This is a genomic window from Bacillota bacterium (assembly GCA_018333655.1).
Lineage (GTDB): Bacteria > Bacillota > UBA994 > UBA994 > UBA994 > BS524.
This window is the reverse complement of the sequence record JAGXTJ010000032.1, coordinates 1-57,671: the sequence shown is the minus strand read 5'-3', so window position 1 is coordinate 57,671 and position 57,671 is coordinate 1. Positions and strand designations below refer to the sequence as shown.

Annotated in this window: 57 protein-coding genes, 1 tRNA gene and 1 pseudogene (1 of these 59 running past the window's edge); 54 read left to right on the top strand and 5 right to left on the bottom strand. The window is 54.0% G+C overall.

What is annotated here, in order from left to right; all coding sequences use genetic code 11:
* Positions 1-461 carry the 5' portion of an ABC transporter ATP-binding protein gene (locus KGZ92_06610; GenBank protein ID MBS3888955.1) on the bottom strand. It extends 337 nt beyond the left edge of the window, so 461 of the gene's 798 nt are visible here — the first part of the coding sequence; the start codon lies at positions 459-461; the stop codon falls past the left edge of the window.
* Between the two features lie 31 nt (positions 462-492).
* The gene (locus tag KGZ92_06605; protein MBS3888954.1) at positions 493-1,500 is read right to left on the bottom strand and encodes an ABC transporter substrate-binding protein; all 1,008 of its coding nucleotides are present in this window, start codon (positions 1,498-1,500) and stop codon (positions 493-495) included.
* A gap of 145 nt (positions 1,501-1,645) precedes the next feature.
* Between KGZ92_06605 and KGZ92_06600 the strand changes: the two genes are divergently transcribed.
* The 10 genes from KGZ92_06600 (at position 1,646) to KGZ92_06555 (ending at position 10,036) form a co-directional block, all read left to right on the top strand.
* On the top strand, positions 1,646-3,028 hold the full coding sequence (locus KGZ92_06600) for a pyruvate carboxylase subunit B (GenBank protein ID MBS3888953.1): 1,383 nt from the start codon (positions 1,646-1,648) through the stop codon (positions 3,026-3,028).
* A 20-nt stretch (positions 3,029-3,048) separates the two neighbouring features.
* Positions 3,049-4,371, top strand: coding sequence for a hypothetical protein (locus KGZ92_06595; protein MBS3888952.1), 1,323 nt, complete (start codon positions 3,049-3,051; stop codon positions 4,369-4,371).
* Positions 4,372-4,436: 65 nt separating this feature from the next.
* Complete coding sequence (gene folE / locus KGZ92_06590; GenBank protein MBS3888951.1) at positions 4,437-5,003, top strand: GTP cyclohydrolase I FolE; 567 nt, start codon at positions 4,437-4,439, stop codon at positions 5,001-5,003.
* Positions 5,004-5,006: 3 nt separating this feature from the next.
* Positions 5,007-5,495: an HD domain-containing protein gene (locus KGZ92_06585; protein ID MBS3888950.1), complete on the top strand. Its 489-nt coding sequence runs from the start codon at positions 5,007-5,009 to the stop codon at positions 5,493-5,495.
* 17 nt (positions 5,496-5,512) lie between these two features.
* Positions 5,513-6,346, top strand: coding sequence for a dihydropteroate synthase (folP, locus tag KGZ92_06580; protein ID MBS3888949.1), 834 nt, complete (start codon positions 5,513-5,515; stop codon positions 6,344-6,346).
* On the top strand, positions 6,336-6,695 hold the full coding sequence (gene folB, locus KGZ92_06575) for a dihydroneopterin aldolase (protein MBS3888948.1): 360 nt from the start codon (positions 6,336-6,338) through the stop codon (positions 6,693-6,695). Before folP ends, folB begins: the two co-directional genes overlap by 11 nt.
* Complete coding sequence (folK, locus tag KGZ92_06570; protein ID MBS3888947.1) at positions 6,695-7,180, top strand: 2-amino-4-hydroxy-6-hydroxymethyldihydropteridine diphosphokinase; 486 nt, start codon at positions 6,695-6,697, stop codon at positions 7,178-7,180. Before folB ends, folK begins: the two co-directional genes overlap by 1 nt.
* Complete coding sequence (locus tag KGZ92_06565; GenBank protein ID MBS3888946.1) at positions 7,168-7,761, top strand: aminodeoxychorismate/anthranilate synthase component II; 594 nt, start codon at positions 7,168-7,170, stop codon at positions 7,759-7,761. Before folK ends, KGZ92_06565 begins: the two co-directional genes overlap by 13 nt.
* Positions 7,758-9,194 carry an aminodeoxychorismate synthase component I gene (pabB, locus tag KGZ92_06560; GenBank protein MBS3888945.1) on the top strand — a complete coding sequence of 479 codons (1,437 nt, stop codon included), beginning with the start codon at positions 7,758-7,760 and terminating at the stop codon, positions 9,192-9,194. The genes KGZ92_06565 and pabB overlap by 4 nt, the downstream gene beginning before the upstream one ends.
* 2 nt (positions 9,195-9,196) lie before the next feature.
* A complete protein-coding gene (locus tag KGZ92_06555) occupies positions 9,197-10,036 on the top strand; it encodes an aminotransferase class IV (GenBank protein MBS3888944.1) in 840 nt (279 codons plus the stop codon).
* Between the two features lie 13 nt (positions 10,037-10,049).
* Here KGZ92_06555 and KGZ92_06550 read toward each other — a convergent pair whose 3' ends face one another.
* Both KGZ92_06550 and KGZ92_06545 read right to left on the bottom strand, forming a co-directional pair.
* The gene (locus KGZ92_06550; GenBank protein MBS3888943.1) at positions 10,050-12,431 is read right to left on the bottom strand and encodes a PAS domain S-box protein; all 2,382 of its coding nucleotides are present in this window, start codon (positions 12,429-12,431) and stop codon (positions 10,050-10,052) included.
* A gap of 97 nt (positions 12,432-12,528) precedes the next feature.
* Entirely contained in the window at positions 12,529-13,974 is a 1,446-nt protein-coding gene (locus KGZ92_06545; GenBank protein MBS3888942.1) for a sensor domain-containing diguanylate cyclase, read from the bottom strand.
* A 447-nt stretch (positions 13,975-14,421) separates the two neighbouring features.
* Here KGZ92_06545 and KGZ92_06540 point away from each other — a divergent pair, with 447 nt between their 5' ends.
* From KGZ92_06540 to KGZ92_06330, 43 genes are all read left to right on the top strand, one after another.
* A complete protein-coding gene (locus tag KGZ92_06540) occupies positions 14,422-17,064 on the top strand; it encodes a valine--tRNA ligase (GenBank protein ID MBS3888941.1) in 2,643 nt (880 codons plus the stop codon).
* On the top strand, positions 17,061-18,332 hold the full coding sequence (locus KGZ92_06535; GenBank protein ID MBS3888940.1) for a bifunctional folylpolyglutamate synthase/dihydrofolate synthase: 1,272 nt from the start codon (positions 17,061-17,063) through the stop codon (positions 18,330-18,332). The genes KGZ92_06540 and KGZ92_06535 overlap by 4 nt, the downstream gene beginning before the upstream one ends.
* A 96-nt stretch (positions 18,333-18,428) precedes the next feature.
* Positions 18,429-18,872 carry an ATP-binding protein gene (locus tag KGZ92_06530; GenBank protein ID MBS3888939.1) on the top strand — a complete coding sequence of 148 codons (444 nt, stop codon included), beginning with the start codon at positions 18,429-18,431 and terminating at the stop codon, positions 18,870-18,872.
* Positions 18,873-20,195, top strand: coding sequence for a 4Fe-4S dicluster domain-containing protein (locus tag KGZ92_06525; GenBank protein MBS3888938.1), 1,323 nt, complete (start codon positions 18,873-18,875; stop codon positions 20,193-20,195).
* A complete protein-coding gene (locus KGZ92_06520; GenBank protein MBS3888937.1) occupies positions 20,192-20,539 on the top strand; it encodes a serine kinase in 348 nt (115 codons plus the stop codon). The genes KGZ92_06525 and KGZ92_06520 overlap by 4 nt, the downstream gene beginning before the upstream one ends.
* Positions 20,532-21,230 carry a PHP domain-containing protein gene (locus KGZ92_06515; GenBank protein ID MBS3888936.1) on the top strand — a complete coding sequence of 233 codons (699 nt, stop codon included), beginning with the start codon at positions 20,532-20,534 and terminating at the stop codon, positions 21,228-21,230. The genes KGZ92_06520 and KGZ92_06515 overlap by 8 nt, the downstream gene beginning before the upstream one ends.
* A gap of 80 nt (positions 21,231-21,310) precedes the next feature.
* On the top strand, positions 21,311-21,805 hold the full coding sequence (gene nuoE, locus KGZ92_06510) for an NADH-quinone oxidoreductase subunit NuoE (protein MBS3888935.1): 495 nt from the start codon (positions 21,311-21,313) through the stop codon (positions 21,803-21,805).
* Between the two features lies 1 nt (position 21,806).
* Positions 21,807-22,352 carry an ATP-binding protein gene (locus KGZ92_06505; GenBank protein ID MBS3888934.1) on the top strand — a complete coding sequence of 182 codons (546 nt, stop codon included), beginning with the start codon at positions 21,807-21,809 and terminating at the stop codon, positions 22,350-22,352.
* A complete protein-coding gene (locus KGZ92_06500) occupies positions 22,349-22,705 on the top strand; it encodes a (2Fe-2S) ferredoxin domain-containing protein (GenBank protein ID MBS3888933.1) in 357 nt (118 codons plus the stop codon). Before KGZ92_06505 ends, KGZ92_06500 begins: the two co-directional genes overlap by 4 nt.
* The gene (gene nuoF / locus KGZ92_06495) at positions 22,687-24,510 is read left to right on the top strand and encodes an NADH-quinone oxidoreductase subunit NuoF (protein ID MBS3888932.1); all 1,824 of its coding nucleotides are present in this window, start codon (positions 22,687-22,689) and stop codon (positions 24,508-24,510) included. Before KGZ92_06500 ends, nuoF begins: the two co-directional genes overlap by 19 nt.
* A gap of 22 nt (positions 24,511-24,532) precedes the next feature.
* Complete coding sequence (locus tag KGZ92_06490) at positions 24,533-26,278, top strand: [FeFe] hydrogenase, group A (protein MBS3888931.1); 1,746 nt, start codon at positions 24,533-24,535, stop codon at positions 26,276-26,278.
* A 97-nt stretch (positions 26,279-26,375) separates the two neighbouring features.
* A complete protein-coding gene (gene rsxC / locus KGZ92_06485; protein ID MBS3888930.1) occupies positions 26,376-27,689 on the top strand; it encodes an electron transport complex subunit RsxC in 1,314 nt (437 codons plus the stop codon).
* On the top strand, positions 27,670-28,656 hold the full coding sequence (locus tag KGZ92_06480; GenBank protein ID MBS3888929.1) for an RnfABCDGE type electron transport complex subunit D: 987 nt from the start codon (positions 27,670-27,672) through the stop codon (positions 28,654-28,656). The genes rsxC and KGZ92_06480 overlap by 20 nt, the downstream gene beginning before the upstream one ends.
* Before the next feature lie 9 nt (positions 28,657-28,665).
* A complete protein-coding gene (locus KGZ92_06475) occupies positions 28,666-29,274 on the top strand; it encodes an electron transport complex subunit E (GenBank protein MBS3888928.1) in 609 nt (202 codons plus the stop codon).
* Positions 29,267-29,842 (top strand): electron transport complex subunit RsxA, encoded by a 576-nt coding sequence (gene rsxA, locus KGZ92_06470; GenBank protein ID MBS3888927.1) that lies wholly within the window; start codon positions 29,267-29,269, stop codon positions 29,840-29,842. The genes KGZ92_06475 and rsxA overlap by 8 nt, the downstream gene beginning before the upstream one ends.
* Before the next feature lie 12 nt (positions 29,843-29,854).
* A complete protein-coding gene (locus KGZ92_06465) occupies positions 29,855-30,658 on the top strand; it encodes an RnfABCDGE type electron transport complex subunit B (GenBank protein ID MBS3888926.1) in 804 nt (267 codons plus the stop codon).
* A 47-nt stretch (positions 30,659-30,705) separates the two neighbouring features.
* Positions 30,706-31,728, top strand: a complete 1,023-nt coding sequence (locus KGZ92_06460; GenBank protein MBS3888925.1) for an FAD:protein FMN transferase — start codon at positions 30,706-30,708, stop codon at positions 31,726-31,728.
* Between the two features lie 7 nt (positions 31,729-31,735).
* Positions 31,736-32,284 (top strand): Gx transporter family protein, encoded by a 549-nt coding sequence (locus KGZ92_06455; GenBank protein ID MBS3888924.1) that lies wholly within the window; start codon positions 31,736-31,738, stop codon positions 32,282-32,284.
* Positions 32,262-32,525, top strand: a complete 264-nt coding sequence (locus KGZ92_06450) for a DUF4321 domain-containing protein (GenBank protein MBS3888923.1) — start codon at positions 32,262-32,264, stop codon at positions 32,523-32,525. The genes KGZ92_06455 and KGZ92_06450 overlap by 23 nt, the downstream gene beginning before the upstream one ends.
* Entirely contained in the window at positions 32,525-33,121 is a 597-nt protein-coding gene (gene maf / locus KGZ92_06445; protein ID MBS3888922.1) for a septum formation inhibitor Maf, read from the top strand. The genes KGZ92_06450 and maf overlap by 1 nt, the downstream gene beginning before the upstream one ends.
* Positions 33,122-33,125: 4 nt before the next feature.
* Positions 33,126-33,800 (top strand): DNA repair protein RadC, encoded by a 675-nt coding sequence (gene radC, locus KGZ92_06440; protein ID MBS3888921.1) that lies wholly within the window; start codon positions 33,126-33,128, stop codon positions 33,798-33,800.
* A gap of 18 nt (positions 33,801-33,818) precedes the next feature.
* Positions 33,819-34,847: a rod shape-determining protein gene (locus KGZ92_06435; GenBank protein ID MBS3888920.1), complete on the top strand. Its 1,029-nt coding sequence runs from the start codon at positions 33,819-33,821 to the stop codon at positions 34,845-34,847.
* Between the two features lie 12 nt (positions 34,848-34,859).
* Positions 34,860-35,693, top strand: a complete 834-nt coding sequence (gene mreC, locus KGZ92_06430) for a rod shape-determining protein MreC (protein MBS3888919.1) — start codon at positions 34,860-34,862, stop codon at positions 35,691-35,693.
* The gene (gene mreD / locus KGZ92_06425; protein ID MBS3888918.1) at positions 35,690-36,187 is read left to right on the top strand and encodes a rod shape-determining protein MreD; all 498 of its coding nucleotides are present in this window, start codon (positions 35,690-35,692) and stop codon (positions 36,185-36,187) included. Before mreC ends, mreD begins: the two co-directional genes overlap by 4 nt.
* 39 nt (positions 36,188-36,226) lie before the next feature.
* A complete protein-coding gene (locus tag KGZ92_06420) occupies positions 36,227-38,200 on the top strand; it encodes a hypothetical protein (GenBank protein ID MBS3888917.1) in 1,974 nt (657 codons plus the stop codon).
* Positions 38,201-38,280: 80 nt separating this feature from the next.
* Positions 38,281-39,075, top strand: a complete 795-nt coding sequence (gene minD / locus KGZ92_06415) for a septum site-determining protein MinD (GenBank protein ID MBS3888916.1) — start codon at positions 38,281-38,283, stop codon at positions 39,073-39,075.
* Between the two features lie 90 nt (positions 39,076-39,165).
* The gene (locus KGZ92_06410) at positions 39,166-39,420 is read left to right on the top strand and encodes a cell division topological specificity factor MinE (GenBank protein ID MBS3888915.1); all 255 of its coding nucleotides are present in this window, start codon (positions 39,166-39,168) and stop codon (positions 39,418-39,420) included.
* Positions 39,413-40,525, top strand: a complete 1,113-nt coding sequence (rodA, locus tag KGZ92_06405; GenBank protein ID MBS3888914.1) for a rod shape-determining protein RodA — start codon at positions 39,413-39,415, stop codon at positions 40,523-40,525. The genes KGZ92_06410 and rodA overlap by 8 nt, the downstream gene beginning before the upstream one ends.
* Before the next feature lie 56 nt (positions 40,526-40,581).
* Entirely contained in the window at positions 40,582-41,205 is a 624-nt protein-coding gene (locus KGZ92_06400) for a M23 family metallopeptidase (GenBank protein MBS3888913.1), read from the top strand.
* A complete protein-coding gene (locus KGZ92_06395) occupies positions 41,202-42,068 on the top strand; it encodes a M50 family metallopeptidase (protein ID MBS3888912.1) in 867 nt (288 codons plus the stop codon). Before KGZ92_06400 ends, KGZ92_06395 begins: the two co-directional genes overlap by 4 nt.
* Before the next feature lie 31 nt (positions 42,069-42,099).
* On the top strand, positions 42,100-43,929 hold the full coding sequence (locus KGZ92_06390; protein MBS3888911.1) for a TIGR03960 family B12-binding radical SAM protein: 1,830 nt from the start codon (positions 42,100-42,102) through the stop codon (positions 43,927-43,929).
* Positions 43,926-44,612, top strand: a complete 687-nt coding sequence (locus tag KGZ92_06385) for a TIGR03936 family radical SAM-associated protein (protein ID MBS3888910.1) — start codon at positions 43,926-43,928, stop codon at positions 44,610-44,612. The genes KGZ92_06390 and KGZ92_06385 overlap by 4 nt, the downstream gene beginning before the upstream one ends.
* The gene (locus KGZ92_06380; GenBank protein MBS3888909.1) at positions 44,605-46,314 is read left to right on the top strand and encodes an Rne/Rng family ribonuclease; all 1,710 of its coding nucleotides are present in this window, start codon (positions 44,605-44,607) and stop codon (positions 46,312-46,314) included. The genes KGZ92_06385 and KGZ92_06380 overlap by 8 nt, the downstream gene beginning before the upstream one ends.
* 99 nt (positions 46,315-46,413) lie before the next feature.
* Positions 46,414-47,082, top strand: a complete 669-nt coding sequence (locus tag KGZ92_06375; GenBank protein MBS3888908.1) for a glycerophosphoryl diester phosphodiesterase membrane domain-containing protein — start codon at positions 46,414-46,416, stop codon at positions 47,080-47,082.
* 159 nt (positions 47,083-47,241) lie between these two features.
* Complete coding sequence (gene rplU / locus KGZ92_06370; protein ID MBS3888907.1) at positions 47,242-47,556, top strand: 50S ribosomal protein L21; 315 nt, start codon at positions 47,242-47,244, stop codon at positions 47,554-47,556.
* 14 nt (positions 47,557-47,570) lie between these two features.
* Complete coding sequence (rpmA, locus tag KGZ92_06365) at positions 47,571-47,834, top strand: 50S ribosomal protein L27 (GenBank protein ID MBS3888906.1); 264 nt, start codon at positions 47,571-47,573, stop codon at positions 47,832-47,834.
* Positions 47,834-48,379, top strand: a complete 546-nt coding sequence (locus KGZ92_06360) for a hypothetical protein (GenBank protein ID MBS3888905.1) — start codon at positions 47,834-47,836, stop codon at positions 48,377-48,379. Before rpmA ends, KGZ92_06360 begins: the two co-directional genes overlap by 1 nt.
* A complete protein-coding gene (obgE, locus tag KGZ92_06355) occupies positions 48,369-49,643 on the top strand; it encodes a GTPase ObgE (protein MBS3888904.1) in 1,275 nt (424 codons plus the stop codon). Before KGZ92_06360 ends, obgE begins: the two co-directional genes overlap by 11 nt.
* A gap of 12 nt (positions 49,644-49,655) precedes the next feature.
* On the top strand, positions 49,656-50,300 hold the full coding sequence (nadD, locus tag KGZ92_06350; protein ID MBS3888903.1) for a nicotinate-nucleotide adenylyltransferase: 645 nt from the start codon (positions 49,656-49,658) through the stop codon (positions 50,298-50,300).
* Between the two features lie 253 nt (positions 50,301-50,553).
* Positions 50,554-51,735: an LCP family protein gene (locus KGZ92_06345; protein ID MBS3888902.1), complete on the top strand. Its 1,182-nt coding sequence runs from the start codon at positions 50,554-50,556 to the stop codon at positions 51,733-51,735.
* Between the two features lie 33 nt (positions 51,736-51,768).
* A complete protein-coding gene (gene rsfS, locus KGZ92_06340; GenBank protein MBS3888901.1) occupies positions 51,769-52,080 on the top strand; it encodes a ribosome silencing factor in 312 nt (103 codons plus the stop codon).
* Entirely contained in the window at positions 52,077-52,811 is a 735-nt protein-coding gene (locus KGZ92_06335; protein ID MBS3888900.1) for a class I SAM-dependent methyltransferase, read from the top strand. Before rsfS ends, KGZ92_06335 begins: the two co-directional genes overlap by 4 nt.
* A 172-nt stretch (positions 52,812-52,983) precedes the next feature.
* A complete protein-coding gene (locus KGZ92_06330) occupies positions 52,984-55,044 on the top strand; it encodes an ATP-dependent helicase (GenBank protein ID MBS3888899.1) in 2,061 nt (686 codons plus the stop codon).
* A gap of 274 nt (positions 55,045-55,318) precedes the next feature.
* Here KGZ92_06330 and KGZ92_06325 read toward each other — a convergent pair.
* Positions 55,319-56,648, bottom strand: a pseudogene (locus KGZ92_06325) (IS30 family transposase).
* 350 nt (positions 56,649-56,998) lie between these two features.
* Between KGZ92_06325 and KGZ92_06320 the strand changes: the two are divergent.
* Positions 56,999-57,074: transfer RNA gene (locus KGZ92_06320), tRNA-Ala, on the top strand.
* Positions 57,075-57,671 lie beyond the last annotated feature (597 nt).

The window sequence follows — 57,671 nt, the reverse complement described above, 5'->3', positions numbered from 1 at the left end:
GCTAGTGTGCGCACGAGGGCCACTCTTTGCCGCATGCCTCCTGACAGTTGACGTGGGTAGAGGTGGGCGAAGTCGGCAAGACCATATTCCCTGAGGAGGGAAAGAGTACGCTCACGACTCTCTGGTGTCAGGCGACCCATAATTTCAAGGCCTAGCAGCGCATTTCCCTCCACGGTTCGCCAATCTAGTAGGCAGTCTTGTTGTAGCATGTAGGCGGCTTTGCCTTCCTTGGGGCCAGTGACTTTCTGCCCGCACACCCTTGCCTCGCCATAGGTTGGCGTAATGAGCCCCGAGACTATAGATAGCAGGGTGGACTTGCCAGAGCCGCTTGGTCCCACGATGCCAAGAAACTCTCCTGCCTTGACCGTTAAGGAAATGTCCTCTAAAGCTGGGGTTTCGCCGCTTTCTGCCAAGTACTTAAGGGCCACGTTTTTTAGGGCCACCACACAGTCCACGTCCATCCCTCCTACTATCAAGTACTTTCGGGCAGTACTACCTGCGTGCCCGCATGGCCCTCTCGGCAAAGGTATTGTTGACCACTTGGGTGAAAGGCACCTTGGTGTCGAGCTCCCCTGCCTCAATCATGATGTTTTGTAGATGATCAACCGCTTCGCTCTGGACAAGGGGACTTGCTGCCCAAATGTCAAGCGCTTGGTAGCGGGCGATAATGGCCGTCATCTGTTCTAGGGTCATTTCGGGGAAGGAGGGGGCAATGGCTCGCGCCACAACTTCAGCCTCGTTCTCGGCAACGTAGCGCTGCGCCCGATAAATCGCCCGCGTAAATTGTTCGAGGACGGCAGGGTTCTCTTTAATAAAGCTCTGTGTAGCGTGAAAAACAGTGTAGGGCAGCTTGCCACTGTACTCGCCTAGCGCCGTTACAATGTTGCCTGTGCCTGCGGCAATGAGGGTGCTGGCGGTGGGTTCCCATAGCTGTACAAAGTCCCCGGTACCTTCTCTAAAGGCAGCGGCGGTGGCCCCTAGACCAATATTTTGGATGATCGTTACATCTACCTGAGGGGTAATATTGTGCCGGCGCAAAATGTGTTCGAGCACCATTTGCGGTACCCCGCCTCGGCGACCGCCAATAATGGTTTTGCCACGCACATCTTCCCAGGTGAAATCCGGGTCGGCATTGCGCCCAACCAAGAAGGACCCGTCGCGCTGAGTCAGCTGCGCGAAGGCCACGATGGGGTTAGCCGCCCCTTGCTTAAAGGTGTAGATGGCAGCTTCCGTGCCAAAGAGGGCGATATGAGCACTGCCAGAGAGCAGAGCTGCCGCCCCACGGTCAGCACCTCCGGCGACCTCAAGGCGCACGTTAAGGCCTTCGTCCATAAAGAAACCTTTGTGGAGAGCTACGTATTGTGGCGCAAAGAAGATGGAGTGAATGACCTCTGAGAGCACAATGTCTCTCACCTCTACACGTCTTTGGCAGGCCACGAGGGCCAGACTACCGAGTAACATAGTGCACAGCGCGAACACCGCAAGCAAACGCCTTGACATAGGCTACCTCCCTCTAGATGTGATGTCACAGTTTATGCAAGTAGGGCAGAGGGCGTGACTCATAGCATTTTCCACAAGACCTTGTCAAAGCGTCGTGTATACATTATCCTTGATGCTAAGGAGTACTTAGAAGGAGTGAACAGCGATGAAAGTTCGTGTTATGGACACTACCCTGCGCGACGGTCACCAGTGCCTGATGGCAACGCGTTTGAAGACGGAAGATATGCTGCCCCTTTGCGAAGACCTTAACAAAGTAGGTTTTCATTCCCTTGAGGTATGGGGGGGAGCCACTTTTGACAGCGCCCTGCGCTTTCTTAACGAAGACCCGTGGGAGCGCCTGCGCGCTCTGCGCCGCGCCATGCCCGATTCCAAGCTACAAATGCTGCTCAGGGGGCAAAATGTACTAGGTTACAGGCACTATGCCGACGATGTAGTGCGCGAATTTGTGCGCCTTAGCTTGAAGAACGGCATCGATATTATTCGGGTTTTTGATGCCTTAAATGACATGCGCAATATTGAAACGTCTATCAAGGCCATTAAAGAGTATGGCGGTCACGCGCAAGGTGCGGTCGTCTACACGGTCAGCCCCTTGCATACCATCGAGCACTTTGTCGATACAGCTAGAACCATGGTAGAGATGGGAGTAGACTCTCTCTGCATTAAAGATATGGCGGGCATATTGTCGCCTCATGTGGCCTTTGAGCTTGTCAGCCGGTTAAAGAAAGAGTTTCCCTTGCCCCTAGAGATACATTCGCACTACAGTAGCGGCATGGCCTCCATGGCCTATCTTAAAGCTATAGAAGCAGGGGTCGACATCATCGACACGGCCCTGTCTCCACTGGCTCTCGGCACTAGTCAGCCCTGTACGGAGTCCATGGTAGCGGCGCTGCAGGGCACGCCCTACGAACTGGGATTAGACATGGGGATCTTGGCTAAAATTAGTCAAGAGCTAAAAGAGCGCAAAGACAAATACGCCGAGGGCAAAAATATTTACCACGGCGTGGATATTCATGTACTCTCGTCGCAAATTCCTGGTGGCATGATGAGTAATTTTGTCTCGCAGCTAGGGGCAGATGTCGACAAACTACCGCAAGTGATTGAAGAAGTGCCGCGTGTGCGTGCCGACCTCGGCTTTCCTCCGCTAGTCACGCCAAGTAGTCAGATTGTCGGTTCCCAGGCGGTGCTAAATGTATTGGCGGGTGGGCGCTACAAGATGGTCTCCAATGAAGTGAAGAACTATCTCGCCGGGCAGTACGGCCGTGCCCCAGGCCATATAGATAAAGATTTTCGTAAATCGATCATTGGTGACACGCCCGTTTTAGAGTGCCGTCCGGCCGATTTGCTTGCGCCGGAGCTGCCCGCGGCACGCAAAGAAGTCGCTACCTACCTCGAGCAAGAAGAAGACGTGCTTTCTTATGTCTTGTTCCCCCAAGTCGCTCTTAAGTTCCTTAAGGAGCGGCAAGCAGCGAAGTATGGCGTTGACTTTAACTTGGCGGATAAGGCTGCTGAGGAAGGGTACCCGACTTAGATTGAGTTAGGAGGTGTGGCGTGGAAGTTATCTATGGACTACTGGTCCTTGGGGTGGCGTTTTTTGCCTGGCGCTACTTTAGCCCTGCCGATGTGCGACTAAGCAGGCGCTTTCTCGCCAGATACCTCAAAGATAAGGCCGGGCGGGGGCCAAGCAAGATCAATATAGAGCGGTTACCTGTAGCCGTTGCCCCGCAGCAGGTTGAAGAGCAGGTATACTTCGCTGTATCCGCCTTCTTTCCCGATGGCACAGCAGAGCAGGTTCTAGCCCAAGTTTTTTATCCGCTGGAGTCACTCTTGGCCGAGAGGCAAAAGCGCCACAAGGCTAGTGAGGGCGACAACCAGAACCCCATGCAGGCCAGCGGGGGGGTGGAGTATGACCAAGCTGTGCCAGAGCAAGCCAGACGCCTTAAAGATGATCCGTTGTCTGATTTAAGGGAAGAGGCTAGGATCCTAGAACAAAAAAACGCCCGCCAAGCTGAAGAAATTAAGCAACTTCGCGCCCTAAACAGCCATTCGGCGCTTTTTCCGAGGCTCTTAGCGCACGATGCCGCGCAGAATATTACTTTGCTCTCCTCCGTCGGCACAGTGCGGCTAGACAAAGCGTTACAAGGCCATGACGAAGCGCACAAAGAAGAAATGCTCAGGAGTTTACTGGTCTCCTTAGCGCAGTTTCACGCCTCATCGGGCAGTTTAACGCCAGAGCTGTTTGCGCCAGCCAGGCTTACCCCCGCACTGATGCGCTCGCAGATAGCAGCTACTTTTGCCGGGTTAATGACGGCCGGGGTGCCTTTGGCCGATAGCGAGCTCCTTCGTTTGACGCAGTCAGCGGAGCCGATTTGCCTGCTTGGGGATATCCCAGCCGGACCGAAATTGGCGGAGGCTTCACCGCGGGCCTTCTTTGCCTCGGCTGCTTTAGACAGTAAGTACTCTCCCGTTGACTTTGGCCGGGTGCGGCAAGATGTATCCCTGCTTGATGTGGTGGAATTACTGTGTGACCCCGCCACCGGCCTTACACCCTCTGCGGAGCGCGCGCTGATGAAAGACTACTTGGGGGCGCGAGCAGATTTTCTAGGCGACGAAGAGCGTAAGCTACAAGAACAAACACTTTGGAAACTATCTGTATACTACCGCCTACTGCTGTGCGGCTACTTAAGCACGCAATTCTTAGCTAAGAGGCGAGACGGTAGCCAGGAGACGGCCCGCTTACTTGTGCCCTACTGGACCAAGGAGGCCTTGCGGCCCTGCCTTAGCGCGCTCAATAGCTACTTGGCAGAGATACCAGAACTTGCGGAGCTACAAAAACTTCTGGCCCCTAAATTGGCAGCGTTGCCCATAGACTAGCTCTGAGATAGTAGCTTAGAAAAATACCCGAAGACAGGCAAACTTAGTTTAGCGCGGAGGTCAAGATGATAGACCAAGGTAAGATAGAGGTCGCAATGCGGATGATTCTCGAGGCCATTGGTGAGAACCCAGACCGTGAGGGTCTGAAGGACACACCGAGGCGCGTAGCCAAAATGTATGCGGAAGTTTTCTCTGGTCTACATCGTGACCCGAGCGAATTCCTGCAGACTTTTTTTTATGAGGAAAAGCATGATGAGATGGTCATTGTGAAGGACATCAGTCTCTACTCCATGTGTGAGCATCATTTGCTGCCGTTTTATGGCAAGGCGCATGTGGCCTATATTCCTAATCCGGCGCGCATCACTGGCCTGAGCAAGCTGGCACGCGTCGTCGATACACTGTCGCGCCGTCCCCAATTGCAGGAGCGTCTGACGACACAGATTGCCGATACCATTATGAAGACGCTCAAGCCGCAAGGAGTCATGGTAGTTATCGAGGCCGAGCACCTGTGCATGACCATTCGCGGGGTCAACAAACCTGGCTCGCTGACTGTTACCTCGGCGGTACGGGGCATTTTCCGTTCTAATCACTTGACCCGCACCGAAGCTTTTTCTTTAATCAAGGGCCGGTAAAGCATGGAGCGCGTGCGGCGACTCATCGCCGACCCCGACTACCAGCTTTGCCTAGCAGAAAACACCCAGCGAGAAGCGCTACGACCTTACTGCCGCCACGATTTTAACCACCTGCTCGATGTCGCGCGGATTGCCTGGATTTTGTGTTTAGAGCGGGGCTTAGCCTTTGGACAGGCTATTGTTTACGCGGCGGCCCTGCTCCATGATATTGGTCGCTTTATGCAGTATGACGACCCGTCTATCGACCATGCTGTGGCTAGTCGCGATTTAGCGTGCCCCTTACTTGCTAGGCATGGCTACAGTGTGGAGGAAATCGCCCTTATAGGAGAGGCCATCCTAAGTCACCGTCTGCCCCCCGCGGAGGTCTTGCACCCTTTAGGGCAATTACTGGCCGAGGCGGATGACCTGTCAAGACTTTGCTCACACTGTGCGGCTCATGAGCAGTGCTACAAGTATGAGCGTATGGTAACCAAGCACGGGGTGCAGTATTAATTCAGCACGGAGGTATTATGGCGATACTAAATATTAAAGGCCGCGCCTACGATTTAACGTCACGCACCCTGGTGATGGGGATACTGAATGTTACGCCAGACTCTTTTTCGGACGGCGGACGCTTTCTGCGTTTAGACGAGGCCGTAGAGCAGGGCCTGCGCCTTAAGGACGAGGGGGCCGACATTATCGATGTGGGGGGCGAATCAACGCGCCCCGGGGCGAGCGTAGTCGCCGCCGCAGAAGAAATGGCGCGCGTCTTGCCCATTATTCAGGCCCTGTCTGCAGCTACAGACATACCTATTTCTATTGATACCTACAAGCCCGAAGTAGCCAAGGCGGCACTAGAGGCGGGCGCCACGATGCTTAATGATGTCTGGGGCGGACGCCGCGAGCGGGCTATGCTCGAGCTTGCCGCAGAGTGGGGGGTGCCCATTTGCCTGATGCATAACCGCCACGAAGCGCTTTATGGCGATCTCATGGCAGAAGTTGCCGCTGACCTAGGGGCCTCTGTGGCCTTAGCCCTCGCAGCCGGCGTACGCAGCGAAAACATCATCTTAGACCCAGGCATCGGTTTTGGCAAGACGGCAGAGCACAATCTCTTATTGATGAGAGAGCTCTCTGAAATTGTCGCCCTAGGCTACCCTGTACTTCTTGGTACCTCACGCAAAGCATTTATTGGCAAGGTCTTAGACCTGCCCGTGAACGACCGCCTGGAAGGTACTGCGGCCACTGTCGCCTATGGCATTACCCGCGGTGCACGTATGGTGCGGGTGCATGATGTGGCCAGTATGGTTCGGGTAGCGCGCATGACAGATGCTCTACTTAGGGGGGGACTAGCACATGAGGGATAGCATACGACTTGAGAATATGCAGTTTTTCGGCTACCACGGCGTGTTTCCGGCAGAGAACACCCTCGGGCAGCGTTTTGCGGTCAGCCTAACCATGACGACAGATATCCGCGCGGCGGCAGCAAGCGATGACCTGGCGCTCTCTCTTAACTATGCGGCAGTATATAGTGCCGTTAAAGCCATTATGGAGGGGCCCGCAGTGCGGCTCCTCGAAACGCTCGCTGAACGCATCGCGGCGCAGGTACTCGACCTAGGAGCCCTCAGCGTGCGAGTTACGGTAAAGAAACTCCATCCACCCCTTTCCGGGGTGCTCGACTTTGTGGCCGTTGACATAGAGCGGGGGCAGAGCTAGTGGCCCGCGTATTTCTTGGCTTAGGCGGCAACCTAGGCGATAGGCAGGGTGAATTAGACGCCGCCATCCATCGCCTCGCGCAAAATGAGGCCATCAAGGTAGTAGCCGTGGCCAAGTACATAGAGACTGAACCTGTGGGTGTAGTAGAGCAAGGTTTATTCTTAAATACAGTAGTTGAAGTAAGTACAAGCCTAGCTCCTCTAGCGCTCCTCGCGGTGGTAGAGGACATTATGCGGCAAGCGAAGCGTGTGCGCACCCTGCGCTTTGGGCCGCGCACACTAGATATCGATATCTTGCTCTACGATGATCTGGTGTTGGCTTCGCCCACCCTAACCATTCCTCACCCTCGCCTCAGGGAGAGGGAATTTGTCTTGGCTCCCTTGGTGGAAGTAGCACCGGACCTACTTGTACCGCCTGACTTTGTTCCGGCGCGCGTTCTCCTCGCCATTTTGCGCGGAGAGGAAGTAAGTTCATGCTCCTTGTAATCGATAACTACGATTCTTTTACCTACAACTTGGTGCAGTACTTCGGTGAGCTAGGTGCTGATGTTCATGTTTACCGCAATCGGAGTATAACTTGCGCCGAGGTGGCCGCCTTAAAGCCTAGCAGCATTGTCATCTCACCTGGGCCCTGTACCCCTCTCGAAGCCGGAGTGTCTTTAGACATTGTACGCCATTTCGCGGGGGTGGTGCCCATCTTAGGCGTCTGCTTGGGCCATCAATGCCTTGGGCAGGTGTATGGCGCCAAAGTAGTGCGTGCCGCGCGCCTTATGCATGGCAAGACTTCCCCTGTGCATCACTTAGGGCAAGGTGTCTTTCGCGGCTTGCCTACGCCTTTCGCCGCCACGCGGTATCATTCGCTCTTAGTGGAGAGGGAGACCTTGCCTTCTTGTCTTGAAATTACCGCAGAGACGGCAGAGGGCGAAATTATGGGGATGCGACACCGCGAAATTCCCTGCCTTGAAGGGGTTCAGTTTCATCCAGAGGCTATTTTGACAGAACACGGCAAAGATATTTTGGCTAACTTTTTGGGTTATGCCCTGCCTGACAGGGAGGAGATCAAGTGAGGCCAGTTAAACCCTGGTGCGAGGAAGTAGACTTAGCGAGTGATCTTGAAAAAGTATTCGCCGTTCTTAAGGACGACCCTCATCCCTTCTGGCTAGATAGCAGCCGCCCCGGCGGTAGTCTGGGCAGGTGGTCTTTTATGGGTAGCCAGCCATTTTTGGTGCTAAAGACGTATGGAGAACGTGTCGTCATAATCGAGAATGACCGCAGAGAAGAGTTTACGGCAGATCCGTTCACGGTATTGCGCCAGCAACTATCTCGCTTTAGTCTAGAGCGCGGTAACTTGCCCATGCCCTTTCTCGGCGGGGCGGTAGGTTTCTTCTCCTACGATCTCGGCAGAATGGTCGAGTCTCTCCCTCATCAAACCGCCAACGATCTGGATGTACCAGATATTTATCTCTGCTTCTACGCGTCTATTTTGGCTATAGACCATGTCGCCAATCGAGCCTACCTCGTCGCCTCCGGCTTGCCCGGGGCAGGGGAGGAGGGACGTAAGCAAGCGATAACCGCTATGGCACAGTTGCGTGAACGTCTACTCAATGCTGAGGTGTCGCTCGTCGACCCTTGGCAGGAGCAAAATATTAATGCCGGCGATATTAGGGCGCACTTTACGCGGCAGTCCTATGGTGATTGTATACTGCGCATTAAGGAGTATATTGCCGCCGGCGATATCTACCAAGCCAATATGACGCAGCGTTTTATGGCCCCCCTCGCTATGCCCCCTTACGAGCTTTACCGTCGTCTGCGTCAGGTAAACCCGGCCCCCTTTGCCGCCTACATGGACTGTGGCGAAGGGCTTCGGCTTCTCTCCTCGTCACCGGAGCGCTTTTTGCGCGTCGCCGAAGGAGTAGTCGAGGCTCGTCCCATCAAGGGGACCCGGCCGCGGGGTAAGACACCGGAAGAAGATCGCGCCCATAAGCAAGAGCTTCTAAACAGTAGCAAAGACCGAGCCGAATTGGTGATGATCGTCGACTTAGAGCGAAATGACCTAGGCCGCGTCTGTGCCTATGGCTCCGTGCATGTGCCAGAGCTTTTGGTGCTCGAGGAATACGCCACCGTCTTTCACCTTGTGTCAACCGTGCGTGGCGAGCTTGCCCCGGGCAAGGATGTAGTAGACCTCCTTAAGGCTACCTTCCCCGGGGGGTCGATTACGGGCGCTCCTAAGATTCGGGCCATGGAGATTATTGAGGAACTAGAGCCCGTGCGGCGGGGCATCTACACCGGTTCTCTAGGGTACATCGGTTTTGACGGCAGAGCCGACCTAAACATCGTCATCCGCACCATGGTCAGTAAGAATGACACCGTCTTTCTTCAAGTAGGCGGCGGCATCGTGGCGGACTCAGACCCCGGGCTAGAATATGAGGAGACCTTGCACAAAGCCAAGGCCCTCTTCCGCAGTCTAGGGGTGACCTCTTTTCCCGCGGGGAGGGGGTAGTAGTGCACCAAGAAGCCTACTTCTACCTTAATGGGCAGCTTGTGCGCGCCCAGGCTTGTCAAGTAGCGGTCTACAACCGCGGCTACTTGCTCGGCGAAGGTATTTTTGAGACTATTTTAGTTAAAGACCAAGAGCCGCGCTTTCTCGCTGCCCACCTCGCGCGCCTCTTATCTTCTGCTGCCTACTTTGGCTACAGGCTGCCCGACACATTCGAGCTTGCCGCGGCTGTTTCACTCGTCATCGCCAAGAACATGCTCTCGAGTGCGTCGCTCCGCCTAACCGTCTCCCCGCGCTACGGCTTGGGGTTCTCGCTTTCGCCTGACGACCCCCCCGATATTATAATTTCTTTTAAAGAGGGGGTACCTTACGCCGAGTCCTTGTACGAGCCTGGTTTTGCCGCCCTAATCTCGCGTGTAACCAGGCGCAATGAAGCGTCGCCGCTTTCGCGGCATAAGACCACGAGCTTTCTCGACAATGTGCTGGCCAAGCGTGAAGCGCTGGCACAGGGGGTAGAAGAAGCACTGCTCCTTAACAGCAGGGGTTCCCTGGCTGAAGGAGCAGTGAGCAATTTGTTCCTTATAGTGGAGGGTGAAGTGTTGACACCGCGCCTAGCGGACGGGGCACTGCCGGGCATCATGCGGGGGCAGGTTCTCGCGCTCTGCCAAAAGCACGGCCTACCCTGTCGCGAGGCAGAACTAAGTCTGTCTACACTTTACCAAGCAGAAGAGGGTTTTGTGACCAACTCTCTACTTGGCGTCATGCCACTTCGGCGGGTAGAAGACAAAGTACTAATGTCGTGTGTGCCCGCGAGCAAAAGTAACAGTATCAGAAAGTTGCTCTAGTCCGTAGCGCTCTTTACTGGCGCCACGCTTGGCCGAGCACTTGTTCCACGAAGACTTGTGCCACCCGCGGGTCGAACTGGCTTCCTGCACCGCGTCTGATTTCGGCAATGGCCTCCGCCTCGCTCATCGCATTGCGGTAGGGCCTGGCCGTGGTCATGGCATCATAGGCATCTGCTAGGGAGATAATTTTAGCCTGCAAAGAGATTTCGTCCCCCGCGAGGCCCTTAGGGTAGCCTTTGCCGTCATAACGCTCGTGGTGGGCATAAATATGCTCGGCTAGCCCGAAGAACTCGTGCGAAGTGGCTAAGATGCGCATACCTGTCTCAGGGTGGCGTAAAACAGCATCCCACTCGTCGGGCGTCAGTTTGCCGGCCTTGTTTAGCACGGCCTCGTCAACCGCAATTTTGCCGATGTCGTGCAGTTCACCGGCGAGCGTTAGCTCCGCTGTTTGATCCGCACTAAGACCGAGGGCCCGCCCTAGAGCTTGGCACAGTAGGCTGACGCGCTTGGCGTGTTCATCTTCGCGCGGGTTCTTAATGCGCAAAGTATGGAGTATGGACTTAACAGTGAAGCTACGGTGACTGGCGTTTTCGAGCGTCTTTTTTTTGTACATGTGGTTTTCGGCGTTGCGTAACGCTTCGCTCAAACTCTGCTTGTCATCTGTCTTGGTGTCCCAACCAAAAGAGACCGATATGGCGATATCGCGCAAAGTGCAGGCGTCAATTTTGCTCTTAATGCGGTTCACCAATGATTCAGTGGCTTGGGCATCAGTCCGCGGCAGCAAAATGAGAAACTCGTCGCCGCCTACGCGCGCAATAATGTCATCCGCACGGCATTCCCGCTGTATTACTTGCGCCACGCGAAGGAGAAGCTCATCGCCCACATCGTGCCCAAAAGCGTCGTTGACTAGCTTTAGCCCGTTTACATCACCTATCACAACAGAGATGGGGTAGTTGCGCGCCGTATCGAGCCGCTTCATCTCCACCTGGAAGAAGCGGCGATTAAATACACCCGTCAGTTGGTCATGGTAGCTTAGGTACTCAATCTCGCGGATTTTAGCGTGCTTCTCGGTGCAGTCCCTAAAGACTAAGACTGCGCCGCTAATATCGCCCTGCTTGTCGTGGATGGGGGCAGCGCTGTCTTCGATGGCGCGCTCTGTGCCGTCACGCGAGATTAAGAGGGTGTGGTTTTCTAGCGCCACAATTTCACCCGTGTCGAAAACCTCTTGCACGGGGTTCACGGCCGGCTCACGCGTGTATTCGTTAATGATGTTAAAGACCTCGGTAAAGGCCCTGCCCCGCGCTTCTGCCTGGGTCCATCCGGTAAGTTGCTCAGCCACGGGGTTAAGAAACTCGACCATGCTCTCTTGGTTGGCGGTGATTACTCCATCGCCGACAGAAGTCAAGGTCGCCAGGAGTTTTTCTTCGCTGGCGCGCAACTCTTGCTGGGCTCGCACCGCCTCCGTCACATCCCAGATAAAGCCCTCGAGGGCGATGGCCTCTCCTGCTGGCCCGTAAACGCCATGCCCTTGCTCGCGCACCCATTTCACTGTGCCGTCGGCCGTGGTTATAGCATACTCATGGAAGAAGGGAACGCGCTTGGCTAGGGTGTCCTGCCATTTTTTCCACAGCAAAGAGCGGTCACTTTCGTTTATAAGGCTACTAAAAGCGAGCTTGTCGTGCAAGAATGCTGATGGTGGGTATCCTGTCAGGGGCTCACAGCCAGAGCTGACAAACTCCATGGTCCAGGTGGAGTCATTCGTGCAACGGTAAACCATGCCCTGCAGGCTGGCGATGATGCTTTGTGTCTTCCGCTCGCTCTCTCGCAGTTTCTGGCGCATATTCTCAAGCGATAGTGTCACCGTCGACAAGATCAAAAAGGCAACAGACAAGCCCACTAGAAAGTACCTAGTGCGCCTGTCTGAAAGTTCTCGTATCGCAAAGTAAGGAGTCACGTCGTTAATGATCGAAAACAAAACTGGCCGTTCTCCGAGAGCATAGGGGTACGTATACACCTCTACCGTGCGTATCTCTCCGCTAGCCAGCCGGTGCTTAAAGAGGAAAAAATTACGTTCTTCCCGCGCTGCCGCCTCGCGCTCGCGGGCGACTTCCTCGGGTGAAAGAGTGTTAATGTCCTGAATAGTCATCGCCAAAAGCTGCTCACGTGTGTAGCCGTAAAAACGTGCCGCGGCATTATTGGCATAGAGAAGATTGCCCGTCTCTACATCTATAATGAGCATCACCGAGCCGTGGTTATCAAATAGGCGACGAAAATCAATCGTTTCGGCATTTACCATAGCCGCGGGCAGAAGCATCGTAAGAAGAAGGGCAGTCACGACGACTCGCATGACATTTCTTTTCACAAGCGAGCCAAGTAACCGTAGCAATTTCAGCAAAAAACACACCTCGCCTGTAGATAGTCAGTGTAGTTAGAAATGCGGCCATCCAGAGGCCGTATGCCCTGAAAAGTATAGCGCATATGTGCTACCTCGTCTACACGCCCGCACTAGCAGGCCCGCTCGCGGTATGGGCACGATTCTTGCCCATTCTTTTGGCACAATTCGTGGCGCGGTCGGTAGCTAAGAGCAGCTCGGCGCGGTCTTTGGCATGCCGAGGGTATTCCGCGACGCCTGCACTTATGGTTACATTGACTGTGTCGCCACTAAATGTATGAATGGTGCGGTGCACCTGCAGGATGATGCGGTTGGCGATGGTGTTCGCCTCTTCTGCGGTGGCATCGGGCAAAAGAAGCATAAATTCGTCGCCGCCGTAGCGAGAGACGGTATCTTCCTGTCGTACAGAGAACTGAATGATTTTCGCTAAGTTGCAGAGATGCTCGTCCCCAGCATGGTAGCCAAACTGCTCGTTAATTTGCTTAAGGCTGTCGGAATCAATCATCACCAAGGCGAGCGTGCGCTCCTCCGCTTGTGCCGCGGCTAGCTCCGCGTCAAGTTTGGCCACAAACGAGCGCCTATTCAGGAGGCCGGTCAAGGCGTCCGTGGACGCCATTCGCCGGGCTTCCGCGAACAAGTGGGCATTTTCAATGGCGATAGCGGCTTGGCTAGCGATGGCAGAGAGCACGTTGAGGTCATCCTCATTGTGGGCATTGCGGGTAAAGCTCTGCACTGAGATCGCTCCTAACACCTTGCCCCTTAAAGCAATGGGCACCATCATCAGTGACTGCGTCCTTCTGCTGGTATTGCCAAACCTGGTAATCGTATGTAGGGGGAAGGTGTCGATATTAAACAAGAGAGGCGAATTTGTGGCGATAACGCGCGAGGTGGGCCCATCATTAAGGGCAAATTTAAGTGGTGGCAGTTGGTGGCCGTTTTCAAAAACATAGGCCAGTTCTACTTCTTGTCTGCTGTCGTCATACAGGGCCACAAAGAAAACGTCCGCCACCATAACCTTGCGTACTTCTTGGTAAATCGAGGAGTACAGGGCCTCTGGGCTCAAGTTAGAGGTGAACTGCTGGCCGACATGGTGCAGTAGCTCAAGCTTGCTCGCTCGCTGCATACAGGCCATGTCGAGGTCGAGGTGCTCTAAGGCGGTAGCGGCATGCTTAGCAAGTGATTCTAAAGCGCGCTGCTTGGCTAAAGAACTAGACTTAGAGGCAGGCAGAGCTGAGGCCAAGAAGGCGTCCTGACCAAAGCGGTGGTACTGCAGTGGAGCGGTAAGAACTGTGTGGCAGGAGCTTTCGCCGGGCGCGACAACTTGGCCAAGAGGGTCAAGCCCCTCTGGCCAGTCAACAAGGCGCACTGGTCGTGCTACACCGTTCTCCACGGTCCAAATCCCTACGCCGGTGGCACGATGCAGTGTGCACAGATGTGTAAGGAGTACAGTAATGAGCTCATCCACAGTGGTGTGCAGAGCGTGGATGGCCAAAACAGCGGCCTCTGTCTGCTCCATAATTCGCAGGCGATGTGCGCGTCTTTCCAAATGAAGGCCTCCTGCGCCAGTATCCACACGTAGTATTCGACACCCTTTTCTAGTTTCCTGCTAGGCTGAGTGAATCGTTAGGGACGGTTCTTCGCGATTCACCAATGGCATAGTCTGCCGTCCGTTCCTTCTTCTCTCTTGCGTCTTGCTTCCTGTTTCTTGCTTCTGAATCGCTTGACTTAGGCGAGGGTTAGACATATAATTTTTCTAAGCACTGAAGGGAAATCGAGTCTGAGCAAGGCTGTAGAGAAGGGGTCGCCGGCTGAAAGCCCCGCCCGCTGCGCAGGTCTCACGTCATCCCCGAGCTCTTGGCGCGAAAAAAAGTAGTGTCAAGCGGGTGGCCCGTTACAGCTCTAAGCCGCGCAAGCGGGAATTAAGGTGGTACCGCGGAACGTCTCCGCCCTTTACGGGCAGAGGCGTTATTTTACTTTTAGGAGGGCGAAAGTGATGACAAATGAAATCCCGAAGCACTATGACCCATCTCTAGTCGAGAAAAAGTGGTATCCGCGGTGGCAAGAGGCTGGTTTCTTTTCACCCCCAGCAGAGGCTCTAGGCGAGCCCTTCACCATCGTCATTCCACCCCCTAATGTGACGGATCGCCTGCATATCGGCCATGCCTTAAATAACACCCTGCAAGACATCATTATTCGCCAGAAGCGCATGCAGGGCTATGCCGCGCTGTGGCTGCCCGGCACAGACCATGCTGGCATAGCCACGCAAAATGTGGTGGAAAAGAAACTGATGGCGGAAGGGCGCACTCGCCACGACCTCGGTCGCGAAAAATTCGTGGAGGCCGTCTGGCAGTGGAAGGAAGAGTATGGCCGGGCCATAACCGATCAGTTGCGTACCCTAGGCGCTTCGTGTGACTGGAATAGAGAGCGCTTTACCATGGACGAGGGCTGCTCGCAGGCGGTGCGCGAAACTTTCGTGCGGCTTTACGAGCGGGGGTTAATTTATCGGGGCAGCTACATTGTCAACTGGTGCCCGCGCTGCCGCACCGCCATTTCTGATGATGAAGTAGAGCATGCCGACAAAGATGGCCACCTCTACCACGTGCGTTACCGTTTAGCCGACGAGAGCGGCTATGTGACGGTGGCGACGACCCGCCCGGAGACGATCTTAGGTGATACGGCTATAGCTGTAAACCCAGAGGATGAGCGCTACCAACACCTTGTCGGCAAGATGGTCGTCCTCCCTGTGCTAGGGCGGCTCATACCCATAGTAGCCGATGCCTATGTCGATAGGGACTTTGGCAGCGGTGCGGTAAAAGTGACTCCCTGCCATGACCCTAACGACTTTGCTATAGGCGAGAGGCACAATCTCCAGAAAATTAATGTGATGAATCCTGACGGCACCATGAGCGAACTCGCCGGCCCCTACAGCGGCCTCGACCGCTTCCAGTGTCGCCAAGAGCTCTTGCAGTTCCTTGAAGAGCAGGGGTTGCTCGTCAAGACGGTAGCACACCCCATGAGTGTCGGGCAGTGTTACCGCTGTACGACTGTAATTGAGCCCCTTGCCTCTCGCCAGTGGTTTGTGCGCATGGCCCCGCTCGCGGCCCCGGCCATTGCTGCCGTTAAAGAGGGCAGGGTTAAATTCGTGCCGGAGCGCTTTGTTAAGACTTACTTGCACTGGGTGGAGAATGTCAAGGACTGGTGTATTTCGCGCCAAATTTGGTGGGGCCATCAACTGCCCGTCTGGTACTGCTCCTGTGGTGAGGTGATGGTGGCGCGCGAGGCTCCCTCGCAGTGCGCTAAATGCGCCGGCCATGAGCTGGTACAGGAGACGGATGTTCTTGATACTTGGTTTAGTTCCGCCTTGTGGCCCTTTGAGACACTAGGCTGGCCCGACCCTGCCGCGCCCGACTATGCAAAGTTCTTCCCTACTAGTGTCTTGGTGACCGCGTACGACATCATCTATTTTTGGGTGGCGCGCATGGTCTTTATGTCCCTAGAATTAACAGGGCAAGTGCCCTTCACGCATGTACTCATTCATGGGATTGTGCGTGATAGCGAAGGGCGCAAAATGAGTAAGTCGCTCGGCAATGGTATTGACCCCCTAGAGATGGTCGAGCGCTACGGTGCCGACACGCTGCGCTTTTCCCTGGTCAACGGCAATAGCCCTGGCGGCGATATGCGCTTCTCCGAGGAGCGTTTGGAGTCAACGCGTAACTTCTGCAATAAAATTTGGAACGCCGCGCGCTTTGTACAAATGCACATGGCCACACAAGAAGTAGTAGCGACGGAGTTGCCCCCCCAGGAAAACCTCTCGTTGGCGGACAGCTACATTTTGTCACGCCTCGGCCACACCGCCGAGGGCGTCACCCGCTTTATGGAGCGCTTTGAATTTGGCGAGGCTGCCCGCCTACTGTACGAATTTATTTGGACGGATTACTGCGACTGGTATATTGAAATGGCCAAGACCAATCTTTTGTCGGGCGGGTCCCTTAAGGCTAATACACTCTCCGTGCTCTGCTATGTCCTCTCGCGCACGCTAGAGCTCTTGCATCCTTTCATGCCCTTTATTACCGAAGAGATTTGGCAGGCACTTCCTCATACAGGCGAGTCCATAACCATGGCCCCCTGGCCAAGCAGGCTAGAGTTAGTCGATGAAGAGGCCGAAGAGAGCATGGTGGCCATTATGGAGGCCATACGTGCCCTGCGCAATGTGCGCGCCGAGATGGGCATTGCCCCGTCGCACCGTACCGACATTTACATCCTGCCTAGTGATCTGCGTTGGGAAGGCATCTATCATGCGGGAAGTAGCTACATGCGTGCCCTCGCCGGAGGTAAAAATGTGCAGATAGTACCTTCTTCGCCCTTTGCCAAAGGTGAAGCTGTCAGCGTCGTGGTCGCGGGAGCCGAGATATACTTGCCTCTCGCGGAGCTGGTGGATGTAGAGGCGGAGATTAAGCGACTGTCGGAGGAGCAGAAAGCGCTACAGAGCGAGGTGGCGCGCTCGGCCGGCAAGCTAGCCAACGAGGGTTTCCGCGCTAAGGCCCGGCCTGAGTTGATCGAAGCTGAGCAGTCTAAACTGGCCGCCTACGAGGCCAAGTTGTCCCAAGTGGAAAAGAAGCTGGCGGAGCTAAAATGAATTACACCGAGGCAGTAAGTTATATTCACTCCTTAGGACGTTTTGGTAGCCAACTCGGGCTAGAGCGCATGCAGGCCGCTCTAGCCCGCTTGGGGCACCCCGAGCGCCAGTACAAGGTGCTGCATGTGGCGGGCACGAATGGCAAGGGCTCGACCTCAGCCATGCTGGCTAGCGTTTTGCGGGCGGCAGGCTACAAAACAGGTCTCTACACCTCGCCCTACATCGACTCCTTTACCGACCGTTTCGGTCTAGACGGAGCAGACATCGGCCAAGAGGCGCTAGCCCGCATGGTGACCGAACTTATGCCCTTGGCGGATGAGCTAGGTTTGACGCAATTTGAGTTTATTACGGTTTTAGCCTTTCTCTACTATGCACAGAGCCAAGTAGATGTAGTGGTGCTAGAGGTGGGTCTTGGGGGACGCTTTGACGCGACTAATGTCGTCGTACCCGACATTTCCCTCATCACCAACATCGGCTTTGACCACATGGAAGTTCTGGGGGATACTTTGCCTAAAATTGCCTTTGAAAAAGCAGGCATTATTAAGCCTGGTGTCCCCGTTGTTACCGCTACGAGTGACGAAGCAGCCCTCCAGGTCATCGCAGGGGTCGCCTATGCCAGTAATGCTCCGCTACGCATACTAAACAAAGACTTTTCGGTCGCCCCACTCGCCGCTACCCTCCGCGGGCAGAGCTTTGCCTACCAGAGCGCGGATGTTCTGCTGCAACTTGACCTGCCGCTTCTTGGTCCGCACCAACTTCACAATGCCGCACTCGCCGTAGAGTCCTTGCTGTGGCTAAGGGCACTAGGTTGGTCGCTAAGCCTAGAGGACCTACAGAGGGGACTTAGCGCCGTTTATTGGCCGGGTAGGTTCGAGGTGGTGGCAGAGCAGCCGTTACTCATTATGGATGGAGCGCACAACACGCATGGGGTAACCGCTCTCGTTAACTCCTTGGTGGAGCTTCTGCCGGGTAGAAAGGTTCTCCTCGTGGTCGGCATTATGAAAGACAAAGAACCGCAAGAGATGCTTACTCTCTTGGCTCCCTTTGTCAAGCGATATTACGCCGCTGCCCCCGCGCTTCCGCGCGCCTTGCCAGGGGGCGAACTGGCTCTTCTCGCCAACAAGCTCGGGCTCTGCGGAGAGCACTACGCTTCCGTGGCCCTAGCCTTAAGCGCCGCCCTAAAAGACGCTGAACTGTTGGATGTGGTGTTAGTAGCGGGCTCTTTGTACACCATATCCGAAGCACGGCGTGCCTATTTAGTTAATTAGTTCACAGGTAGAATTCCAGCAGGAAATAACCTCTGCGTGTGAGAATAATCTTAACTGTGTGGCTACTGCAAGGGCCGAAAGCAAGGGGGTGCAGGGTTGGGGGAGCAAACCACTTTTGAAGTGTCTTATGCCGTCGTGGGTGCTGATTTTAGTCAGGCCGGTGAAGGCGCGGCTAAACTCAAGCGCGTTTTGCAACAGGTTGGTCTTGCGCCCTCTTTAGTCAGGCGCATTGCTCTTGCTACCTACGAGGCTGAGCTCAATATTGTCATTCACGCTTACCAAGGGGTGATTAAGGCCAAGATGTCCTCCGCCCGAGTTGAAGTATGGGCAGAAGATAAAGGCCCCGGCATACCAGATATCGAGCTAGCCATGCAAGAAGGTTATTCCACGGCACCCGACCATGTGCGTGCCCTAGGTTTCGGCGCGGGGCTCGGCCTGCCAAATATAGCGCGCAATGCAGATATACTAGAAATAAAGACGGTCATGGGAGAAGGTACTGTCGTGTACATGGCCTTTGCCTGCCCTAGTCGGGCAACTTAGATGACTACGTACTTTCATTCGGTGCAGTTGAGCGAAGAAAAGTGCCGGGGTTGTACCAATTGTATTAAGCGCTGTCCTACTGAAGCCATACGCGTGCGTAAGGGCAAGGCGCGCATTGACAATGCCCGTTGTGTGGATTGCGGGCAGTGTATTAAGGCCTGCCCTAATAGAGCTAAGTCGGTGCACACGGATAGCCGCAGTGTTCTTATGAACTATAAGTACACCGTAGCCCTGCCTGCACCGTCTTTTTTTGCCCAGTTTCGCTCCGAGCTCACTGTCGGTAAGATGGTGGCCGCTGTCAAACTCCTGGGGTTTACGCATGTGCGGGGGCTGTTTCAGGCGGCGTCACTAGTGTCTTCAGCCATAGCCAAGCACCTAGCTATGACAGAGGGGCCCTTCCCGCGCATCAGCACTAGCTGCCCTGCCGTGGTGCGACTTATTCAGGTGCGGTACCCTGAATTAACACAGCACCTAGTGCCCATTGAGGCCCCCATGGAAGTGGCTGCGTACTTAGCCCGTAGGGACGTGCGCAGGGAAACTGGGTGCCTTGATGATGAAGTGGGCGTGTTCTTTGTTACGCCTTGCCCAGCCAAAGTTACTGCGGTGCATCAACCAGTTGGCGTGGGGAAGTCGCTCCTCAATGGGGCCTTTTCTTTAGCCGAAGTCTATGGTGGGGCCTTTCGCCTGCTGTCTTCGGTCACCGAAGACGAGCCCGTTGTGGGTAGCGCGCGGGGCCTAGCGTGGGCGCGCAGTGGGGGAGAGGGGGAGGCGGTGGCCATTCATGACTACCTCGCTGTGGACGGCATCGAGCAAGTTATCGCTTTACTTGAGGAGGTGGAGCTCGGACGACTGACCAATATTCGCTATATTGAGGGCCAGGCCTGCGTCGGCGGCTGTGTAGGCGGAGCTTTAGTTGTCGAAAACCCCTTTGTAGCGCGGGTGCGACTCGCGCGACTAGCAGAGCGACTACCTAAAGAAGAGACATCTAATGTGGAGCTACCCAGCGAAGCACTAGAGCTTAAGCAGAACCTCAGTCCGCGCCCTTTTCTGCAGCTTGACGATGACGTAGATATCGCCCTGCAAAAACTTACGCAGTTAGAAAAGATTGTGGAAAAACTGCCGATGTTAGATTGCGGTTCTTGCGGTGCTCCCCACTGTAGGGCTCTCGCCGAAGATATCGTGCGCGGCAATGCCGCCTTGACTGATTGCGACTTTGTACTACGTGATCGTGTAACTGATTTAGCGCAAGAACTGATGGAGCTCACCCAGCAATTGCCGCAGACCATGGGCCAAAGCCGCACCAGGAAGGAGGAAGAGCCATGATACTAGGGGATGTTGTCAGCGCTCTGCAACTAGAAGTATTGTCTGGCCAGGCGCATCTAGGGCGAGAAATAAGCGGAGGCTATGTTTCAGATATGCTCAGCGATGTTTTGGCGCATGCTGCCACCGACTGCCTATGGGTGACTCGCCAAGCCCATGCTAATGTTATTGCCGTGGCCTCCTTGCTCGGGCTTTCGGCGATTATTGTGGTCAATTGTCCTGTGTCTGCCTCCGTGGTGGACAAGGCCAAGAACGAAAACCTCGTGCTCTTAAAGAGTAACCGCGTGGCCTTTGAACTTGTGGGGGAGCTCTACAACCTAGGTCTAAGGGGGTGTAAACGTGAGTAAGGTGCGCTGTGATTTACACATCCATACCGCCCTTTCGCCATGTGCTAATCGTGAGATGACGCCTGCCAATATTGTCAATATGGCAACGTTAGTCGGAGCAAATGTCATTGCTATCACTGACCATAATAGCTGTCACAATGTGCGGGCTGTCACTGAGGCAGCGGGGAACAGGCTGATTGTGATCCCCGGCTTAGAAGTCTGGACGAAAGAAGACGTGCATGCGCTCTGCCTCTTTGGCAATCTTGCTGTGGCAGAAGGCTTTGGGGCCATGGTTTACGAGCGGCTGCCGCCGCGTAAAGGTGATGGCGAACTCTTTGGGCAGCAGTATCTTTTTGATGCCGAGAGCCGCATCATTGGCTGGGAGGAGAAGCTCTTGCTAGCGCCTACAGACATAGGTATAGACGAGCTCTGTCATACCGTAGGCGAGTTGGGCGGTCTGGTGATTCCGGCCCATGTCGATAGAACTTATGGCTTAGCGACGCAACTGGGGTCTATCCCGCCACACCTGCCGATAAGGTTGCTCGAAGTATCCAAAGGGAGTAAGCAGCCCCTTTCGACACGCAGTTACCCTTATATTACTAATTCCGATGCCCATAACTTGTCGACCCTAGCCGCGAGCAACCCCTGGGAGTTAGAAGTTGCGGTGCGCACGCCGGAAGGAGTGGTGGCAGCCCTGAAGGAGAAGTACTAATAGTCCCGACATAAGCAACTGCAGTTATTCTTAAAATAATTAGTGACTTAATTCACGGACAATGTTAAGGAGGGAACAAAATGGCAGGCAGCAAGTGTCAGTGTAGTTCGTCAGTAGAGAGTGACCCTCGTTATGAACAACTTGAAGAGATTCTGGTAGCGCATCAAGGCGATGCAGGTGCACTCATACAAGTTCTTCATGCGGCGCAAGACGTTTTTGGTTTTGTGTCTGAGGAAGTGCAGGAGAAAGTGGCCGAAGCTCTCGGCGTACCAGTGAGTGAAGTGTATGGCGTGGCTACTTTTTACTCGCTATTCTCACTCAAGCCACGCGGCCAGTATAAAATCGGGGTTTGCTTGGGGACAGCATGCTATGTGCGGGGCGCGGCGCAAGTGCTAGCCGAGCTCGAAAAACAACTTGGCGTAAAAGTGAATGATACTACAGGCGACGGCAAGTTCACTTTAGAAGTGACCCGCTGCATTGGGGCCTGTGGGCTAGCCCCCGTGATCACCATCAATGAAGATGTTTACGGACGCTTGCAGGTTGAGAAGGTGGCCGAGGTTCTCGCAAAATACTAGTATGGAAGAACTTGCATTACACATCCTCGATTTGGCACAGAACAGTATTGCGGCGGGCGCTTCAGAAATTGTCATCACTATTGTCGAGGCACATGCCGAGAACAGCCTGCGGATTACTTTGGCTGATAATGGCAGAGGTATGGAGCGAGAAACGCTAGAAGCCGTGTCCGACCCCTTTTTCACCACCCGCACAACAAGGCGCGTGGGCCTAGGTATTCCCCTGCTCAAAGCGGCCGCAGAACTGTGCGAGGGGAGTATGACTGTCGAGTCTGTTCTGGGGCAGGGGACCACAGTAGAAGTCTACTTTAGACATGATCATATTGATCGTGTGCCGCTTGGGGATATGGCCGCGACAGTCGCTGCCATCATGGCCGTGAATCCACACATCGAAGTGCTATACCGCCACACCGTAGACAGCAGAGAATTTACTTTTGACAGTCGGGAAGTGCGGGCGGTATGCGAGGACTTATCTCAGCACCCCAAAATCATTGAGTGGTTGCAAGGGTATATTGCCGAACATGAAAGGGCGCTAGGGGGAGAGCAATGAAGACAGTAGAAGATTTGCGTAGACTGCGCGACGAGGTGCGCAGCATGACCGCACTACGAGAAGGCGAAGCAGATGTGCGTATTGTGGTGGGGATGGGTACTTGTGGTATCGCCGCTGGAGCGAGGGAGACGCTTAACACCTTTGTGCGTGAAATCGCCCTGCAAGGACTGACAGGTGTGGTAGTAACACAAACCGGCTGCATCGGCATCTGTGAGCGCGAGCCTGTGGTTGAAATTAATGCGCGGGACGGCAGAACGCTCTATGGTCGGGTGACCCCCGAAAAAGCGCGGCGCATTGTACTCTCGCATGTCATGGGTGGAACGGTAATCGAAGAATGGGTTACGCGCAACTAGGAGGGGTAAACTTGAATTTATATAGAGCACATGTGTTGGTCTGTGCCGGGGCGGGCTGTGTGTCCTCTGGCTGCCTTAACACTATGCAGGCCCTAACAGATGAAATCGCCAAGTTGGGGCTAGACAGAGAGATCAAGGTTATAGAGACAGGCTGTATAGGCACTTGCGACTTAGGTCCGGTTATTGTCGTGTACCCCGAGGGGGTATTTTACCGCAATGTCACCACGGATGACGCGCGCGAGATTGCCAACGAACATCTTCTCAAGGGCAGAACAATCCAGCGACTTCTGTACCGTAATCCTCTGACCAGCCAATTGGTACAGACTTACGGCGAGATGGAGTTTTTCAACCGACAGATACGCATTGCCCTGCGCAACACCGGTCTTATTGACCCAGAAGTGATCGAAGAGTATATTGCGCGTGATGGTTACGAAGGCCTCGCTCGGGTACTCACGACGATGTCTGAAGAGCAAGTAATCGCGACCATTACCGCCAGTGGTTTACGTGGGCGCGGAGGCGCTGGTTTTCCTACAGGTAAAAAATGGGGTTTCACTCTGCGTGCGCCCAGCGAGCAAAAATACGTGGTGTGTAACGCCGACGAAGGTGATCCTGGCGCGTTTATGGACCGCAGTATTCTAGAGGGCGACCCCCACACCATAATTGAGGCCATGTCCATCGCCGGCTATGCCGTAGGTGCGAGTAAGGGCTATGTCTATGTTCGCGCAGAGTACCCCTTAGCGGTGAAGCGCCTGCAGCTAGCCTTAGACCAGGCGCGAAAATATGGCTTTCTAGGGCAAAATATCTTTGGCACTAATTTCTCTTTTGATATTATGATTCGCGTTGGTGCTGGGGCTTTCGTATGTGGTGAGGAAACAGCTCTCTTGGCCTCTATTGAGGGTAGGCGGGGTGAGCCTCGCCCGCGTCCACCGTATCCCGCTGTCAAAGGGCTCTGGGGAAAGCCGACTCTCATTAATAATGTAGAAACCTTCGCCAATATTTGCCCCATCATTCTCTATGGTGCCGAGTGGTATTCTCGTATCGGTACTGAAAAGAGCAAGGGAACCAAGGTATTCGCCGTCGCGGGCAATATAAACAATACAGGCTTGGTGGAAGTGCCCATGGGCATGACGCTAAGACAAATAGTTTTTGACGTTTGTGGCGGTATTCCCGGTGGCAAGGAGTTTAAGGCCGCGCAAACCGGTGGCCCTTCAGGAGGCTGTCTTACGAAAGAGCAGCTAGACGTGACGATGGAATATGACACCTTGGTGGCCGCCGGCAGCATGATGGGCTCAGGTGGCCTGATTGTCATGGATGAAGACGCTTGCATGGTTGACATGGCTCGCTTCTTTTTAGACTTCACGCAGGATGAGTCCTGTGGCAAGTGCACGCCCTGTCGCATTGGCACCAAGAGGATGCTCGAGATTCTCGATCGTATAACCAAGGGAGAAGGGCGCGTGGGCGACATAGAAGCTCTCTATGGCTTGGCCGAGAATATTCGTGAGACCTCACTCTGTGGCCTTGGTCAGTCCGCGCCCAACCCGGTGCTATCGATGATCAAGCACTTCCGCGAAGAGTACGAAGCGCACATTCGTGAGAAGCGCTGCCCGGCTGGGGTCTGTCAGGCCCTCATTAGCTACAATATTATCGCTAGTAAGTGCCGCGGCTGTGGGCTCTGCGCGCGGGTATGTCCTACGGCTGCTGTTTCGGGCAAGCCCAAAGAAGTCTACCGCATTGTGCGGGCTAAGTGCGTGAACTGTGGCGCGTGTCTTGAGAAGTGTCCCTTTGGCGCCATCGTGCGGTCTTAATGGAGGGAGAACCATGCAAGAGATGATTAAACTTACCGTTGACAACAGGACTATCGAAGTGTCGCCCGGGACAACGGTTCTCCAGGCGGCACGTGAAGCTGGCGTGAACATTCCCACCCTCTGTTTCATGGAGGAAATTAACGAAATCGGTGCTTGTCGTGTGTGTGTGGTCGACGTCGAGGGCTTTAGGGGACTACAAGCCTCATGCGTGCTCGAGGCTGCACCTGGCATGGTAGTGCGCACCAATACGCCTGAGGTGCGGCAAGCCCGCCGTGTCAATATCGAGCTCTTGCTGTCTAATCACCCTGACACTTGCTTGACATGCGTGCGGAACACGAGCTGCGAACTGCAGAAGCTCGCCCATGCCCAAGGCGTGACCACTATCACTTACACCGGCGCAAAATCAGAGTGGCCGATTGATCTTACGAACAAAGCCTTAGTGCGCGACCCCAACAAGTGCATACTCTGTCGCCGCTGTGTGGCCGTGTGTCACGAAGTGCAAGACGTAGGTGTGATCTCGGTGGCGGAGCGCGGCTTTAACTCGATTATTGCTCCTGACGCCAATCGTCAGCTCAATTCTACCACCTGTGTGTTTTGTGGTCAGTGCGCGGCCGTCTGTCCCACCGCGGCCATCACCGAGGTGGACAATACGGCCCAAGTATTTAGCGCTATTGGCAATAAAGAACATGTAGTGGTGCAAGTTGCGCCGGCGGTGCGCGTGGCCATCGGCGAGGAGTTTGGTTTGCCGCGGGGGGCAGTCACTACCGGTCAGCTGGTGACAGGGTTACGCATGTTAGGGTTCTCTGCCGTTTTTGATACCGATTTCACGGCGGACTTGACCATAGTCGAAGAAGCCCATGAACTTATAGAGCGGGTCAAAACGGGTGGGACCCTACCTCTCATGACTTCGTGCAGTCCTGGCTGGATAAAGTTTGTGGAGCACTTTTACCCAGAGTTCATCCCCAATTTGTCGTCATGCAAATCACCCATGCAAATGATGGGTGCACTAGTTAAGAGCTACTACGCCGACAAGGTGGTCGGCATATCTCCCGAGAAAATTGTCTCGGTAGCGGTCATGCCCTGTACCGCCAAGAAATTTGAGGCCAGCCGTCCTGAGTTTACCCATGAAGGTGTTGCCGAGGTAGATGTGGTTCTGACCACGCGAGAACTAGCCCGCATGTTCAAAACGGCAGGTTTAGACTTGGCCAACTTGCCGGATAGTGCCTTTGATGCGCCTCTCGGCATGTCTACCGGCGCGGGCGTCCTCTTCGCTGCTAGCGGCGGTGTCATGGAGGCCGCGCTACGCACAGCCTACGAATGGATATCCGAACAAGATCTCGAAAAACTTGATTTTACGGCAGTGCGAGGTCTTCAGGGCGTAAAAGAAGCCAGTGTAGAGATTCCTAAGCTCGGCATGGTCAAGGTGGCGGTTGTCAATGGGCTAGGTAACGCCGCGAAACTCTTAGCTCGCCTAAAGGCGGGTGAAGCTGAGTATCACTTTATCGAGTTTATGGCCTGCACAGGCGGCTGTCTAGGTGGCGGCGGGCAACCACGTATCAGTCATGAAGAGGCGGCGAAGGGCAAGCAGGCCCGTTTAGAGAGCATCTACGCCATAGATAAAAAGCTCGCTCTCCGCAAGAGCCACGAAAACCCCGCGGTGAAAAACCTCTATGCCGAGTACCTAGGGGAGGTAGGCGGAGAGAAGGCGCACCATCTCTTGCACACCCACTTTGTCGAACGCGGTCGTTTTCCTTGGCGAAAAGGCTAGTTGTTGTTTTATGTCGAACCATGAGGTAAACTTAACGAGGGGTAGCATTGTTCGCTACCCTAAAATACTGAATTTTCCACAGTTTGAGGAGTGAAAAATGGTGGCGAAGTCTTTTACCGGCGGAATTCATCCTCCTTACCGCAAAGTAGCCACAGCTGTACCCATCGAGTTTCTCAGCGTACCTAAGCTTCTGGCTATTCCCTTGCTGCAGCATATCGGGAAAGAGTGCCACCCCGTGGTGGCGGTAGGTGAGCGCGTACTCATGGGACAACAGATTGGTGGCGTGGGTAACTCTTTGGCCGCACCCGTGCACGCCTCAGTGTCGGGGGTGGTGGTAGCTATCGAGCCGCGGCCTCACATCAATGGTAGGCAAGTCAACTCCATTGTCATTGAAAACGATTTTCTCGACGAGAAACACCCCTCAGTTCTACCTAAGCCGCATGTGGACAAGCTCTCCCCCGGGGAACTTGTCGCCATCATACGCGAACTAGGTGTCGTGGGCATGGGTGGCGGTGGCTTTCCTACGTATGCCAAATTGCAGGGGAATAGTGCTCACAAGATAGAGACTGTGCTCTTAAATGGCGCGGAGTGCGAGCCCTACTTGTCAGATGATCACCGCATCATGGTGGAGTTCCCTGATGAAGTAATTTACGGCCTGCGTTGCCTGATGAAAGCAAGTGGCGCGAGCGCTGGCCATATCGGGGTGGAAGAGAATAAGCCCGATGCCTTAGCTGCTCTCCGTCTGTCGGCAGCGCGCTACAGCGACATCACGGTAACATCCCTCGCCGTTAAGTACCCGCAGGGGGCTGAACTGCAGCTTATTCATTCTTGTCTAGGCAAGGAAGTGCCTCCCGGCAAGTTGCCCGTGCATGTTGGCGTGGTGGTCAATAATGTCCATACCGCACAGGCTATTGCCCGCGGCATGACCACGGGGATGCCCTCTGTAGAGCGGGTGGTTACTGTGGGGGGCGAGTGTGTAACTTCGCCTGGCAATTTATGGGTAAGAGTAGGTGCTACTTTTGCCGACATACTAGCGGAGCGAGGGCTCACCTGTACGCCCTACAAACTGATTTCCGGTGGCCCGCTCATGGGCATGGCCGTGCATACCCTAGAGGTCGCCGTCACCAAATGCACTTCGGGCATCCTCGCTCTGTCGCGACAAGAATCTAGTGCGCCCCCGGTCAGCGCCTGCGTGCGCTGTGCAAAATGCGTGGACGCTTGTCCCATGTTTTTGCAGCCGACCACCTTGGCTCATTATGCCATGAAGGGACGCCTAGAAGAGGCAGAAATGATCGGAGCCCTTGACTGCAGGGAATGTGGCCCTTGTGCTTATGTCTGCCCGGCTGGGATACCCCTCGTGCAGTGGATTCGCCTCGTTAAGTCAGATATTTATGCCCGTAAGTCCCGTTAAAGAGATATTCCAGGAGGGCACGATAGTGGAGATAAAGAAACTAGCTATATCATCTTCACCCCATTTGCATAGCGGCGTGACGGTGCGCCAAGCCATGTGGTTGGTTGTACTTGCGTTAGCGCCAGCCGCACTATTTGCTGTTTTTCATTTTGGTTGGTATGTGGTGGCTATACTTGTAACCGGTGTCTTGGCAGCGGTTCTAGGCGAGGTCGCCATCCTCCATTTCCAAAAGAAACCGTTGACCGTGGTCCAGGATGGCAGTGCCGCTCTCACGGGCTTACTTTTGGCCCTGAATGTGCCCGCAGGGGCTCCCCTGTGGATGGTGGCCATAGGCTCAGTTCTGGCCATCGCCATTGGCAAGCATGTCTTTGGTGGTCTTGGCTACAACCCCTTCAACCCTGCCTTGGTCGGACGCGCCATACTCGTCTCGTCTTGGCCAGCACGCATGACAGCGTGGGTCGGCCCGGACTTAGTCTCGTCCGCCACCCCACTAGCCCTTCTCCGGGCTGGCGAGGCCTTGCCCGCTTACTCCGATATGCTGCTTGGTTTTAAAGCGGGGAGTATAGGTGAGGTGGCCGTGCTGTTGCTTCTTGTGGGAGGGGTGTTCCTCATCTACAAGAAGATCATCGACTGGAAAATACCTTTTTTCTACATCGCGACGGTAGCTTTCTTGACATGGGCTTTACCCGCGCGCGGGCAAGTCGGCTACTTTTCGGGCGACCCTCTCTTTCATGTGCTTTCGGGGGGTCTGATGCTAGGGGCCTTCTTTATGGCTACCGACTGGGTGACCACGCCGGTCACGAAACTAGGTCGGGTCATTATGGGGCTCGGGGCCGGAATTATTACTGCCGTCATCAGGCTCTATGGTGGACTGCCAGAAGGAGTGACTTATGCCATCCTCATCATGAATGGGCTTACTCCCTTAATTGATCGCTACACTATGGGGCGCCGTTTTGGCGTCCGCTAGGAGGATATTATGAGCAGTTTGCGGGTATTTTTCCGTGGCCTACTTGATGAAAACCCCGTTTTGCGGCTACTCTTGGGCATGTGCCCGACACTGGCTGTGTCAACCGCGGCCCTTAATGGTCTGGGCATGGGTTTGGCCGCGACGGCTGTTCTGGTGGCAAGCAATATTCTCATTTCTCTCTTGCGACCTGTTATCCCCGACAAAATTCGTATTCCCTGCTACATTGTCGTCATAGCTACCTTTGTTACCATGGTAGACTTGCTCATGGAGGCCTTTGTTCCTGGCCTGCACGGGGTGCTCGGCATCTTTATTCCCTTAATCGTCGTCAACTGCATTATTTTGCAGCGGGCCGAAGCCTTTGCCTCAAAAAACGGTGTTTTTCTCTCTGCCATTGACGGCATCGGCATGGGGCTTGGCTTCACGGTAGCACTCCTCATTCTCGCTTCTGTGCGCGAAGTAATGGGTGCAGGGACTTTCTTTGGCCTGGCACTCTTGCCGGCAACTTTCGAACCGATGAAGCTTATGGTCTCGCCTCCAGGGGCGTTTATAGGTCTTGGCCTCATTATTGGGTTGATCAACTACGTGCAGAATCAGAGGGAGGTGCGTCGCCGTGCCTAATCTGTTTGTGATTTTTCTGGGGGCTATTCTTATCAACAATTTTGTCCTGACGAGATTCCTCGGGATTTGCCCCTTCCTAGGCGTGTCTCGCAAGGTAGAGACGGCAGTTGGCATGAGCCTGGCCGTGGTTTTCGTTATGACCGTGGCCTCTTTGGCTACCTGGACCATACAGACCTACTTGTTAATGCCCTTTGGGATGCTGTATCTGCGCACCATCGCCTTTATTTTAGTTATCGCCGTGCTCGTGCAGTTTGTCGAAATGGTAATGCTTAAGGCTACACCAACTTTGTACCAGGCCCTAGGCGTCTACCTTCCCCTTATTACGACTAACTGCGCGGTGCTGGGCGTTACACTGATTAATCTCAATGAAAACTACACGCTGGTAGAGTCCTTAGTACACGGTTTTGCGGGTGCGGTGGGTTTTGGCTTGGCCATTGTCGTCTTTGCCGGTATTAGGGAACGGCTAGACTATGCCCCTATCCCCAAGGCCTTAGAGGGCTTCCCCATTGCCCTCATTGTGGCCGGGCTCTTGTCCATGTCTTTCTTGGGCTTTCAAGGCTTGTTGTAAGGAGGGTTCTGTATGCAGCTAGATCTTCGTTCCATCTTCATTGCCCTAGCCTCTTTAGGGGGGCTCGGCCTTCTCTTTGGCGCAGGCCTCGGGCTTGCCGCCAAAAAGTTCGCTGTGCCCACTGACCCGCTTTATGACCAGGTCTTGGTCGCCTTGCCGGGCGCAAATTGTGGGGGCTGCGGCTACCCGGGGTGCTCGGCCTATGCGGCCGCTGTGGCCAAGGGCGAGGCCAGTATCAATAAATGCCCTGTAGGTGGCAATGACCTTCTCACCAATTTGAGCCGCATCATGAATCTTTCGCCCTTGCCCCAGGTAGAGCGCCAAGTGGCTACCCCTTACTGTGACGGGGGAGATGCTGAAGCGGGCAGCCGCTTTGCCTACGAAGGCATACCTGATTGCGTGGCGGCAACCGCTATGCTCGGCGGGGACAAAGCCTGCCAGTACGGCTGTCTTGGTTATGGCACCTGTGTCAAGCTATGCGTCTTTGACGCTCTCAGCATGGATGCTAACCGTATTCCGGTGGTCGACGCCCTAAAGTGCACGGCCTGCGGCATGTGTGTGCAAGGTTGCCCGAAACAAATTTTCTCTTTGCGTCCGGCCGAGAAGCGTGTTCATATCCGCTGTCGTTCCCATGATAAGGCCAAAGAGGTGCGTAAGAGCTGTACGGTCGGCTGTATCGCCTGCGGCATTTGCGTGCGGGTCTGCCCCACCAAGGCCATTTCCCTAGAGGACAATTTGGCCGTAATTGACTATGAAAAATGCATAAATTGTGGGCTGTGCGTCGAAAAGTGCCCCATGAAAACCATCCATGGCTAGTGTACTGCCGAGCTCCACGCTCGGCGGTTTTCTTAGGAGGTAGTCAGTTGAAATTAAAACAACTGTTGTTGGCGTTCATACTACTTGTTATAGTTAGTGGTGTCTGGGTCTTGCAGGGATACCTGAGCATGGAGTCGGCAAGGCGCGACGTACTCATGATGGACACTTTTGTGAGCGTTATGGCCGATGGCCGCGAGGCGGAGAGAGTGTTAGACGAAACTGTAGTAGAGATGAGGCGCCTAGAGGCACTCCTGTCTGCTCATATTGAGGGCAGCGATGTCTACCGCATTAATAACGCTCTAGGCGCGCAAGTGTCGGTTAGTGCCGAAACTATAGAAGTGCTAGAGGTCGCGGAAGAAGTCTTTCGCAGGACTAACGGCGCTTTCGATGTGACTATCGGTGCCGTGCTTAGGCTGTGGGGGTTTGGCACAGAGGCTAGGCAGGTGCCAACTGCCGAGGAGCTGCTCTCCGCCATGAATGGTGTCGGTTTTACGAATGTAGAGTTTAGTCGTGAAGAAAAGTGGGTGCGCTTAAAACACCCCGCCACGCGCCTTGATCTCGGTGGCGTGGCTAAGGGCTACATTGTCGATAGAGCCACCGAGTTTATCTATAGCCGCGGCATTAGACATGCCGTGGTAGATGCGGGTGGCGACGTGCGCATTACGGGCGGCCGCCCGAATAGCCCGCGTTGGCTCGGCGCGCGCAAAGCCCGCGTCGGGGTGCAAGACCCCGTTAATCGCGAGCGTCTCGTAGCCGTAGTCAGTGTTATGGATGGCGCCGTCCTGACATCTGGGGATTATGAACGTTACTTTGTCGAGGACGGTATACGTTACACCCATATTATAGACCCCAGAACAGGCAGCCCAGTGCGCGGCCTGTCTAGCGTTACCATCGTCACCAGCAAGGCTGCCGTCGCTGATGCCATCGCGACAGCGGTGATGGTACTTGGCAAGGAGGCTGGGCTCGCCCTGATCGAAGATTGGGAAGGTGTCGAAGCACTCTTAATCACTGCCGAGCAAGAGTTCATCATGTCATCGGGCATGGCGGCACTCACGGAAGTACTAAGGTAGTATGTCTATGGGCAGAGTAAACACACAGGTGCTGGTGCGAAACTCTCTCTTAGTCGCTGGCGCGGCGGCGCTCCATGTGGTCGAGGCCGCGTTGCCGAACCCTTTTTACCTGTTACTGGGCCCAGGGGCTAAGCTTGGCTTGGCCAATATCGTGACTTTAGCTGTCGTTCTGGCCTATGGAACCAAGCAAGCGACCATCATTGCGGCTCTACGTGCCCTCTTAGGGGGGTTGCTAGGGGGCACATTTCTTACTTTCGGTTTTTTTCTGAGCTTTGCGGGTGCCGTAACTAGTGCCCTAGCCATGGGATATGTGCGGAGACTTGGCGGGGCAAGAGTCAGCGCCATTGGTCTCAGCATGCTTGGCGCTGTTACACACAATGTGACGCAACTTCTTGTGGCAGCCCTGCTGGTAAACCATTTTGGCCTGATGGTGCATCTGCCCTACCTGCTCTTTTTTGCCGTACCCACCGGATACTTTGTAGGTCTAGTGGGTGCTATGCTCTATCGATACTTGCCCAAGGAGGTTCTGCGAAATGGTGCGTTCCGGAAAATCTAGGCGAAGTGGCTGGTTGCTGTTCTTACTGCTTATAGTGGGTGTGTTCCTTGGGGGTCTGCTTAGTACCTTTGGCGCTGATTACTTGCCTTTTCTCGCTTGGTCGAGTCCGACCTATGGTATTATGCCACCTTTTGCTTTAGACTTAGGTATGCTGTCTCTGACCTTCGGCCTGACGCTACGGCTCTCGGTGGCGGGTGTGCTCGGGCTCATCTTGGGCTACTTGGCGTATCGGGCACTCTAGTGAGGCCGCTCTACTTAGCTTCTGCTTCGCCACGCCGCCTTGAATTGCTACGACAGATAGGCGTAGAGCCTATCGTAGTGCCCTCTAGTTTTCTGGAGAGTGAGGTACTGTGGGGGAACCCAGAGCACCTCGCCAGAGAATATGCGCTTGGCAAGGCGCGCGGCGCTGTCTTTGGTAGACTAGAAGTGCCCCGAGACTCTGTCATTATCGGGGCGGATACCGTGGTGGCCCTAGAGGGAGAGATCTTTGGCAAGCCGCGCGACAGTGAGCACGCTAGCTACATGCTGCAGCGATTATCTGGTCGGGCGCACGAAGTCGTCTCTGGCGTCGCCATAGTAAGGCCCGATGGTCAGTACCTGCTCGGCTCGGTGTGTACGGAAGTAACCTTTAGACCCCTCTCTGCACAAGAGATAGCAGCTTATGTGGCCACCGCTGAGCCACTAGACAAGGCAGGCTCCTATGGTATTCAAGGGCGCGGGGCACTCTTCGTAGAGAGTATTCGGGGTTGTTACAACAATGTCGTGGGGCTACCACTGACGAAACTATGTGGGCTTCTCAGGCAGTGGGGTGTGGAAGTGACGGAGGCTTGGAGGTAGGGTCGTGGCGATACAAGACTTGCCCCGCACAGAGCGCCCGCGCGAGAGGCTGCTCTCAAGGGGCGCACATCAGCTGTCTAATTCTGAGTTGCTGGCTATCCTCATGGCGACCTCGGGCCTTAAGGGCGAGAATGTGCTAGACTTGGCACAGCGTGTGCTTATTAAGGCGGGAGATGTCGGCAAGTTAGTGCACATGAGCTATGGCGAGCTGTGCGAAATTAAGGGCATAGGTCCTGCCAAGGCCGTGCTCCTCTTAGCCGTCGTTGAGCTGTCGCGGCGCATGCATCTCACAGGTAGCGAGCCTGCGGTGGTCAAGTCCCCGCGAGACGTGCAATACATACTAGCAGAGCGGTTTCGCTATGAAGAGAAGGAGCGTTTTTATGCCGTGCTCCTCAACACCAAGAACCGCCTTCTTGGTTTAGAAGAAGTGTCGGTCGGCAGCCTAAACTCGTCCATCGTGCATCCGCGCGAGGTCTTTCGCGCGGCCATTCGTCATAGCGCAGCCTCAGTCATTGTGGCCCACAACCATCCTAGTGGAGACCCCACCCCTTCGCGCGAGGACATCGAAGTCACGCGTCGCCTCATGGAGGTAGGAAGGATCGTGGGTATAGAGGTTTTGGACCATGTTATTTTTGGCCGTGAGGTTATACTAAGTCTTAAAGAAAAGGGTCTTACGTAAAGGAGAAGAAAGCATCTGATGAACTTTTTGAATCGGTACTTCGCGCGGGATATGGGTATTGACCTAGGAACGGCAAACACACTGGTCTATGTGAGAGGAAAAGGCATTGTCCTCAGGGAGCCCTCCGTAGTCGCCATAAATCGCGAAACCCATGAGCTCCTGGAAGTAGGGGAGGCCGCCAAGGCCATGATTGGTCGTACACCTGGGCACATCGTCGCCGTGCGCCCCCTCAGAGACGGTGTTATAGCCGATTTTGACATTACCCAGAAAATGCTCAAGGCTTTCATTCGCCGCGCCACTAAGGGCGGTTACTTCTTTCGGCCGCGGGTCATTGTCTGTGTGCCTGCTGGAGTGACAGAAGTTGAAAAGCGCGCAGTCAAAGACGCCACCATTAGTGCCGGTGCCAGGGAAGCGTACACCATTGAGGAACCTATGGCTGCGGCGATTGGGGCGGGCTTGCCCGTCAATGAACCAACGGGGAACATGATTGTGGAGATCGGTGGGGGAACGACCGAAGTTGCCATTATAAGCCTCGGCGGCATTGTCACCCATCAGTCTATTCGCTCGGGTGGCGATGAAATGGATGAAGCGATTGTCGTCTACGTCAAAAAGAACTACAGTCTCCTGATTGGCGAACGCACTGCCGAAGAAGTAAAAATTACCATTGGTTCTGCCTACCCCATGGGCGAAACCGTGATGGAGGTGCGCGGGCGCGACTTAGTGACCGGGCTACCGAAAACCCTGACTTTGAGCTCCGTCGAGGTGCGCCATGCCCTAGCGGAGGCCGTGCGAGGTATTGTCGAGGCTGTTAAGGCCACGCTTGAGCGCACTCCGCCTGAACTCGCCTCCGATGTTATGGACCGCGGCATGGTGATGACGGGGGGGGGCTCCCTGCTGCGAGGGCTCGATAAGCTTATAGCCATGGAAACGGGCATGCCCGTACTGATGGCAGAAGATCCGCTAACTTCGGTGGTGGAGGGTGCAGGAAAAACGTTTGACCACTTGAATCTATTAAGGAGATTAGACGCATCTCCCAAAACTAGATAGCGGGGAATGGGCATGATATTTAGGTGGCAGAACAGACAGGTCATTCTTTTGTTCCTCGTGGTCGTTCTTCTCACGGGGCTGTTGATGTTCTCCGCACGCGAGGGAGATAATGTTTCTCTCGTTGAATATTATGTCAGCGGTGCCGTAGCACCCGTGCAGAGGGCTTTGGCCTCTGTGGTCGACCTCGGGCGCCGCACTACGCGATACGTTTTAGAGCTACGGCAGCTAGGGCGCGACAATGCGCGGCTTAGAGCAGAACTGGCGGCCTTGCAGTTTCAGAATACCAATTTACTGGAGGCCAAGGCGGAGGCAGAGAGACTGCGGGAGTTGCTAAATTATCGCGACGAGCGTCCTCTACTTCCCTTAACTATGGCGCGTGTCATTTCGCGGGGGTTCGTGGCTTGGCATAGCGATTTGATCATTGACAGGGGGTCCCGCCATGGTATCTCTGTTGACGATCCGGTAGTGACACCGAGCGGAGCCGTGGGCAGAATTATCGAAGTAACAGAGAGCACGGCGACCGTGCTGCTTATTACCGACCCGCGCAGTGGTATCGCGGCGATGGTGCAGGCTAGCCGGCACGGGGCTATCGCCGAGGGAGATCCGGGTGCGCGGGGCATGGTCCGCTTGCCACGCCTACCGCGTGACTTTGCCATTAGCGAAGGAGACGTCATTACCACCTCGGGTTTAGGAGCCATTTTCCCTAGGGATCAAATTTTTGTCATCGGCCATGTTCAAGAAATTTTTGTCAGCGCAGATGGCCTGCTAAAATTTGCGCGCATCATGCCGGCAGTTGATTTAGAGCGCTTGGAAGAGGTTTTTGTCTTAAGGCGTGGTGCGCCTTGAGCAAAGCCTTTTTGCGCGTGGTGCTGCTCGGATTTGTGGCCGTAGTGCTGCAGGGCACAGTGTTGCCACATTTCGCTGTTTTTGGCGGCAGGGTTAATGTTTTGGTGGCTGTTGTCACTGTGGTCTCTCTATCTTACGGGGCTCTAGCTGGTCTAATGGCGGGTTTTGGGATAGGCTTACTTGCCGACCTCGTTCTCGGCACCGCTCTAGGCCTAGCCGCACTGCCACTAGTACTTATCGGGTATTTCACCGGGTACTTGGAGAGGCATGTTTATCGGGACGCCTACCTAGTGCCGGTCGTTGTGGGTTTTCTGGGCACCGCGTTTTTTGAGCTCGTCGTTTTGGCGCTCTCTAACGTGGCTTTTGCTGTCTGGTGGCGGCGCGCCTTTGTATCCGTCTTCATCCCTACAGTTCTCGTAAATGCCGCACTGATGCCCTGGGTGCATCAGTGGCTGACAAGACTGCTGCCTAGTCAAAGAGAGGAGCTGGACTAACTGGAAAAAGAGTTTCCTCACCGCCTTAATGTCCTGATCATGGCTGTTCTCATCGCCTTACTGGTCATGGTTTTTCGTTTAGGGATGTTGCAGATCGTCTTGGGTGCACAGTACAGGCAAAGCGCGGACGAAAATAGGTTCCGCCAAATAGTGCAACTAGCCCCTCGCGGTAAGATTGTCGATTCTCGTGGGGTGGTGCTGGCCAGCAATGCACCCGGCTACTTCGTCTCGATGTATCACACGCGGGCTCCAGAGCTCGAAGATATCCTAGAAACATTGGTCGCCATTCTTGACCCCGAGGGTCTCGACCCAGAGATCTCTGTCGCTACGTTCAAAAGTCGCTTTCATGCCAATAGGTTTAGGCGCTGGCAACCAGTTCGCTTGACCGACATAGCCCTGCCCTTTGACGACCCGAGACTTCTCCTTATTGAAGAAAGACGCCTTGAGTTGCCCGGCGTTTTTGTCGACGTGCAGCCAGTGCGTACCTACCCCTTAGGGAGCATAGCCAGCCACATTTTAGGTGGTTTAGGGCGCTTTACGGGGGGGCCAGAGGAGTTGCGCGCCCTAGTGGACGCCGGACTGACCGGCTACCGACTTGATAGCCGCGTGGGTAGATGGGGAGTCGAGGCCGCGTTTGAGTTTGTGGGCCCGCATCTTTCTTTGCGGGGGGTGGACGGCTCGCAGGTAGTAGAGGTAGACAAACTCAGTCGTTTGATGCGCGAAGTAGAGAAAATTGAGCCTGTACCAGGTAACAATGTGCAACTTACTATTGACGCCGAGTTGCAGCAGAGTGTAGAGACTTGGCTCGTCAATGAGTTTCTGCCAAAACTGCGTGAGACCACGGCCCCCGAGGCGCATGAGGTTGCTGTAGTGGCCCTTGACCCGCGTGACGGCCGTATCCTGTCGTTTATTAGCATTCCGAATTTTGCACCGGCCCATCTGTCGCGAGACTTTACCAGCTTAAGTGCGGACCCAGCTCGACCACTTGAGGCCAAGCCCCTAGTAGCCGCAGCCCCAGGGTCGATGTTTAAGCCCGTAACAGAAATCGCGGGGCTGATCTCCGGTGCTAAGGCGAACCTGCTCCTGCGGCCGCCGGTCGTCTGCACTGGGCGGCTACATGACGAGGCCATGCTCGGACCGGGCGGGAAGGGCTGCTGGATCGAGCAGTTTGGTACCGGACACGGGCAGGTAAGTGATCTTGATGCCATGCGGGTCTCCTGCAATGTCTATTTTTACCAGCTCGGCTTTGAATTGTTGCGCTCCCGGGGGGCTGCCCTTGTTCTAGACCAAGTTGCCGATGTGGCCGCATTTATGGGCTTAGGTGTGCCGGTATCGCTACCAGAATTAGTAGGGTTTAGACATGACACAGGGGTCCTACCCACCAGCGAGCGATTTAGAGAAGGAATTAGAGCACACTTGCGCCGCAATCCATCCGATAGGAGGCCACTCAATCCCTACCCCGGCGAGGTGGCCGATATTGCCATCGGCCAGGGCGCTCATAGATACACACCACTACAAGTAGCTAATTTCATGGCCATGCTTGCGACGGGCCATCGCTTTCAGCCATTCTTGGTTGAGCGGGTGGTGTCAGCGGCAGGAGAGGTAGTAGACCAGACCGAGCCAAAACTGGTGGCCTCCTTGCTTCGCACTCCGCAAAATCCTGCCGGACTTATCAACGATACAGAGTGGCGGCATCTACAAGAGGGTCTGCGCCAAGTGACCCAAGTCACCGGTCTTGGTCTTAATAGTGGAACTGCCTCCGGGGTTTTTCGTGGGGCCCCATACTTCTCGGCTGGTAAGACCGGTACCGCTGAGGTCATGGAGGGAGGCCGTTTTGTTGACTCCCACGGTTGGTTCGCAGGTTGGGCTGCGGTTGACGCTGTAAGTAGCCCGGAAATAGTCGTTTCCGTGTTAGTCAAGCATGGTCGGAGCGGAGGTACTGCCGCCGCTCCCATCGCCCGTAAATTGCTAGACGAGTACTTTCGCCTAAAACTAGAAAGAGTTGGTCAATAGTCCCCCTAGCAAAAGGAGTTTGTGGAAACACGGCGAAACACTATTTATAAAACACTCCACAGGGGAGGTTTAATAGTGCTATGGGTAAAGTGTTTGTCGTGACTTCGGGCAAAGGTGGCGTAGGGAAAACCACTACTACCGCAAACCTTGGCGTGGCCTTGGCAGAGAAGGGCCATAGTGTAGCCTTGGTGGATGCGGATCTAGGACTGCGTAATCTTGACTTGTTTCTCGGTCTCGAAAACAGGATTGTCTACCATATTGGCGACGTTTTAGAGAAGCGGGCCACGTTAGAAAAAGCCCTTATTCGGCACAAGAAGTACACGACCCTAAGCCTCTTGCCGGCTCTGCAAAGCAGAAGTAGCCGCGTGCAGGAGAAAGATATGAAGAGAATTGTCAGCGAACTGGCTATGACGCATGAATACGTCTTCGTAGATTCGCCAGCCGGTATCGATACTGGCTTCCATGTTGCCACGGCAGGAGCAGACGACGCTTTAGTGGTGACTACCCCTGAACTGCCGGCCGTGCGCGATGCCGATCGTGTGGTTGGGCTACTGCGCAGTAAGGGCATTGCCTCCCCTAAATTAATCATAAATCGCTTGCGACCGAACATGGTGCGTCGCGGAGATATGCTCAGCCAAAGCGATGTGCTCGAGTTTTTACGTATTGATCTGCTCGGCATAGTGCCCGAAGATGAAATGACTATTGTGGCGACTAATCGGGGGGAGCCCTCAGTATGTCTTCAAGGCTCCCTAGCTGGCGCACACTACCGCGACATAGCTCGTCGGTTGCTCGGCGAAGCGGTGCCTTTGCGCAAGATGGCTAGTGGAGAGGGTGTTGTAGCATTCTTGCGTCGCTTTGTGGGCGTGGGACGGTAAACATCGCGACAGAGGGGACGGTTCGTTTTGTCGCAAAACGACCGACAAAACGAACCGTCCCCTCTGTCGCCAAGAAAGGAGCGGGACGTCGTGGAAACAGGCATTAAGAGCAGAGAACAGGCCAGGCACCGTCTGCGGCAGGTACTAGTGCACGATAGAGCCATGTTGTCCCCTGCGCTTCTCGATGAACTCAAAGAGGTCTTGTTCCTCGCAGCGCAAGAGTTTGTCGACAGCGATAATGACGCGGCAGTGCTTGAGCTAGAGATACGGCCAGAGGGGGCCCTGCTCCACTTCAAATTGCCCATCAAGGGCCTCGTGCGTCAGGAGGAACTACCCATTGTTTGATGTCTTTGACAGAAAGCTCTTGCGTAGTTTTGACTGGGGTTTGTACTTATCCTACCTTGGTATCTCACTCTTTGGAGCACTCATGATTTGGAGCGCCTCCCTCAATAACGAATTTGGCGATCCATTATACTTTGTCTCGCGGCAATTGATGTGGATCATAGTGGGCCAGGTCATTTTGTTTATCGCCGTCTACTTCGATTACCAACTCTTTGGTGCACTGAGGTGGCCGGTGTACTTCGCCAGCTTAGGCCTGCTTGTACTAGTGTTAGTCGCAGGGGTAGAGCGGGGTGGGGCTGTCAGGTGGCTAAATGTAGGTGGTTTTGTTTTGCAGCCTTCAGAGTTTGCCAAGCTTGCCGTCGTTATCACCCTGGCGGCAACAGTTGAAAAGCTAGGCCAGATTAACACCCTCGTTAAATTGGTTACTGCAGTGGTCCATGTCGGCGTGCCCATGCTTCTTGTTGCTATACAGCCAGACTTGGGTACCTCGCTGGTCTTTCTCGGCATCTTGCTGGCGGTGCTCTACGCCGCTGGCATCACTCGTCAACTGATGGCTTTGCTGGCGGCCTTAGGGCTGACTAGCGCGCCGCTACTATGGTTGTACGGCTTAAGAGAGTACCAGCGCACTCGCCTTTTAGTTTTTATGGATCCCTCTTTGGATCGCGCCGGCACTGGCTACCATCTCTTGCAGTCAATAATTGCCGTCGGCTCGGGCCAGTTTACTGGGCGAGGTTTTATGGCCGGCCCACAGAGTCTCCTTAACTTTTTGCCGGAGCAGCATACTGACTTCATTTTTTCTGTCGTGGCAGAAGAGTTGGGCTTTATCGGCTCGGTGGCCCTTATTGCCGCCTTGTTCTTCCTAGTTTACCGCTGCTTAAGGACTGCGGCGGTGGCCAAGGACTACCTCGGCCGCTTTCTAGCCGTTGGTGTTGCCACTTGGTTTGCCTTTCAGATTATCGTCAATATCGGCATGACCATGGGGATGATGCCGGTGACCGGCCTGCCGCTACCTTTTTTGAGTTATGGGGGAAGTTCGTACTTGGCTCTGTCTTTGGCCGTAGGGTTAGTCCTTAATGTGCATTTGCGCCACCGGAAGATTTTGTTTTAATCATAGGGGTACGCCTGCCAGAGTATAGATAACTAGGTGCTCTGGAGGTGACTCTTGTGCGGCAGGCTTTGTGGAAGTACACAGATCGTGGCAGACGGCCCTTTTCGCCGCGTCGCAAGGTGCCGGCAAAAGGCAGGCCCTTGACTGCTTGGCTGACCAAAGGTATCTTGGCTTGTATTATCCTTTTCTTAGTATGGGTCGGCGCCCAGTCTAGTACCTTGCGTCACTACCTGCGCTATGTTTTTGTTCCTGGCGCGGCGAGCGTCAGCCCCTTGTCGCGCTGGCTTGATTGGTACCCCGAGGACGAGACGGTGCAGCCGGTGTGGTCGCGCCTTACGGGTAGGTCAGACATGGCGAGCTACAATTTGCCCGTAGCGGGTACTGTGCAGCCGGCGGACTGGAGCGGCATCAACATTGTTGCTCCGCCGGGTGAACTAGTGCGGGCGGTTCTCGATGGACGCGTCACGGCTCTAGACAACAGTCTAGGTGAGGTCAGGGTCTTTCATGGCACGGGCATGTATACAATTTATAGGGACTTAAGTGACATTGCCGTCACCTTGGGCGATAGAGTGGCGGCGCGAGCCGTTTTAGGGCGTGTGGGCAGCAGCGGGCGGGTGTTCTTCGCGGTGCTCCAAGGGGGAAACTACGTTGACCCTCTGGTGCGGGTGCATGGTCGATGAGGGTAGGCCAGGTCCTAGGGGTGAACCTCAGGGTTCACTATCTTTTTTTGTTGTGGCTACTTGTCTCACTAACCTTAGGGGATGCCACTTTGACCCTAGTTATGCTTTTTTCCGTCCTCGTGCACGAGCTCGGCCACATGTTTGCCGCGCAGAATCTCGGGCTAGAGGTAGAGGAAATCGAGCTGATGCCCTTTGGCGGCGTGGCCAAGCTGCGTGGTTTTGCTAGCGGTGACCCCGCCGAGGAGGCCACCCTCGCGCTAGGGGGGCCCGCCAATAGCTTGGTCCTCTTGGTCATCGGCCTCTTCTACTACGGGGCCCCCTGGGGGGTGGCCCTCCTAGAGAGTAATGTGCTCTTGTTGCTCGTAAATCTCTTGCCGATCTTGCCGCTTGATGGTGGGCGCATTCTCAGAAGCTACTGCGTGGGACAAGACGGCCTCGGGGCAGGCACCCGGCGCGTGTTGACACATACCTTCCGCGCTGTATGGATTTTTTTGGGGGCGGCCACGGTTTTGTTTTTGCTCGGAGTCGTCAGCATTAACGCCGTGGCCCTTGCTTTGTTTCTGCTTCACGCGGCCCGGCAGGAGAAAAAAATGTTTCCTTACATGCTGATGAATTATGTCACAACTCGTACGGCGGAATTGTGGCACAAAAGAGTATTGCCCGGGAAATTGGTCATGGTGCTGTCTGACACCTCGGCAGCGGAGGCAGTAGAGGCGATGACTCCCGGGTGTTACCATGTGTTTAATGTGGTGCGGCCAAACGGTGAAGTACTGACCGTGAGCGAAGACTTGCTCTGCCGCGCTCTGCTGGCAAAAGGAACAGTGCTCACCTTTTCTGACATTGTTAATGATCGTAGGCTATAATAGTAGTGAAGCAGATTTCAGGAGGCCAGTGATGATTCCAAAAGTGATTGAGAGTATTCTACCGCGGGTTCTTAAGCCCGCTCGCTACATCGGTGGTGAAGTCAACGCCGTGCGAAAGGACAAGCACTCTGTAGAGGTCAGGGTGGCCTTGGCTTTTCCCGATGTTTACGAAGTGGGTATGTCGCACCTAGGTTTAAAAGTCCTCTACAAGGCTATCAACGACTTGCCCTATGCGGCAGCCGAACGTACCTTTGCTCCCTGGGTAGATATGGCAGCTCTCATGCGTGCCAGCCAGGTGAAACTTTACAGCCTAGAGACATTTTCTCCGCTCGACGAGTTCGATGTGCTGGGGTTTACCCTGCAGTATGAGCTCAGTTACACTAATATTTTGGGGATGCTAGATTTGGCAGGTATCCCTCTCTTGTCAGCCGACCGTAAGGAGCAACACCCCCTCGTCATTGTCGGTGGCCCCTGTGCCTACAACGCCGAGCCTTTGGCAGATTTTGTCGATCTGGTGGTCCTAGGCGAGGGCGAAGAAGTTATAGTTGACATTTTAGAGGTGTTGCGCCAAGGAAAGGCCGCCACGAGGAGCAGAGAGGCGACTCTTAACGCGCTCGCAGAGATCAAAGGCGTCTATGTGCCGAGCTTCTATGAGCCACTGTACGGTGTTGACGAGGCTTTTCGCGGGCTGCGGGCTAAAGAGACATGCCTGCCTACAACCATAGAAAAAAGGGTAGTAGCGGCTTTGGGCATCGAACATATACCAGTGGCGCCGGTGCTCCCCTACCTAGACATCGTGCACGATCGGGTACTGCTGGAGATTTTTCGTGGTTGCGCCAGGGGCTGTCGTTTTTGTCAGGCGGGCATGACTTATCGACCAGTGCGCGAGTTTAACTCCACTGTCTTGGTCGCTGCCGCGCAGCAGGCCATTCTCCACACCGGCTACGAGGAAGTGTCACTCGCCTCGCTTTCCACAATGGACCACAGTAACATCGGGGTTCTCGTTAAAGACTTAGTGGACAAGTTTAGTTGCCAAGGGGTCAATATCTCTCTGCCCTCCTTGCGGGTCGATAGTTTCTCGGTAAGCTTGGCAGCAGATGTCGCTAAAGTGCGCAAGTCCGGCATTACGCTCGCGCCTGAAGCTGGCTCCCAGCGTTTGAGAGATGTTATCAACAAGCAAGTGACCGGTGAGGCTCTCCTTGAAGCCTTACATGGCGCCAAAAACTTAGGCTTTCGTAGCGTCAAACTCTACTTTATGCTGGGGTTGCCGACGGAGACCTATGCCGACCTCGACGAAATGTTAGTGTTAATCTCCCGCGCGGCCCGAATCTTGCCGCTAACCGTCAGCGTCTCGTCCTTTGTCCCGAAGCCTTTTACCCCGTTTCAATGGGAGCCGCAGTGTTCTATGCAGGCCTTAGAAGAGAGGCAGAGCTACTTAAAAGAGCGGCTACGCAAAGATAAAAGGGTGAAGTTTGTCTACCATGAGGCGACCACAAGCTTTCTCGAGGCCGTCTTTAGTAGAGGAGACAGGAGACTAGGCAAAGTCTTGCTTGACGCTTACCGGCGCGGGTGCACATTTGACGCCTGGAGCGAGCACTTCCGCTTCGATTTGTGGATGGAAGCTTTTGCCGAAGTTGGCTTGGACGCGGCCGCCTTCGCCAACCGCGAGCGCTTATTTGCGGAGGTGTTGCCGTGGGAGCATCTTTCTCCAGGGGTTAGCAAGGAGTTTTTGTGGCAGGAGAGAGAGCGGGCACGTCAGGCTGCCCTGACAGGTGACTGTGCTAGTGGGTCTTGTGAAGACTGCGGCGTGTGCCCCGCGCTCCACGTAGGCACTATTACCGAAAGGGGGCGTCGAGAATGAGGCTGTGGCTCAAATTTGCCCGCGCGGACGAACTAGGGTACATCTCTCACCTCGATACCCATCGAGCCTACTACCGTCTTTTTCGGCGCGCCGAACTCCCTCTCGCGCTCAGTCAAGGCTTTAATCCGCATCCCATTATGTCCTTAGCGGCCCCCATGCCCCTAGGGTATCGTAGCCACGCCGACTATGTCGACCTAACCCTAGCGCGCCCTCTAGCACTCGCTGAACTAGAGGATAGGCTGTCGGCCACACCAGGCCATGAGCAGTTTCGCTTCCTAGGGGGCGCTGTGGTTAACGCCAAAGCAAGGCCTTTAGCTGCCGAGGTGGCCTTTACTGAGTACGAGATCGATCTGCCCGAGAGTAGTGCGGTGGAGGAAGCCCTGCGGCAATTTGCCGCCTTAGAGAGTGTCATCTTTAGGAAAGAGACGAAGAAGAATGTTAAGCAGGTGGATGCAAAGCCACTGGTCAGAAAGTCAGAGCTTGTCGGCCACAAGTTGTGCGCCATACTCAGCAATGGGGAGCCAACCGTGCTACGCCCCGATGAATACCTAAGTTTGCTCGGGTCTTTGGTCAATGAAACCTGGGGCTCTGGCCGCGTACTGCGTAAGGAACTATACCTTGGGGGCAACGAACTAGTTACGCCGCTGGAGAGATGGTTAGAAAGGAGGGAGGATCTTGGTTAAAGAGATTATCATCAGTTGCGGCACCCGAGACACTAGGGTCGGGATTTTAGAGAATGGTGAACTAGTTGAGTTCTACATGGAGAGCAATGCCGAACAACGTGTAGTGGGTAATATTTACAAGGGGAAGGTGGCCAATGTCCTGCCTGGCATGCAGGCTGCCTTTGTTAATGTGGGGCTCCCTAAGAATACTTTTCTCTATGTCGATGATGCCTTAGAAAATGTCGAAGGCCTCGATGAAATCCCCGAAAAAATCACGAGCAACTCTTCGATCAAAGATGTGGTCAAGGCAGGCCAGCATGTCATTGTGCAGGTGGCCAAAGATCCCTTCGGCACCAAGGGTGCTAGGGTCACGCGCCATATTTCCTTGCCGGGGCGCTTTGTGGTGCTCATGCCCACAGTCGACTATGTAGGCGTGTCGCGCCGTATATCGGGTGGGGAAGAGCGAGACCGCTTGCGTAAACTGGTGCGAGAGTTTCTCCCCGCGGGCATGGGCGTCATCGTGCGCACCATGGCGGAAGGTTGTGCGGCGGAAGATCTCAAGAAAGATATCGATTTCTTAGACAAGTTGTGGCGACGAATAAAAAATCGCGGCAAAGTAGCCAAAGCGCCAAGTCTCCTGCATAAGGACTTGAGCCTACTTTACCGCATTATTCGCGACAGCTTTGACCATGACGTGCAGCGCTTGTTTGTAGACAGCGCCGAGGAATATGAGCAAATCCTATCTTTAATGGACGATATCGGGCCAGAATTCAAGGACAAAATCTTCTTGTTTCAGCAGGCAGAGCCCATCTTCGAAGCCTTTGGCCTAGAACTTGAATTAGAGAAAATACTGAAGAGCCGTGTCTGGCTTAAATGTGGTGGCTATGTTGTCATAGACCAGACAGAAGCGCTTACTTCTATCGACGTCAATACCGGCAAGTTTGTGGGCAGCACCAATCTAGCCGACACCATACTTAAGGCCAACCTCGAGGCCGCGCGAGAAATCGCCCGTCAGCTGCGGCTAAGAAATATCGGCGGCATTATTATCATTGACTTTATCGACATGGAGAAAGAGGAACACCAGAAGAAGGTGCTCACCACTCTGCAAGAAGCCGTGCAGCGAGACAAGACCAAGACCTCAATTCTTGGGCTCACCCAACTAGGCCTCGTTGAGATGACCAGGCAAAAGGTACGGCAGAGCATCAGCGAACTCTTGCAGAAGAATTGCCCTTGCTGTGACGGTACGGGCCTAATGCTGTCAGAAGAGATAGCCGGTAGTCGCATTGAGGGGGAGCTCAAACGCTTTCTCAAGGCTACCGTCGACCCTGCTGTGTTGATTCAGGTGCATCCCGTTACCGCTGGTAACTTGATAGGCGTCAACGCGGTTAATCTCGAGCGTCTAGAGCGCGAGACCGAAAAACGTATCTTTATTCGGGGTTCGCAGCAGATGAATTCCGATGAGTACAAAATTGCCTTGTCAGGTTCAGTGGAAGAGGTAGAAAGGACCGCTGTTCCCGTGGCCCTAGGCGAGATACATACCTTGCTCATCGATAGCGTGCACAATAACCGACCCGAAGATGGGGTAACGCGGCTTGAGGGCTATGTCATCCAGGTGGAGAACGCTGCCGACCTCGTGGGTAAAAAAGCCACCTTTGAAATCGTCAAGGTACAGCGGACCTATGCTCGCGCCAAGTTGTTTATCGCGCCTAAAAGAGAAGCATAAATAGTTTTACTGGGGCAACTTCTGCACCTCGTCTCCGTGGTACAATTATCCTCGTAGAGTGAATTTGGCCAAAGTTAGGAGTCGAGAAGGGCTTTATTAATGAACGGTCTGAAATTTGCGCAACTAGGGGATGTCATCAAGCGTGGCTTCGATCTGCTCCTAGCCAACCCCGTCATATTTCTCCCCGCGGCTATTTCGGTCTTGGTGCAAGGCTATTTATCTTCGCGCTTGTTAGGGGCTACTTTGGGGCCCGTAGTGTGGCCAGAGCTTATCCTCTATTTTGGCTTAATGATTTTGCTTAGCCTGCTAGGTGCCGTAATTCTTATTAAGATGTCTCGTGATGCCCTAGTCGGCAAGGCGGACTTGGGTGTAGCGATGTCTTTGTCAGCCAGCAAGCTTCTTCCAGTCGCAGGGGCGGGGCTGCTGTACATGGCGGCTATCATAGTAGGTGGTATTTTACTTGTGGTGCCAGGCCTAATTATCGCCGTTAAATTGGTTTTTCTCTTTCACTTGATTGTGCTGGAGGACTACGGTGTCACCGAGGCGTTTTCCGTCGCTTGGAAAATGATTGACGGCAGATGGTGGTGGGTCCTGGCCCTGCTTGTCATAGGGAGTCTCCTGACAGGCTTAGCAAGCACTGCCATAGCATTTCTGCCCACAGGTATGCAGGTGGTCGCTAAACTTACCTACGATCTGTTTTACCAGTCGTTAGGTGTTACTGCGCTGACCTGCGCCTTTGTCTTGCTGCGTGAAATTGACGCACAGTAGACGTCTAAGATTAGCGATTGACCGCGCCAGCCCTGCGTGATAAAATAGGAACTTGTAAGGTTGTCTTATCTGGCGATGGCAACCTGATACCGCTCGTTAAGGGATGAAAGAGCCTTGTGCCCCCGCGAAACGGCGAGTCAAACTAGAGGAGGTGCCAGTATGTTTGCAGTTATCGAAACGGGTGGCAAGCAGTACCGGGTTAAACCAGGCGACATGGTTATGGTCGAGAAACTCGAGACTAATGTCGGTGACATGTATGAGTTCACCGAGGTTCTCGCAGTATCACAAGGGAGTGAAACCGTTTTTGGGACTCCGCTCCTGCCTAACGTCACTGTAGCCGCTAAAGTAATGGAACATGGTAGAGAAAAGAAAATCATTATCTTCCGTTACAAGGCAAAGTCCCGCTACCGTAAAAAGAACGGTCACCGTCAACCCTTCACAAAATTAGTCATCGAATCTATTACCGTTAACTAGGGGAGGTGCAGTAAATGGCACATAAGAAAGGCGTAGGTAGTTCTAGAAATGGTCGCGACAGTCATTCGCAGCGACTTGGGGTGAAGCGTCAAGATGGACAAAGCGTCAATGCCGGAACAATTCTTGTTCGCCAACGTGGCACCAAGGTACATCCTGGTTTTAACGTAGGTATTGGCAGCGACGACACCTTATTCGCCCTTGTTACTGGTAAGGTTGCCTTCGAACGCTTAGATAAAGACCGCAAAAAGGTCAGTGTCTACGCCATCGAAGCTAATTAATGTTGACCGAGAAGAACCCGGAGAGCCGGGTTTTTTTCTTAGGCGAGGAGAAGTCCGTGGCCGCACATCTGTTTCCCGATGTGGCCATTCGCTTTGCCCGCTTTCGCCACGATTTACAAAATGACCTGCAGTTAGTTTATGGTTTTTTGCAGTTACAAAAACCAACTTCAGATATACTACTAAAATTAGACAAGATTACAGATCGCGTGCGCACCGCCAGTCTCGTTTTTAACCTCGAGAGTCCTACGCTCAGCTGCGCCGTATTCGATATATGGAGTTTAGCAGAAAGCAGTGGCCTAAAACTCCGTTTTCAGGCCACTGGCGATTGGAAATATTTTGGTGAGAAGTGGCCTGCCTGCGAGCTAAGTCTGGCCACTCTTTGGGCACACTATCAAGGGCTGGCAACAGACTTAGGAGTTGCCGAAGTTGCGCTCGAGCTCTCAGTGCAGAGCGGCAACTGGCACATGAAGTTTAGCGGCGCAGGGACCGAGCTTCTGGCCTGTTTTGTGGCCGGACATGGAGAGGTGGCAGTCGATGTTTATTGATAGAGTTCGCATAACCGTCAAGTCCGGTAACGGAGGAAACGGGGCCTCGCAGTTTCGCCGCGAGAAATACGTTCCTGAGGGGGGTCCCTCCGGTGGCGATGGCGGAAGGGGCGGCGATGTCTACTTAGTGGCTGATCCTAACTCGCATACTTTGATGGATTATCGCTACAAGAAGAACTACCGCGCCGAGGACGGCCTGCAGGGCGGCAGACAAAATCGCCATGGTCGGGCGGGTGAAGCTGTTACGCTGCGCGTGCCCCCTGGCACGGTTGTCTACGACCAAGAAACCAATATTGTTCTCGCTGACCTAGCCACGCCCGGGGAACAGGTGCTTTTGTTTGCTGGCGGTAGGGGAGGGCGAGGTAATGCCCGCTTTGCCACCTCCGTGCATCAAGCACCCACCTATGCCGAAAAAGGGGAGCCGGGCAAAGAGAGAGAGATTAGGCTCGAACTAAAGAGCATCGCGGACGTCGGGTTAGTCGGCTTCCCTAATGCCGGCAAATCTACCTTACTTTCAGTAGTTTCGCAAGCTCGCCCCAAAATTGCCGACTATCCTTTTACCACCCTTGAGCCGCATCTCGGGGTAGTGGCCATAGGTGGCAAGAGCTTTATTATGGCCGATATTCCCGGTCTTATTGAGGGAGCACACACCGGGCAGGGGCTCGGGCACGAGTTCTTGCGGCATATCGAGAGAACTCGCGTCCTCATTCACGTGGTGGATGGTGCCGGCACCGAGGGGAGAGACCCCATCGAAGACATTATCACTATCAACCGAGAGCTGGCTAGTTACTCTCCTCTCTTGGCGACTCGCCCACAGGTCGTCGCTCTTAACAAAGTAGATGCCATTGTCGATGCCGAAGCACTAGAAGTGCTGATGGAAAGGGTGAGGGGGCTCTCGCTCGAAGTTTTTCCTATTTCGGCAGTAATCGGCGAAGGAGTTCCGCCTTTACTTTACCGGGTACTGGAACTTGTCGAGGCTACCCCCGCTCCTCTCATACATCAAGTAGGCACCTTGCCCGAGGCTGCCCCCGAAGAGCCACTCACTGTCAGCCAAGAGGAAGGCGTGTTTGTGGTCAGGGGTACACAAGTCGAACGGTTAGTAGCACGTTGCGACCTCGACAACGAGGAGTCAGTAGTGCGTCTGCAAAGGTCATTGCGTCTGCTCAAGGTATTTGACAAGCTGCGGCAAGCCGGCATTAGTGAAGGCGCAGCGGTACGCATTGGAGCAGCAGAGTTCAATTTTTATGACGATGAGCCCATGTAGGGGGTGGTTGCTATGCGCATAGGAATTATGGGGGGTACTTTTGACCCCATCCACCTAGGTCATCTCGTTACTGCGGAAGCCGCGAGACATCAGTTTTCTTTAGAGCAGGTACTTTTTGTCCCCTCAGGGCAGCCACCGCATAAATTAGGCCGACAGGTGACGGGGGCAGAACACCGTTACCTGATGACTTTCTTGGCCATTGCCAGTAATCCAGATTTTCAAATTGCGCGGCTTGAAATCGACCGACCAGGTCATTCCTATACCTTTGATACCGTGATGCAGCTTGCGGCGGAGTATGGTAGCGCTGCCGAGCTCTACTTTATAACGGGTGCCGATGTGATGCGCGACATACTCACTTGGCATCGCGCCGGAGAGTTACTCAAGTCTTGTCACTTTGTGGCCGCTAGCCGGCCCGGTTTCACGCTCGAAAATTACATGGCTAAAGAGGACTTAGCGCGCTTTCGCGATCAGGGCAATATACACTTCATCTCAGTGCCTGCCATGGCGATTTCTTCTACTGATGTGCGTCGCCGCGTGGCCAGCGGGGAATCTATTCGTTACTTAGTCCCTGACGCAGTAGAGAACTATATCTATAAAAATAGGCTATATATACCAGAGAACCACGCTACGTGCTCTGATCCTTTCATGATAAGATAAGCATAAGTGGACATTTAGGACCTGCATTCCCGTTGACACCTAACGAGGAAGTGAGGGCACGGTGACAATCATTCGGCAGATGCCTTCTATCGTCTCCTACCCTTCACCATGGAGAGGGATCCTTATCCAACCACAGAGGTCGCTTATAACAACAAGAGAAAAACACGGAGTGCGACAATACAACCAGACCATGCAACCATAAGTGTACCTCGTTATGCGTTGGTGGGAATGCAGGTTAGGAGGCAGATTTTTTATGCACAAGGTGTTGCGATATGTAAGCGCCGCACTGGGGCTTTTGGTATGCGGCATGGTAGGCGCAACCGTTGTTTTGTTTAATAGCCTAGGCGCGAGTCCTCCGGGAGACGGGCCTGTGGTGCTTACTCCCCCCATGATCAACGAGCGCGTCAACATTCTAGTTCTCGGCGCTGATAGAGGCCTCCTACCAGGGGGTACGCAGGGGGCACTAAGGACTGATACCATTATCGTGGCTAGTTTTGACCCTGCCACCTCAGCGGTTAATGTCCTTTCCATTCCGCGTGATAGCAGGGTAAGGATTCCTGGCCGAACGCGACTCGACAAAATCAACCATGCCCATGCCTACGGGGGCATAATGCTGGCTGTCGATACTGTAGAGCAGTTGCTCGACCTACCTATTCACTACTATGTGCGCGTAGAAACCAATGCTTTCAGTCGTGTGATTGACGCCATTGGTGGCGTGGACTATTTTGTGGAAAAAGATATGTACTACCACGACCCGTATCAGGACTTACTCATCAACCTTAAAAAAGGGCAGCAAGTTCTCGACGGCGATAAAGCCATGCAGTATGTCCGCTACCGGGGTTGGGATGGGGATATTGGGCGCATTGCACGCCAGCAGTCATTCCTTCTCGCCATGACGAGAACATTTATTCGTCCGGTTAACTTGCTGCGGGTCAATGAGATTGTGCAAATAGCCCTAAGCAGTGTGCGCACCAATATCGATGGTGCTACTGTACTCCGGCATTTGCCGCATTTAGATAAAGTGGCAGCGGACAAAGTCGCGATGTGGACGATGCCCGGCAACGAGGGCTGGATAAATGGCGCTAGTTACTGGCTCATCGATGATGCTGCTCTCGATGCTCTCCTCGGGGAGCGCTTCTGGCAAAACACGCGCGAAGAGACGAGTGCAGTTACCGTCATGATACGCGATGCTACGGGCAATTCCTCTGGGCAGCCCGTGGCGCGAGCTCTCAGGCGGAGAGGCTTTAATGTCATCGCCATCGAAACATCTACTGAAACAGTAGAAAAGACACAGATAACGGCACACCAACGTAAAGATGCCGCGGGGCAGATGGTTTTTCGTGCGCTCGGACGGGGTCTCTTGGTCAGCGAGGCAGGGCCCCACAGTTCCGACGTCACGATTGTCCTCGGAAAAGACTTTATCAGAGAGGAGTGACCGGGTATTAATGGACTTGACCTAGCACGGCGAGTGGCTGCCCTCTCCCTAGATAAAAAGGGACTGCGGCCGACTATACTTGATCTCCGAGAGTTATCTGTGGTCGCAGATTTTTTCGTCATAGTTAGCGGCAACTCAAGCACGCAGACCTTTGCGATTCTAGAGCATGTACAGCGTGAATTGGCTAAAGTGAGTATTTTACCTACTGGAGTAGAGAGCGACCCTGATGGCAAGTGGATTTTGCTAGACTTGGTGACCGTGGTCGTGCATGTATTTACGGAAGACTCGCGTGATTTCTACAGCCTCGAGCGACTGTGGGGCGAAGCCAAGAGCGTTTCCCTATGACCACCGCCTATACTTCTTTGGCCCTTGTTTATGATGACTGGATGAATCACCTCGACTATGCGGCGTGGTGGCACTACTTGCGTGCCACTTTTGCCATTTCAGAAGGCCAGTCGATACTTGAGATTGGCTGCGGCACAGGGAATCTCACCTTAGAGATGGTCAAGGGTGGACACCGCATCACGGCCTCTGATCTGTCGTCCGAAATGCTTACCCAAGCAGAGCAGAAATTGCGTGGTAACACGGCGGTCAGCTTCATGCTGCTCGACATGCGCCAACTGCCCGCCACACTAGGCCCTTTTGACCTCATCATCGCTGCCTGTGATGCCGTAAATTACTTGCGCAACGAGAAAGAGCTCCGCACATTTCTCTCTGGTGCTTGCTCCCTCCTTAAGCCAGGGGGATTGCTCTTGTTTGATGTCCATGGCCCAGCCAGATTGGCCGGGTTTTTGGCGCGCCCAGAATACAACCGCATCGGCGAAAAAAGCTGCTATTTTTGGCAAGTCAGAGTGAACGACACCCTTATTACCCACCGCCTGACGGGGTTCATAAAGAGTAGCTCCACCGCATGGACACGCTTTGACGAAGTCCATCGCCAGACCTACTTCGTGCCAGCAGAGCTAGAGCAGCTAGTCCAAAGCGTGGGCTTCACCCACACCGTGTCCTATGACTTTCTTACCACCAACCCACCACACCCTGGCAGCACCCGTGTCCAGCTCGCCGCCCGGAAGTGATTCACCTGACGCGCCAGGGACGGTTCTCCGTGATTCAGCTGACGCGCCAGGGACGGTTCTCCGTGATTCAGCCAGCCCAGACTCCCCACCACAGGTTCGCGCCAGCCTAGAAAATAGACCGGTCCCTTGGCCCTTTCCCCGCAGGATGACGTCGCAAGACGGGAGTGAAAAGATGCGCCTCGATTATTTTCTCGCCCACCTCAGTCGAACCGAGTACAAACTTAATGAAGCCCAACATAAAGCAGTCATGCACCGCGATGGCCCACTTGTAGTTGTGGCTGGCCCAGGCAGCGGCAAGACTAGGGTGGTAACTGCCCGCGTAGGCGCATTGCTGGCCAGTGGGATAAATCCCTCTTGTATCACCGTTACTACCTTTACGAAGGCCGCTGCGACAGAAATGAAAAGACGTCTTGTTGAACTACTGCCTGGTGACGAGCGATTGGTGGCAAAACTCAACATTGGCACTTTCCACGGCCAGTTCTTTGGCCTATTGAGGAAAAATGGTTTTAGTGGAAACGTGGCGCAAGACAAGCAAAAGCGGGATTGGATTTCTGCCGCGCTGCGCCAGCTTGGGGAAGAGGTAAAGGATGATTTGTTGCAGAGCCTGCAGCAGGAGATAAGTTGGCATAAGAACAACCTATTGCTGCGAAAAGACGTGGCCCCTACTAATCAGCTACTACTTTCGGTATGGACTGCTTATGAAGAGGCAAAACAGGCGGCGTCCGTCCTAGACTTTGACGACATGCTTTGTGAGACATATAAATTGCTTAAGGATGATCCGCGCTCCTTGCGAGAGATGCAGCAGGCGGCCGAGTATATATTGGTAGATGAGTTTCAAGATACAAACAAGGCCCAATTTGAGATATTGAAATTAATTGCAGCCCCAAGTAGCAATATCTGTGTAGTGGGCGATACAGACCAAGCCATCTACGGCTGGCGTGCGGCACGTCCAGAATTTTTACTAGACTTTGGCAAGTCTTTCCCACGTGCAGAGCGCATAGACCTCATGCAAAATTACAGGTCTTCCGCAGCAATTATCTCGCTCGCAAATCGTGTGATTGCGCATAATTCCGTGCGCTATGCGACTCTTGGCGAGCCGGTACGAACAGAGGGCGTGGCTCCGTCATTCCTGACACCTAGCAATGAGCGGGCTGAGGCCAAAAGCGTTTTGACCATGGTTAAGAAGCAAAGAGATGCCGGCATACCCCTTGAAGAGATGGCGGTGCTCTACCGTGTCAATCGCTATAATCACCACTTGGTGAACATGTTAGTCGACGAAGGCATCTCTTTCGTCGTCAGGGACAAGGAGCGCTTTTTTGAAGAACACTGGGTGATTCGTGAGATTGTGGCTTTCTTTAAGCTTTCTCTTGATCCGACTAGAGTAGAGAGCTTCTTGGCCATCGGCCGACGCCAGCTCAACTTAGGCGAGGATCACAGTAGTGAGCTAAAGCGCCTTGTTCGTCAGGGTACTCCCCTTTGGGAGGCCGCTCGAATGTTTGTGTCCCAAGAGAAGCTCTCCAAGTTATGGGCGAATTTGCATAAAGCTAGCAAGCAAGCGCCCTTAGAGGCAGTACGAATTTATACCGAAGATATGGGTTACAGACAGTATTTGCGTTGGTACGCAGAGCGTCGTGGTCTTCCTGAGCTCGAGTATGTTAATTTGTGCGATGAACTGCAGCAGGAAGTAGAAGGTTTCCGCGATATAGGACGATACCTAGAGCACCTAGCCAAGCTTGAACAAACCATGGCAGAGTCAAGAAGGGAACATGCGGTTCCTGGCGCTATTAATCTCATGACCATACATGCCGCCAAGGGACTTGAGTTTGTAGCCGTGTGGATCATTGGCGCTATTGACGGTTTGTTGCCGCATGCTCTCTCCGCTTCAGGTGCAGGGCTAGAGGAAGAGCGCAGGCTGTTCTATGTAGCCTGTACTCGTGCAAAAGACAGACTGACCGTTCTAGCACCGACGAAGTACCGCGGTAAGAATGCAACTACTTCATGTTTTGTAGCAGAAGGCTTTGAGTCAAGCGCTAAAGCCAGTTCGCCCATCCCCCGTGTTCAGATGATGGTGCACCATAGTACGCGTGGCGCCGGTAGGATAGTGGAGTTCAGTACTGAAACCAATGGAGACTCTGTAGTGCACATTGTGGCCATCGACTTTGCCTGCGGCCGAAGTAAGATGCATTGGCAAATTGGCTTAAATTTAGGGGTATTGAAGATTGTCGATAATTAGCAAGATGAGGCGTGGACGGTGCCTTCTTCGGTCAGTTGACAAGGTAAATGCCACTTTGTCAAACTAAGTGCAATGGGAGTGCATTTAGTTGTTCCAGGGAGCGGCAATATCGAGGCGGGGCGACGCAAAAAAGGCATGTTAACATGAAAATTGGGCATAAAATGGGTGCGAGGCATCGAGGGTGGCAAAAGTCGAGTTTTTCGGACTGAGTAAATGCCACCCCTCCCGCGGTGTTGTTATAGCCTTGCGTCACTAGCAGCCTAGATGTTTTGGGTTACCGTTTTAGCAGGGTTGGGCGCAAAAGAATTTCGTTCGGTGGAATGGACGATACACCCAACCGGTCAAGAATAGCTTGACCGTAGAAGAAGCTAAACGATTCGTAGGGTGACTTAGGTAATTTCAATGAACACTGAAATTACCTTATCGTTTAGCTTTTCCCTGCTATACGAGTTGATGTGACTCATCATCTGGTCGATATCGGATTGAGTTAACTCATCAAAGCTACTGCCTTTAGGAAGAATACGGCGGATGAACTCATGGTTATTTTCAATGGCAGGTTTTTGGTAGGGTGAGGATGGGTCACAGTAGAAGATCGAAGTGATGCGGGTGCCATCCTCCGCCGTTTCCAGAGACAAAGGGTTGGAAAACTCCGAGCCATTGTCCGTGAGGATCACGGGGAAAAGTCTCTGGAAAGACTCTTTACCCAGAATCGCGAGCAGTCTTCGAAAAACATCAATGACAGACTGCGACGTATTGCGACTTCGCAGAAAAGCAAGCATCAGTCCGCAGTTTCTGAAATGGATGGTGAGGAGAACGCTGCCGCCCTTTTTCCCCTCGACGGTGTCGATTTCAACGACAGCGGTATCTGGGTTGCGCTCTAGAAACGCATGGAAGTCTTCGTACGAGCGCTCATGTCTACACTGCCTGTCCACTTTATGTTGGAGCGGCTTGGACTTGCGCGGCTTAAGTCGGCATACCCTAGGCAGGTCAATGTTGCGGGCCGACAAGAGGCTGCTGTTGATATAGCGGTAGATAGTCTTTCCACTGCAGGTGAATTCATCGGGGTTATTGATTAAAATGTGATAAACGGACTGCCCTTTTTTGATCAAGGGGCTGATGAATTGATCCATGCGGTAGAGCTCTTCTTCCGAAATGTTTGCCCCAGCTCGGGAATCGACCAGCTTCGCTGCATAGGCGGTTTGGGCATGCCTGTGCAGGTAATACCGCTTTTTGAGAGTGCACTTGGGCTCACTTTCGCAGCCATTGCATACATAAGGCGGTAAGGCTAAGCGCTGACAATGCTCTTCGTCGAACTCTGGGCAAACAAGGTTGCACAGGGAGCAGGTGCTACATCGCTGCTTCTTGCAATTTGGTTTGTCCTCGCAGAGGTAGTACTTTGAGCAGTTTCTTCTATGGAGACAGCGATTGGCGATACGGCCAGGAGCGGACTTGTTGCTTTGGACTGCGTGTTGTTTAATTTCTCTCGCGATAGTCGAGGGACTTTTCCCAAGGACACGGGCTATGGATTTGATGGACCTCCTTCCCCGGAGTAGATGCTCTAATTGACTACGGTCTTCGTTCGTTAAGTGTTTATGTTTAGCCAACGTGCTCACCGCCTCACGGCTGCTAGTGACGGCAAGATAATTGTCACAAAGCAGAGACTAGAGCGCAAGAGGGAGTATTGTTAAACTAAACGCACCCCCCTACCCCCCCCATGGGGGGGGTAGGGGGTCCACCCCACAGTTACCAACTAAACGCAACCTACGGATTGTCATACTTACTGCAACCACTTGCCAATGCCCTAGGTGCATTTACTTTGTCAATTAGCTCCCTTAGGTAAGATTATAGATGAGTTAATGCGGCTTGTTGACATGATAACTTCGGTCGCGTATAATTACGAGCGTAGCCAAAAAACGACCGGACGGTCGGCGGAGAAGTTCCGTAATAATCGTTTGGGGCATTAGCTCAGCTGGGAGAGCGCTTGACTGGCAGTCAAGAGGTCAACGGTTCGATCCCGTTATGCTCCACCAAAATAACTAGTAACGCCAAGGGTCTTGAGCCCTTGGCGTTTTTGTGTCTTCTTCTATTTTGCCCTCAGATCGCAAAAGTTCTAACATTAGGTTGGAGTTTTAGAGAATCAATAATAGCAGTGTCTGCAAGGTCAATGGTCAGGCGGATCGCTTAGAGTCTTAAGCAGCCTAGTTGTTACTGCTGACCCATAATGCAGAGCGGAAGACGGTGTAAGCTGACCGGGAGCTACCGTAAAGCTTGGTCGGAGTCACATTTAGACAGCAACGGTGGGGAAGTTACGCGCAATGAGCGTCCACGAACTTGCGTTAGCAGATGAATCGCAAAGCCATCGAAAGTGCATCGGCTGGTATCGGCTCAGTCAGTTTGAAAGTTGAAGAAGTGACATGGGGCGGTAACAACTCGCTTCCCGAGCATAGAATCGCCTCTTTAATGCTAGAGCAATAAAGGGCTTCCGGATGGAGGGCCGTACGCAGAATCAAATATAACTGCTTGCCTGACGTGTAAACATATCGTAATAGAGTCCGCCTAAGGCCATCAGTTCGGCGTGCGTGCCTTGCTCCACAATCCTGCCACTGTTGAGAACGGCAATGCGATCT

Bases quoted from the DNA above. Each gene is read 5' to 3' on its own strand.
- folE (MBS3888951.1), top strand. From the start codon at position 4,437: ATGATAGACCAAGGTAAGATAGAGGTCGCAATGCGGATGATTCTCGAG.
- KGZ92_06480 (MBS3888929.1), top strand. From the start codon at position 27,670: ATGCCCGTAAGTCCCGTTAAAGAGATATTCCAGGAGGGCACGATAGTG.
- nadD (MBS3888903.1), top strand. From the start codon at position 49,656: ATGCGCATAGGAATTATGGGGGGTACTTTTGACCCCATCCACCTAGGT.
- rsxC (MBS3888930.1), top strand. From the start codon at position 26,376: ATGGTGGCGAAGTCTTTTACCGGCGGAATTCATCCTCCTTACCGCAAA.
- obgE (MBS3888904.1), top strand. From the start codon at position 48,369: ATGTTTATTGATAGAGTTCGCATAACCGTCAAGTCCGGTAACGGAGGA.
- KGZ92_06505 (MBS3888934.1), top strand. From the start codon at position 21,807: ATGGAAGAACTTGCATTACACATCCTCGATTTGGCACAGAACAGTATT.
- KGZ92_06585 (MBS3888950.1), top strand. From the start codon at position 5,007: ATGGAGCGCGTGCGGCGACTCATCGCCGACCCCGACTACCAGCTTTGC.
- KGZ92_06345 (MBS3888902.1), top strand. From the start codon at position 50,554: ATGCACAAGGTGTTGCGATATGTAAGCGCCGCACTGGGGCTTTTGGTA.
- KGZ92_06435 (MBS3888920.1), top strand. From the start codon at position 33,819: ATGAACTTTTTGAATCGGTACTTCGCGCGGGATATGGGTATTGACCTA.
- KGZ92_06390 (MBS3888911.1), top strand. From the start codon at position 42,100: ATGATTCCAAAAGTGATTGAGAGTATTCTACCGCGGGTTCTTAAGCCC.
- KGZ92_06600 (MBS3888953.1), top strand. From the start codon at position 1,646: ATGAAAGTTCGTGTTATGGACACTACCCTGCGCGACGGTCACCAGTGC.
- KGZ92_06465 (MBS3888926.1), top strand. From the start codon at position 29,855: ATGCAGCTAGATCTTCGTTCCATCTTCATTGCCCTAGCCTCTTTAGGG.
- rplU (MBS3888907.1), top strand. From the start codon at position 47,242: ATGTTTGCAGTTATCGAAACGGGTGGCAAGCAGTACCGGGTTAAACCA.
- KGZ92_06375 (MBS3888908.1), top strand. From the start codon at position 46,414: ATGAACGGTCTGAAATTTGCGCAACTAGGGGATGTCATCAAGCGTGGC.
- KGZ92_06525 (MBS3888938.1), top strand. From the start codon at position 18,873: ATGACTACGTACTTTCATTCGGTGCAGTTGAGCGAAGAAAAGTGCCGG.
- KGZ92_06360 (MBS3888905.1), top strand. From the start codon at position 47,834: ATGTTGACCGAGAAGAACCCGGAGAGCCGGGTTTTTTTCTTAGGCGAG.
- nuoE (MBS3888935.1), top strand. From the start codon at position 21,311: ATGGCAGGCAGCAAGTGTCAGTGTAGTTCGTCAGTAGAGAGTGACCCT.
- KGZ92_06540 (MBS3888941.1), top strand. From the start codon at position 14,422: ATGACAAATGAAATCCCGAAGCACTATGACCCATCTCTAGTCGAGAAA.
- KGZ92_06420 (MBS3888917.1), top strand. From the start codon at position 36,227: ATGGCTGTTCTCATCGCCTTACTGGTCATGGTTTTTCGTTTAGGGATG.
- KGZ92_06335 (MBS3888900.1), top strand. From the start codon at position 52,077: ATGACCACCGCCTATACTTCTTTGGCCCTTGTTTATGATGACTGGATG.
- KGZ92_06385 (MBS3888910.1), top strand. From the start codon at position 43,926: ATGAGGCTGTGGCTCAAATTTGCCCGCGCGGACGAACTAGGGTACATC.
- folB (MBS3888948.1), top strand. From the start codon at position 6,336: ATGAGGGATAGCATACGACTTGAGAATATGCAGTTTTTCGGCTACCAC.
- KGZ92_06450 (MBS3888923.1), top strand. From the start codon at position 32,262: ATGGTGCGTTCCGGAAAATCTAGGCGAAGTGGCTGGTTGCTGTTCTTA.
- KGZ92_06330 (MBS3888899.1), top strand. From the start codon at position 52,984: ATGCGCCTCGATTATTTTCTCGCCCACCTCAGTCGAACCGAGTACAAA.
- nuoF (MBS3888932.1), top strand. From the start codon at position 22,687: ATGGGTTACGCGCAACTAGGAGGGGTAAACTTGAATTTATATAGAGCA.
- KGZ92_06565 (MBS3888946.1), top strand. From the start codon at position 7,168: ATGCTCCTTGTAATCGATAACTACGATTCTTTTACCTACAACTTGGTG.
- KGZ92_06520 (MBS3888937.1), top strand. From the start codon at position 20,192: ATGATACTAGGGGATGTTGTCAGCGCTCTGCAACTAGAAGTATTGTCT.
- KGZ92_06475 (MBS3888928.1), top strand. From the start codon at position 28,666: ATGAGCAGTTTGCGGGTATTTTTCCGTGGCCTACTTGATGAAAACCCC.
- KGZ92_06395 (MBS3888912.1), top strand. From the start codon at position 41,202: ATGAGGGTAGGCCAGGTCCTAGGGGTGAACCTCAGGGTTCACTATCTT.
- KGZ92_06535 (MBS3888940.1), top strand. From the start codon at position 17,061: ATGAATTACACCGAGGCAGTAAGTTATATTCACTCCTTAGGACGTTTT.
- KGZ92_06605 (MBS3888954.1), bottom strand. From the start codon at position 1,500: ATGTCAAGGCGTTTGCTTGCGGTGTTCGCGCTGTGCACTATGTTACTC.
- rpmA (MBS3888906.1), top strand. From the start codon at position 47,571: ATGGCACATAAGAAAGGCGTAGGTAGTTCTAGAAATGGTCGCGACAGT.
- folP (MBS3888949.1), top strand. From the start codon at position 5,513: ATGGCGATACTAAATATTAAAGGCCGCGCCTACGATTTAACGTCACGC.
- KGZ92_06500 (MBS3888933.1), top strand. From the start codon at position 22,349: ATGAAGACAGTAGAAGATTTGCGTAGACTGCGCGACGAGGTGCGCAGC.
- mreC (MBS3888919.1), top strand. From the start codon at position 34,860: ATGATATTTAGGTGGCAGAACAGACAGGTCATTCTTTTGTTCCTCGTG.
- KGZ92_06455 (MBS3888924.1), top strand. From the start codon at position 31,736: ATGGGCAGAGTAAACACACAGGTGCTGGTGCGAAACTCTCTCTTAGTC.
- minD (MBS3888916.1), top strand. From the start codon at position 38,281: ATGGGTAAAGTGTTTGTCGTGACTTCGGGCAAAGGTGGCGTAGGGAAA.
- KGZ92_06490 (MBS3888931.1), top strand. From the start codon at position 24,533: ATGATTAAACTTACCGTTGACAACAGGACTATCGAAGTGTCGCCCGGG.